This window comes from Vibrio atlanticus, from assembly GCF_024347315.1.
Taxonomy (GTDB): domain Bacteria; phylum Pseudomonadota; class Gammaproteobacteria; order Enterobacterales; family Vibrionaceae; genus Vibrio; species Vibrio atlanticus.
The window spans coordinates 173015-230685 of record NZ_AP025460.1 but is presented as its reverse complement, the minus strand read 5'-3'; the positions used below and the strand labels follow the sequence as shown (position 1 = coordinate 230685).

The window sequence follows — 57671 nt, the reverse complement described above, 5'->3', positions numbered from 1 at the left end:
ATTTCTATATTTTTTTTGACAAGTTCCGGTGTCAGCGCTTCTCCATTGTGCATCATTATATCATTGCGGATGCGGAGACGGATTTGCTTGTCACTGTAATGAAATTGGTGAGCGATATGAGGCACAATTTCGTTCTGAATAGGGTTATATCGAACTAAGGTATCGAAGACGCTTTCGATCAATAAAATAGAACGAGCGGACTGCGCCAAATGAGGGTGCCATTCAGGCAGCACATAAGGAACTAAATACATTAAAGTATTCTGCTTTTTCAGTTCCTGTTGCGCATCCCTTAACCAGAGTGGTAAGTGATCTTGAAATAGGCGTACTTCGCCAAGCAGAGTTGCTAATCGAAATGCCTGATTCATTCTGCCAGACCGAGCCATTCGCTCTAACTGAGTCAGCAGTGACATCTCAAAACTTTTTAGTAGTGTCAGTTTCGAACGATGACCTCGCCCCTGACCCGAAGCCCAATGGATAAGCCCAAAGTTTTCAAAAGAAGCCATTAGCTTACTCACGTACCTTTCTGAGCAGGCCAGAATTTCAGCAAGGGAGACAATATCAACATCATAAGTTTCATTGCGAGAAAAATGTTTCTCGAGTTGCTTCAAACGCTGCAGATGACTCGTAGATAACAACTGAGAAGCTACCATATCAACCTCAAAATCATGTTCATTAGATACAACGAATCCCTCTGAAATATGACGACTTAACTTAAAGTTGTCCTCTTATAATGCCACAGGACGTGATTAATAAAGGTGGGTAATCTGACCGACTAGGAATCCCACCAAGAAAACTATCCCAGGCAAGCTCGGACGGCTTTGGCTTTGGCTTTGTATTACCGTCATCGTTTGTTCTGGTTCCAGTAAGTAGTGTTTGGCGTTTAAAGTATAGAATGTGTAGTCTAATGGATTCATTGTTTTACTCACTAATAATGGCTCATGTGTTCATTATCAGCGAACAAACCCGAAATAATAACGCTCTCTTTACTATAAACAGTTCACCTTTTAATTAATGAAGTACAGCTCTATTTTTGCTAACTGCCACCAAACAAAATAATTCAACAAGCATGTCGAGGCAAGTTAATCCCAGTCACATGCAATATTAGCAATCGACGCTACATCTTCATCAAAGTAAACGTAAGCAGACTTACAACTATCTTCCATAAGTTAAAGTCGCTTTGACACGTCGACTCAACAAAGCGTAACTTTTCGCTGGTGCTGAGAAAGAGTAAATGTAACGTCTGCGCAGCGGTACGCTAGATTGTAGTGTCCTAATATCGTTCTATTTATAAATCATACAATCCTTATCTACATCATGATCACTATCATCGTCAATGTCGAGCCTGAAAAAACACCCCAATTGCAGCCATTGAATGCTTCATCTTCAGGTATATGTTATCTATAAAAACGCTTAACGCTACCCTAAAGACAAATCACCGTTCCTAGGGATAAAGCAAAAATACGACCGCACAGCCTGCTAGCGGTTTGCCAACAAACTGTGCTCTATCTTCTTACTCGGCTTCTGCCGCTTCAACAGCTAACAAGTCTGCCATGTCATTACCTTTATCACCTGAATGAGCTTTGACCTTAAACACCTCTACGTATTTCTGTGAACGCAATTCGTCGATTTGTTGCCATAGATGACGGTTCTTAACTGGCTTCTTATCTGACTTACGCCAACCTTTATCCTTCCAGTTATCTAACCAACCGTTATAGCCCTTTACACAAAAATCACTGTCTGAGTAGATGACGTCGCCATCCTGTGCATACTCTAGACCTTCGATTAAGGCCATTAGCTCTAATTCTGCATTGGTGGTACTTCGTCTGATAGTGATGCTATCTTGATACTCTAGTTCACCGTGCTCATTAAAGGCTGCAATACCAATCCCACCCTGTGTGCATCCGTGTTGATTGTTCGGTGCCGCGCCATCTACGTAAATTGAATAACTCATTTTATTTCTCTCTCTAATTGAAAAGGGAGCCTTCGTGGGCTCCCTGTTGATGTGGTCAGTATGCTTTCTGCTACTTGGATTATTCTTGGTTCTCTCGCAGTGCTAGACGCTGTTCCATCCATTCTTCGATTTCACTCTCTAGCCACGCTACTGATCTTCCTCCCAATGGAATTGTTTTAGGAAAGACTTCTTCATCCATAAACTTGTAGATAGTTGAACGGCTTAACCCTGTTGCTGCGATTACGTCTTTTAATCTTAAGAATCTCATTGGGAATGCTCCTTGTGTTGTATATACCCATGAGATAAGCCACCGCTGTAAAAAAGTGCGGTGAGGTTAATCCTCGCTAGAGCCAAAACAGTAATGCTCTTCTTGCCATGCCTCAGCTAAACGGCTCATGCGGTGAAATACACTGTTCTTTACTACGCTACTTTTGCTCTTGCAGCGCGTCCCTAAGCCGTAGTTACCTCGGTCGTTAAACAATACCAATGAACGCTCTTTGCCTTCGTAGTGGCTCTGGACGGCCTCTTGCCATGCCTCTTTAAGGTGGTTGGCTAATTGATTACGTTTATCCCAACAGATAGCGGAGCCAAAGTACTGGTTGTAATCAAGCAAGAGTATGACTTGGTAATAGTGTGAGGGGGATTTATCGACTCGTTTGCGCCACGAGTAATAGAGTGAGTCTGTATTGAGTTTCTTTTTAAGCTGGTGGATGTAGTCATTGATGATGGTTAAATCGGTGTCTGGGTGGTCTTTAGGAAGGTATAGCCCCAAATGCATGACTAACGTGAACTCAAACTGCTCTAGTGCCTGTTCAAAGAGGTTGGTCATACTCGTAAGGGCTGATTCATACAGCCCGTGCTCACTGTAGATCACGGGATAATCGTTAAAGGTAGTGGAATGGGTTATTGCTGGTGTATGGGGAGTGTGGGGCATGAGACAGTACCTATGGCTAGTTGAATGACATAAGTACTGCTTGTGGTGTGATTTTTTAGGTTATCGACGACTGCAACCAAAACTCGTACTACGGTTATCATCGTGTTTGGTGGTGGGCTTCGCGAGACGACTAATTCGATAGAAGAACTCGTTTAGCTGTAACGGGAACGTTTCTGTGTCGGAAGAAAACTCAAAGCCTTCATTGTTAGAGGAATACGCTAACCCTGAGCATCGTTGGTTAGAATGAGCTTCCACCACCCTATCCCATGTCTTTCTTACTTTTTTGTAGAGAAAACGCCCCCAACTATCTCGACCTGCTCCTAAGCTTTGGAAGAGCTGTCGATCAAAGAGCAGGATAAGATGATACTGGCTAGTGGAGTCACACTCCTTAGCCCAGATATAGCGGATCACCGTTTGTGGATGTTGATAGGTGTTATTGGTGTATTTGTCCTTACAGAGTTCATTAGTCTCCAATTCTAAAGTATGAAAGAAATGGGCAAACACCGTTAGGTAATCACCCCTGAAGTGACTCGGTAGATTGAGGTGGAGGTGAACAGCAAAGAGTCTCGGATATTGATTTAGTGCTTCAGTCAGTACTTGATCGATATCCTCCAAATACTCAAGGATAAGACCACCCTCGAGGTAGTAGAGTGGCTTTCCATTAAACGTTCGGTCATGAGTGACGGTGAGGTAGTTAGACGCTTCTGAGTGATGTTGAGTGGCATTGAGCTGATTTGGCATTCTAGTTCCTATGGTTTGTTGTTAATCCCACAGGAACTGTCACTACCGTAATTTTTAAGCTACTTGTGACTATGGCCGAAATTCCGTCTGCCGCTACCAAAGTGTTTCGTGTCTTCTTTAGCTAAATAACTAATGTGCTTAAATAGCTCATCAAACGCGTCGTCAAAGTCATCAGAGTTACTGTTCAAGCGATGAATAACCACGCTGTCACTGTTCTTTCTCTTTGAGAAATGTACTAATCCATTTGCCTCTTCATAATCAACACCGACGACTCTCGCCCATGCCTCCACGATAAAGGAGCCTAAATTATCATTTGGTGTTTGAGTTTGTCCCAACCAGTTAAATCTATCCTTATTGAACATGAGTAATAAGTGATAATGATCATTCATTGAGGTAGAGCGCTCTCTAATCCACACATTTCGAACTTTGCAGGGATGAACCCTACCACCCTCTTGTCTTTTTTTTCGCTTGCCAGAGTATGCTATCTGAGACTGTAACGAGCGGATAAAATCTGTGATGACATTACCGCATTCTTCATTGGCTCTTAGCTTTGGAAATCTCAAATCTACACGGATAGCCATGAGGCGAGGATAATCATCTAATGCTCGTTCAATGGTGGCATGCATTTTTTCTAAGTAGTCGAGGTACAGTGGACCGTGTGCAGTCTGGATAGGATGACCAAGAAAGGTTTTCTTAATGGTGAGTCTAAGGTTTTTGTTTTTTCTAGAACGTACATTCATTGCTATCTATTCCTATGTTGAGGTTCATAGATAGGTCGATGCCGTTATTTATAATGGTGTACTGTGAGTCACTTGGTGTGACTCAGGGATATGTGATGATGTAGTCGTGTACTAGGTATGGTAGATGTTTAGTTATTAACGTAATAATACTAACCAGACAGACAATGCAAAAAACCTTTACGTATACATTTCCTGTCCGTATGGAGGAAAAAATACTAGTTAACCATCAACGCCTAGGCACTGAACTGTGGAAAATCGATATCAGCTCACCCACTCTCGAATCCAAGTCAGTCACAAGTTAAATGACAGTTCGTTGAGCTAGTTAATGAAGAGAGAGCTCTCGATAATGCACACTACTTCAACAACAATCCATCACGCCCAAACGACTCAACACATCCTCATTCATTGTCAAAAACCACGGTTCATACATTTTTATTTCTGGAATTCACTCACATAAAAGGTGAAAATAAAAACCTATAATTACCACTAAATCATCGGATTATGGTTATAAGTAAGTTAAGTGAGAGAAATGAAATGACATCGACAGACAAAGAAAAAGCCAATCAATCAGAAGTGTCAGTGGTGAATGAGACACCAATATTAGACCCAAATACAGAAGTGGAAATCATCAATCTAGCTAACCCTTTTGATGTCAGAGGAAAGTGTTATCTTTACCATGAAGAGGAAGGAGAGCTTAAACACATGCTTCTTAGAAAAGATGACAAAAAGAAAACCAGTCTTATAAAAGAGCTTGCTGAAGTTAAAAACGCAGGACAACTTAGTAAGACCCGATTAAGCAAAGAGTACCCATTTTTAGCAAGCCAAAAACAGATTATCTTATTGCCTTACTCTCCAATTTCAAGAAGCCATATTTCGAGTGATACCTATCCAGAAAATAAGATTAATAGAACAAAAATCATCAACACATTTTGGAAAAGCGAGCTAAATCTTAGTTATGATGCTGCGGAAGGATTAATTTTAGTTTGTTCATTTCTAGCCAAGAATGTTGACCGTCATACCCTTGGATTAGGGATAAGCAAAACCAAAATAGCGGTCTCTTTGGGAATGAGTGTTCGGCGTGTATCCGATATTTTAGAGCGACTTAAGGAGCTAGGTTATGTGAATTTTTACAAAGAAAAGGTTAAGCGAGGCAATCTAAGTTTGGGAACTTTCGTACAATTAACACACACTTTTTCGACACAGTTTTTGAAATCCATAGATACCCCCACGAAAAACCAAACGGATACCTCACATAAACCACCAGAAAACACATCTCATGAGCGTCATTTTGAATTTATGGAAAGACTGAATAACCTACGACTCAACTTAAAGAAGTTCATCATAGATAGCAAAGAGCCGATACCACCAGTCGTTTTGGAGCAGGTGTTTAAGGTCTTAGGGTAATGCTCATATTTGAACGTGCAGCATAAACAGTATTATTTTGGGGGGCAAGCTCGATAACATTGCCCCCAACACTGAATCAATCACATCTAGTGCTCATCTGACAAAATATCTAAGTAATCAGCCCATTCCTGCATTAGTTTGATCCTTTCTGACAAGTAAAGTGAGCGATTATACGCCCTTGACGTTGCCGTTCCCGTCAAATGAGCTAACTGTGTTTCGATCACCTCAGAATTCCAGCCTTTCTCATGTAAAATAGTTGAAGCTGTACTTCTAAAACCATGAGCTGACATTACATCTGCGGGGTACCCTAAATCTCGTAAACGATTAGTTAATATATTCTTGCTCATCGACTTATTGCTATCCCTTTGGTTAGGGAAAACAAGAGGCGAATAGCCCGTCACTAATTTAACATTCCTTAACTGATCCACAACTTGTCGTGACATTGGTACAAGATGCTCACGATTACGCTTCATCTCTTCAGCAGGAATTCTGATTAAACAATCTTCAAAATCAATATAGTCCCACTTTAGATTTCTTATTTCAGTCGGTCTTAAAAAGACTCTAGGTATAAGCCTAAGAGCTTCTATCGTACAGTAGTTCCCTGATTGATTCGTATCAATATCTTTAATCAGTTGTCCTAGTTCGCTGGGTTTAACAATTGCAGCTCTATGCTGAACTTTCGGTAACGGCTTCAATATATCTCCAAGCGGCAGACCTTGAGCTGGGTTATTTCGAGTCAATCGATGACCTAATGCATATCCAAATACCCTATTAATAACAGCTAGTATATTCGGAGCTTTTTTTGGGGTACCAGCCGCCTCAATTGCCAACATGAGATCAGTAATATGTCTTGTATCAATCTCATCGAGATGCAGTTTACAAATACTTTTTAAGTCAATGATTATCCATCGCCTAACTCGGGCAGCATGTTCTTCTGACCAAGAGTCCTTTTTTTGATCCCACCACTTCAGAGCTATCGTAGAAAACAGCTTATTTTTATCTTCCCCCTTGCTACGCTTCCTCTCCCTGCGTTCATCCATAGGATTAATGCCGTGAACCAAAGATGCCCTTGCTTCTTCTGCTAATTTCCGCGCCTCGCTTAGGGATACGGAGGGGTACTTTCCTAAAGCCATCTCTTGGTACTTCCCTGAATACCTAAAACGAAACCTCCAAAGCTTAGAGCCATTTATTTTTATCAGTAAAAACAAACCATTACCATCAGATTTCTTAATCTGAGATTTACCTACAGGGCATGAGAAATTCTTAACATCCAGTGCTTTAAGTGCCATTTTAAACTCCTAGGAGGGGTACCAAATGAGGGGTACCATTATATTACACCACTAATTTTACAGTTTCAAAAACTATGATACCCCTCATTAAACCCCTTAAATCCGCAGAAGTCATGAGCTTACATTGGATACTATAGGAACTCAGAACAAAAGAAAGCCCCGTAAACACTTGGCTTGCGGGGCTTTACTGGACTTTACTGGATTAAGGCAGGACGTTTACATCATGCCGCCCATGCCACCCATACCGCCCATGCCACCCATATCAGGCATTGCAGGGCCAGAATCTTGAGGCTTGTCAGTGATCATCGCTTCTGTTGTGATCATAAGACCAGCAACGGATGCTGCGAACTGAAGTGCGCTGCGAGTTACCTTAGTTGGATCTAGGATACCCATTGCAATCATGTCGCCGTATTCGCCAGTAGCCGCGTTGTAACCGTAGTTACCTTCGCCAGCACGAACATTGTTAGCAACAACAGACTCTTCATCACCTGCGTTCTTAGTGATTTGACGAATAGGCGCTTCCATTGCACGTAGTGCAACACGGATACCTACGTTTTGCTCTTCGTTGTCGCCTTCAAGGCCAGCAACTTTAGATGCAGCGCGGATAAGTGCAACACCACCACCAGCAACCACACCTTCTTCAACAGCCGCACGAGTTGCGTGAAGTGCATCTTCAACGCGGTCTTTCTTCTCTTTCATCTCAACTTCAGTCGCAGCGCCTACTTTGATTACTGCAACACCGCCAGCTAGCTTAGCTACGCGCTCTTGAAGTTTTTCTTTATCGTAGTCAGACGTTGCATCTTCGATTTGTTGACGAATTTGAGAAACACGACCTTTGATCATCACTTCATCGCCCGCACCATCAATGATGGTTGAGTTTTCTTTAGTGATCGTAATGCGCTTAGCTTGACCTAGGTCTTCTAGCGTTACTTTTTCAAGGTCTAGGCCGATCTCTTCAGAGATAACCGTGCCGCCCGTTAGGATAGCGATGTCTTGAAGCATAGATTTACGACGGTCGCCGAAACCAGGTGCTTTAACAGCAGCCACTTTAACGATGCCACGCATGTTGTTCACAACAAGAGTTGCTAGCGCTTCGCCTTCTACATCTTCAGCAATGATAAGAAGTGGACGAGATGCCTTAGCAACTGCTTCTAGAGTCGGAAGAAGTTCACGGATGTTCGACACTTTCTTGTCGATAAGAAGAATGAATGGGCTTTCTAGATCAACAGAACCTGCTTCTTGGTTGTTGATGAAGTAAGGAGACAGGTAACCGCGGTCGAACTGCATACCTTCAACAACGTCTAGCTCGTCTTGCAGAGCCTGACCTTCTTCAACCGTGATTACACCATCACGACCTACTTTCTCCATCGCTTCAGCAATGATGTTACCTACTGTCGAATCAGAGTTCGCAGAGATAGTACCTACTTGCGCGATAGCTTTCGTGTCTGAACAAGGAACAGAAAGGTTCTTCAGCTCTTCAACAGCCGCGATAACCGCTTTGTCGATGCCGCGCTTAAGATCCATTGGGTTCATGCCAGCAGCAACCGCTTTTAGGCCTTCAGCGATAATAGACTGAGCCAATACTGTTGCTGTTGTTGTTCCGTCGCCCGCCGCGTCATTCGCTTGCGAAGCCACTTCTTTAACCATTTGTGCGCCCATGTTTTGGAACTTGTCTTCAAGTTCGATTTCACGTGCAACTGAAACACCATCTTTAGTGATAGTCGGTGCGCCAAATGATTTGTCTAGAACAACGTTACGGCCTTTAGGACCTAGTGTTACTTTTACTGCGTCAGCCAGAACGTTTACACCTTCTAGCATTTTAATACGTGCGTCGTTACCAAATTTAACGTCTTTAGCAGCCATCTTAATTTCCTTTAAATTCTTTGTTCAATCAGTTCAATTTTATGGGTCGGATTACTCAACGATCGCCATGATATTGAACTCAGACATTATCAGTACTTCTTTGCCATCGATCTTTTCCGCTCTAGTACCGCGGTCTTCTGCAAAGATAACTGTGTCGCCAACTTTAACGTCCAATGGTTGTAGTGAGCCGTTTTCTAGAATGCGGCCTTTGCCAACAGCTAGAATTGTACCGCGAGTTGATTTTTCAGCGGCAGAACCAGTTAGAACGATGCCACCAGCAGATTTAGATTCAACTTCTTGGCGCTCAACGATAACTCGGTCGTGTAGAGGACGGATATTCATCGGTCAGATCTCCTGATAATTTCCATTTAATTTGATAGTTGCCACGATTGGCATGGGGTTAAAGAGTATGTTGGGGCGATGTGGAAGAACCCAAGGGGGGAGATGGACTTTTTGTGAGGAAACTCAAACAACAATAAACGTAGAAAGAAAAATGGCTAGTGATAACACTAGCCATTTAAAATTTAATCTTCTTTTCTAAACGCAAAGCGTATTAGAACAATCGCAACCCCAAGCATACCGCCTAACAATGTACCAAGAACAACGATCAAAGCGCGTTTAGGTTTATCACGAGTGGTTGGCGGTTCAACATCACTTAGGTAACGAAATGCGTGAAAATCAACAGTTCGATCGATTTGAATGCCGTCAAACACGGCTAGCTGAGCTGTTATTTGTTGGAGGCGAGGCTCTAAAGCCGTTAGACTTTTTACAGACTCCAAAATCTTGATTTTTTCTTGCAAAGCTTTTGAGCCAAGTTCAATTGCATAAAAATCTCTTGCGTTACCACTTAAAAGAGGGGTATCTACACCGGCTGCTTTGGCAATTTTCAAGGCAGACTGCGCGCGCTCGATTTCAGCAAGCAACTTGTTTCTAGCATTATTTTCAAGAACCATTTTTTGCTGGATCAGCTCGTTACGCTCACCAAAAACGAGTGCTTCAAGATGATCAAATACATCTTCACGAACTTGAAGCTCAGTGAAAGCAATATAAGAGCTTAATAAATCAAAGCTGCTTTCTTTTGTTGTGGATTGAAAACTCAGAACATATGGTGCATTTTTGTCCTTCTTATCTGCCTGTGACGCAGAGATCCTTTCTAACCACGCTATATAAAACTTACGTTCAGCATCTTCAGTTATTTCAGAAGCATTCGCAAAGAGATTATCTTTAATATTTTTAAGTTCAGCACTTTGCTCTAAAAAAGCTTGTTTATTATTTCTTGAATTAAATAAATCAACAAACCGTTGAAATATGACCTGAGAATTAACTAAATAATCTAGCTCTGCACTACCAGAGGTTGAACCATTTTCTTGATAAATAGAGAAAGCAGGTTGAAATTGTTTCACCTGCTGCTGATACAGCATTCTATCTTGAAGTTCAGATTTTGTGACTTTAGCCTCAGAAGTCCACCACTCTTGAGCTAGCAAAGCAAAACCAATAGCACTGGCCGTAAATAAAGCCGTAACCAAAATAATTATGAACTTACCATTCCACAAAGCCTTAAAAAGCTCTCTAAGATCGATCTCATCATTTGGAGTATACATCGGTGGATTTTGTTGGGAATAAGGCTGTGGTTGGGTGTGCTGCTTCACTGTAAATCTCTCAAACATCTAAATTGATAACGGTAGAATCGTATCACACCGCATAACGTTAGTATTGTGTGATTTGTAAACTTTATGAAAGCGATCTTCAGACTATTCACAATTCACTGTATTCTACCCGCATTCTAGTTCAATCGGCGTTTTACATGCAAGATAAGTACGGGCTATTAACCGCCCCAATTGAGAGTACATTGCGTACCATGACCATACCGACCATATTCGGTATGGTGTCGATCTTAATGTTTAACCTCGTCGATACTTTCTTTATCTCATTGCTCGGCACTCAAGCCTTAGCAGCAGTGAGCTTTACCTTCCCTATCACCTTTGCGATTAACTGCATCACCATGGGTATAGGCATTGGCTTATCGACGTGTATAGGGCGGTTACTTGGCCAAGGCTGCGCACAAAATGCGGCAAGGTTTACCTGTCACGGCTTATTGTTGGCTCTGCTTCTTGTAGGCTGCGCTTCTACGCTAGGTACTCTCTCCTTAGAACCACTGTTTACCCTATTAGGGGCAAAGCAAGAGCTACTGCCGCTGATATCGGAATACATGTCAGTGTGGTATTTAGCGATACCGCTGCTTGTGATTCCAATGGCAGGTAACAGTGCTATTCGTGCCAGTGGCGATACAAAGACGCCCGCTAAAATCATGATGCTAGCAGGGTTAATCAACGGCGTTCTCGACCCTCTGCTTATTTTTGGTTATGGCCCCTTCCCTGAATTAGGAATTCAAGGTGCTGCGATTGCCAGTGGTTTCAGTTGGTTTGGTGCGTTATGTGGCTCACTGTATGGATTAACCATACGAGGAAAGCTACTTGCTCCGCCTAAGCTAAAAAACCTCATCGATGACTGGAAACAGATCTTAACCATTGGCACACCCGCCGCCCTTTCCAATGCCCTCAACCCACTTGCTGGTGCCATCATTATGATGATGCTAGCCAAACAAGGAACAGAAGCTGTGGCAGCTTATGGTGCTGCCCAGCGTATTGAGTCAATGTTGATCATCGTGTTGATGTCTTTAACCTCTGCTCTCACGCCTTTTATGGCGCAAAACTTTGGCGCTGATAATCCTCAGCGTAGTTTCAAAGCTCTGTTTTTAAGCATGCGCTTTGCCGTAATGTTCCAAGGGTTAATTTTCTTAATGATGGTGCCATTGAGCATCCCTTTAGCTGCCCTATTTTCTCAAGAAGAATCCGTACGAGGCATCTTGTGGCACTACCTATTAGTTGTGCCGTTTAGCTATGGATTCCAAGGGATTGTAATGATGCTGATCAGCGCGATGAATGCCATGCATCAACCACTCAAAGCCTTTCAGTGGAGCTTCATGCGACTGTTTGTATTCACATTGCCATTCGCTTGGATCGGCAGCCAGATTGATGGCGTCGAAGGGTTGTTTATCGGCTTAGCATTGGGGAACATCATGGGTGGCATTTCAGGGTATTTGTTTGCGCTTAGTATAAGGGTTGAAGCAGATGCGGGATGCAAGTAAACGGGACTCGAAGATCCTAAAAATCAGATGCGAGATTCGAAGAGCTTGAGAGCAGAAAAAGACTAGAAGAAGAGCGATGACATGAAAGACACCACTTACAAAATGTTCTATGACGCACCGATTGGCAAGATGATCATTGTTAGTAATGGTGTGTCGCTTATTGAAATTGACCATGTAAATCATGAAGAGCTAATGACTAGGGCGTGTTGATCTTTCGTGAGTGTTTTTTGAACAGCATGGTAAAGAGTTATAATTTGCTTCGCCAAAAGTAAAACCATAACCAATACCATGCCAAGAACAATGCTAACTGATATTCGCTGGGAACTGCTACTCCAAGTTATGAAAAGTACAGGTCGTATTTACGATAAAACTGAACATCGAATGACATTTGAAGGAATACTTTATCGAATGAGAACAGGTATTCCTTGGCGAGATCTACCCTCTGAGTTCGGAGAGTGGAGTACCGTTTACAGACGATTTAATCTTTGGTCAAAGAAAGGGATTTTAGATAAACTTTTCAAAAGCTTATCTAGCATGGCTGATTTTGAATGGGTCTTTCTTGATGGCTCTATAGTTCGAGCGCATCAGCATAGTACAGGTGCAGCTACTGAAAGCTCAGAGCAAATAGGAAAAAGTCGCGGGGGCAACTCAACCAAAATTCACTTAGCCGTAGATAGTGGTGGTCTGCCGATTTGCTTTGATTTATCAGAAGGACAACGCCACGATATAGTGCATGCCGAAAGCTTAGTTGAACAACTCGATGAAGTTAATACTATCGTTTGTGATAAAGGATATGACAGCGAACCTTTCCGTACTTTTGTTAAGGAACGTGGCGGAGAAACGGTAATTGCTAAACGCAATTACGGACAAGATATAGACAAAGACAGTATGGATTGGTGTCTATACAAGTATCGTCACTTGGTCGAAAATGCCTTTGGGAGAATTAAGCATTATCGAGCTATTTCAAGTAGATATGACAAGCTAGAAAGGAATTATGCCAGCATGTTATCGCTGGCATTCATGTTAATGTGGCTACCGATGTATTGTTGAACACAAAATGTACAGCAAAGATCAACACGCCCTAGTAATCCAGATGAGCTTTGCCAACTGGCGACGGAACAGTTAGATGAGTACTTTGCAGGTCAACGAACAGAATTCGATTTGCCATTAAGAGCGATAAAAGGCACTGATTTTCAAAAAGCAGCTTGGAAGGCTTTAACAACCATTCCTTATGGAGGAACTATCAGCTACGGCGAACAAGCGAAAAGAATGGATAACCCAAAAGCTGTAAGAGCGGTGGGTGGTGCAAATGGCAAGAGCCCATTTAGTATTGTTGTACCCTGCCATCGAGTGATTGGGGCGAACGGTAGATTAACGGGCTACACCGGCGGCATGAACCGCAAAGAATGGTTGTTGGATTTTGAGCATTCGGTTCTGACTCAAGCTAGCAAATAACTCTCTGTCATTCCCTACAGCGAGGGACGAGCGTGATAGGGAATCTCTCTTTATGTAGAACACCGGATATGACAAGTAATACGTGGCATGAGATTCCAGATATTTCGTTCCTCAATTCTGGAATGACGGGATAAGAAGGTAACGAGTAAACGAGAATCTATTCCTCAAACTTCAGATACAAAAAAACGGCTACACTTACGCGCAGCCGTTCTAGTATTCGATGAAAGTTAAAACTATTTATCTAAAACAGTAACTACTTAACGATCACGTCACCTGACATTTCTGCTGGGATATCAATACCAGACAGAGAAAGCATCGTTGGTGCAAGGTCAGACAGTTTACCGCCTTCTTTGAACTCAACGTCTTTGCTGCCTACGTAGATAAGTGGCACTGGTAAGTTAGTGTGTGCAGTGTGGATGCCGCCCGTTTCTGGGTTTACCATCATTTCCGCGTTACCGTGATCTGCGGTGATAAGCAGTTGACCGTCTGCTTCTTTAATTGCTTCAACCACTTTACCCAGACATTCGTCTAGCGACTCTACCGCTTTAACCGCTGCATCATAAACGCCAGTGTGACCAACCATGTCACAGTTAGGGAAGTTACAAACGATAGCGTCGTATTTGCCGCCTTTGATTGCTACAACAAGCTTTTCAGTTAGCTCTGGTGCGCTCATTTCTGGCTGTAGGTCGTAAGTCGCCACTTTTGGAGAAGCTACAAGCTGACGCTCTTCACCTTCAAATTCGTCTTCTTTACCGCCGTTGAAGAAGAACGTCACGTGTGCGTATTTCTCTGTTTCAGAGATACGTAGCTGCGTTTTGCCTTCTTTCGATAGCCATTCACCGTAAGTGTTCTCTAGAGAAGCCGGTGGGAATGCACAAAACAGTGGGATGTCTGCCGCGTATTGAGTCAGCATCACAAAATCGATTGCTGGGAATACGCTACGCTCAAAACCGTCGAAGTTAGGTACGAATGCACGAGTAATTTCACGTGCACGGTCAGCACGGTAGTTCATGAAGATAACCGCATCGCCATCAACGATAGCGGCAGATTTTTCGCCTTCCGCTTTGATTTCAGTCGCCTTCACAAACTCATCGTTTTCGTCACGAGCGTAAGCCGCTTCTAGGCCAGCAACCGCCGTATCGAATGTGAATTCCGCTTTTGCTTGAGTAAGCAGGTCGTAAGACTCTTGAACGCGATCCCAGTTGTTATCACGGTCCATTGCGTAGTAACGACCAATAAGCGAAGCCACACGGCCTTTGCCTAGTTTAGCGAATAGCGTTTGGAAGCGAGCTAGTGTGTTTTCAGCGCTACGTGGCGGCGTATCACGACCGTCTAGGAATGCGTGTAGGTAGATTTTCTCTGCGCCACGTTCTGCTGCCATTTCAACGGCTGCGTAGATGTGATCTTCATGAGAGTGAACGCCACCTGGAGACATAAGACCGATGATGTGCACTGCTTTGTCTGCTTTAACCGCTTTATCAACTGCATTCACTAGCGCTTCTGTTTGACCGAATTCGCCGTCTGCGATTGATTTAGTAATACGTGTTAAATCTTGGTATACCACACGACCCGCACCGATGTTGGTGTGACCCACTTCAGAGTTACCCATTTGACCATCCGGCAGGCCTACATCTAAGCCAGAAGCAGAGATTAGCGTGTTAGGTTGGTTAGCAATAAGACCGTCTAATACTGGTGTATTAGCGTTCGCGATAGCGTTGTCTTGGTTGTCTTCACGGTAACCGTAACCGTCAAGGATCACTAAAGCCATAGGCTTCTTAGCTGACATAGAACTGACCTCGTTAAATTTACATAAAGTGATATAAAAACAAATTAGCGTAATTTTACTACAGTTTATAGGCAAAGCAGTAGTGGAAGATCAAGAAAGCTGTTTTTCTTTATAGGCCCAGGAAGGGGCTTCCGCGCTATCCGTTATTCCATAATTGCTGCTATTTCTCATACTCTATGTCTGTTTATCTTCACACCATACATATCGTCGAATAATTCACACCCATCGTATCGACAAAATACCCTCTAGCTCAAAAATGATTTCCCCATAGCTTCTTGCGTATATTCGGGAATTTACTAAAAAGCCTGATTGCTGTTCACCTCTTTAACACCTCGCAATCACCACTCTCAATGGCATAAGAAAAACTCGTTTCACCATGAGTACCGTCGCGATAGCTAGATCACTGAATCTACATAGCCTCCCGCGCTTATTCTGTTAGCTTTGCGTCCACTCTCTTATCGCCTCTTCATCAACACAAAGGGCCAGAGAACCACGGTTCATGAATAATTCATTGTTTCGTTCCACTGAATTATGCAACAAAGCTATCTCTACATATGAAATTGGTGATTGCTTGTTGTTAGTCTTCTCAACCTTTTCAGCCATAACATCAACAGCAATCACTTCATTATGCTATGCGAGCAACACTGCATTTGATAGGCTAACATAACCGGTACCTGCAATGGCAATTTTCCTTATTATTTAACCTATAAGGAAAAGTTATCTTAGAGGGTTATAAAGTAAGAAAGGCAAGGCTCGAAGACCAATTCCTCATTCCAGCGAAGCATTTTTCAAGATCTTATTTAGCTCCAAACCCTGTGAGCATAGTTCTAATTGTTTTAAACACAATATTTGCATCTAACCAAAATGAGATATGTTTAATATAATAAAGATCGTACGAAAGTTTCACTCGAGTTGAATCAGTATCATCCGCATAACCTTGAACTGTTTGAGCCCAACCAGTAATTCCCGGCTTCACCATATGACGATAACCATAAAAAGGGATATCAGCTTCAAACTGCTTAACAAAAGACTCCTGCTCAGGGCGAGGGCCAATTAATGCCATTTCACCTTTTAACACATTAAAGAACTGAGGAAGTTCATCGATTCGTACTTTACGGATAACTTTACCTACTCTAGTGATACGCGCTTGTTCTTCAGTTGCAAACTTATCCTCTGCATTTTTTTGTTTTACTGTCATGCTGCGGAATTTATATATATTAAAAACCTTCCCCCCTTGACCTACACGCTCTTGTATAAACATTGCAGGCCCAGGGTTTTCTAGTTTAATCCATAAAGCTGTAACTAGCATAATTGGCAATGTTATTGGTAAAGTAACTAAAATTAACAATGATTCCCAAAAACGTTTAAAAATATGATAAAGAGGATTTGGTTGAAGGGTACCAATTGTGTTTTCAGATAAATGCTTTACCTGAACTCGACCATGGATCATTTCACGAATGCTTTCTATGTGAAATACTGGAATATTATTGATACTACAATCCGCAATGAATTTCTCTTGATCCGCTGTTAATTCTCCATGCAAATCAGCAACCAAACCACTGCTAATATCTGCCATATTATAAGGCTCTGAGAGGTACGTTAATTCAATATTTTTATGGCTTTTGATATTTTCAGATTTAAAGTTGCCAATAGCACTAAGGTACAGTTTTTTATGGGGGCCCCGAAGAATAGCACTCACGTAAAACCAAATAAAACTGATTATAAATCCGATTGATATCACATAACGAGAATAATCAATTCTAAACATTAAAATCAAAATAAAAGCCAAAGTATAAACAGATACTGTTACTGGAAAAATGTAATACTTTCGCTCAACAAGTAAGTATTTAGATATTAGAGGTAATAAGTTTGCAATTATAAGATAACAAACGCCTACCAGCCAAAATGAATTACTTACTGTATTTGATGAAGCAATTGATTGAGATACGATGTGAAGTCCGCTTAAAGTAATAAACAGTCCGACACTATGGCTTACGTATGAACTAGATAACAGCTTGTCAATTAATTTCATTATTTACAACTTCATGTGTTAATTTTCGTTTATGTAATAGAAGACAACTCACTTTCTATCATTTATATTTAAAATCTGGGTTCCAACTAATTTAGCTGAATTTTTTATTTATGGAAAATCAAATACTAGCTCCTATAAATAGCTTTGTGCGTAATTAAATTTAAAGATAGAACCGACCTATTTCGTTTGTTTCTTAGTCGATACGACAAGTTTCAGGTACGCCTAACCCTGTGAGCTAGTCCAACACTTTATTATCGCGTAAGTTACCCACCAGATCATTAAACTTCTTAAGCTCAGCTCAATCGTCCTCCTAGCAACTGTTTAACTCGATACATCGCTGTTTCTGACAATGAACGTTTGTGGTATCCATACCGCTCTTTCCAATACTTATTTGAGCCGTATAGCTTCTGGCAACCCACGGCGAGATTTCGAGGGTGACCACGCTCCCAGAAGGCGGCCCCTTCTCGTGGGGGAATAAGCGCAACGGCTCGCTTAATCTTAATAGCAGCGTGACACGCTCTTGTGTCGTAAGCGCCATCACCAGACACTTCAAGGATACTTCGGCGTGTTTGTTTCAGTAAGTTCGGGAGTACTTCTCCATCTGTAACCGTCGATAAACTTAGCTCGGCTGCAATAATTTCATGAGTGCTTGTATCGACGGCAATATGAAGCTTTCGCCAGACTCTCCGCTTGCCATCCGTCCCGTGTTTTTTGACTTTCCATTCACCTTCGCCATAAACCTTAAGGCCAGTTGCATCGATGGCTAGGTGTTGTATCGCTCCTCTCGTTTTAGTCTTAAATGAGACCTCAACTTGTTTGGCTCTACGACTGATGCAGGTGTAATGCGGACAACTTAACGGTACATGGGCTAACCTAAATATCGAGTCGATAAATCCTTGCAGCGCTCTCAGTGGCATAGAAAAAACTCGCTTTACCATGAGCGCTGTCGTGATAGCTAAATCACTGAACCGACGTGGCCTCCCGAGCTTATTCTGTTTGCTTTGCGCCCAACCGCTTATTGCCTCTTCATCAATCCAAAAAGTCAGAGAGCCACGGTTAATGAGTGATTGGTTGTATTGCTTCCAGTTGGTTGTTTTGTAACGAGGTTTAGGCATAGGGCTACGAGAGAGAGTGGACGTAACTGATCAGATCGTAGGTTCTTAATTTAGTTCCATTGAATTACGCAACAATGCCGCTACGAGAGGGAGTGGACGTAACTGTTCAGATCGCTGGTTCTTGATTTAGTTCCTCGGAATTACGCAACAAAACCACTTTTAGCCTAATGGCCAGTTAGGTGCAGATTCACTACAAGCTTCAGCTTATATTCAAAACAGAATAAATCCAACTACGTAGTGAATAATTGGAACGGCATTCGCTACTAAGAGGCGCATATTTCATACTAATAAAATCATCTGGAATTTGAGGATTAACCCTATCAATCACCAAAATATTTCTTTCATCAAAAAAATCATAACTTCTAACATCGCAGTTAGTCGTTATAAGTTTCTTTTCTAAGCCCAACGTTTCTAACGAGCGCATCGTCAACCCCTTTTGTGCAGGGTGTTGAATATCGATTACTACGTTAGACTGTAAAAAAATAGTCTTTACTTCACTTTTTGACATAGCCTTGAAAGAAACCTCGGAATAAGATATAAAATCATACTCTTTAGTAAAGAGCTTTTTTAGGATAAATAACAACTTACTCGGGCAATAGTAAAAACTAAATGTTTTAACGCCTAGCTCTTCGAACTGCTTAACAATCTGTTTAACTAATTTAACTCTATCACTATGCACTGTGCCAACAAAAGCTACAGAGTAAATCTGTTCGTGACTTAATTCATTATCACAAGCGTTGAAGTCATTATTAAAAAATAGAGGTAGAAATTCAATGTTGGTGTTGATTGTTTTATCACCTGGATCGAATGAGATAACATTATCAAAAAATGGCAATAATTTTTTTGCATTTTCTTTATTAGCAAACGAGTCCCACATGTATAAAATAGAAATAATATTCGGGTTAATAGCTTTGAGTTCGCTAACAAAACTGGTTCCTAGCGTTTCTGGTGATATAACAAGTAAAAAATCATAATTTTTTTCAACACTTTGCTTTAATATGTTTTCAAAGTAATTTCTAATATAGCGTCGCATAATAAACTTAAAATCTAGCCTATTTATTATCTTAGCAATGGAAGACTTAAAAGGCCTTTCGTCAAAATAGTCGACCTCGACACCTAACGCAATCATTTCTTGAACAATATCACTCTCGTAGCCGAAGAAAGAAGGAGCTATCAGTAAAACTTTTTTATTCTTTATCATAAGGTAAATATCACATGTGACATGTTCATAATTAATAGAAACTTTCGAAAAAATATTATTATAAATAAGTATTAAGTTTGGAATAAACTAAGATCAAGGATTTAAAAACTCTCCTTTAGAATTCGTCCGTTCCCATAAACCATTATCGACATCATATCGTTTTACAATTTTAGCCGGACTGCCGACTATCACACAATAATCAGGAAATTCGCCACGAACGACTGAGTTAGCACCTACAATGCAGTGTTTACCGAGAGATGTACCTGCTTGTATTATTGCTCCAAACCCTATAAAGCACCCTTCTCCAATAGAGGTCGCACTAATGAGGTTAGGTTGTTCAAGAACTGCCAACTCTATGTTCTTGTAGTCATGATCTATATTAGTTACAACTACATTCCCGGAGATGACCGTATCGGAACCTATATTCAACTCACCACCGGATGTAGCATGAAAACCTTGACCTATAGAAACATTATCATCAATATTTATATAAGCATTCTCACCATGCACTTCCATTCTTGCATTAGGAAATATCCTAACCCTCTGACCTATTCGAAAACTTTTTATACCAAGTAAAAATATAGGCTTCCCTAAATAACCCGGAAACTTTATATTTTTATAAAAAACAGATAAAACAAACAACCTAAAAGCCCAAAAAAACTTAGAATATACCATCAAAAAAAACCTTTAGACTTAGCTTTCATCCTACGATTGTAAGAAGAAATAAATAATCTTCTAACATATTTTATATAACAAAAAAATTTCAAGAAAAAATAAAAAGGTCCACTAATTATTTTGCTTTTAAACAACTTTAAGAGAGTATACTGAACGCCTTTTTCCATAGCCAATAAATTAGCAGATAGGCCAGATTCACCAAAATTATGTTTTTCACCACCTGTTACGACTAATGACTCTGGCATATAGTAAAAATCATATTCAAAACAAATTCTGATCCATAAATCCCCATCTTCAGAGTGAGTCATAGTTTCATCATAACCACCAACTCTATCTAAAACAGATTTTTTTACCATTGCAGTAGAAGTTTGCGGAAACATCTTAATCAACAATTCTTTATAACAAGCCTTATGTAATTTAGTGATTTTCTTACCGTAAAGACTTAGGATTTCATCATTCCTAGCACAACCGATAAAGTCTATGTTAAATCCTGAATTATTGATGATGTATATCTGCTCAGATAATTTATTATTAGCCCAAACATCATCTGAATCTATGAAAGCAACCCAATCATATTTAGCTTTTCTTATGCCTAAGTTCCGCGAACTTGAAACCCCACCGTTTTTTTTATATATATAAGTTATATCCATATGTTTATTTTCACAAATAAACTGTGTTATTAATTTTTCCGTATCATCAGACGAACCGTCATTTATAATTATCAACTCTACTTTAGCATCATATATATCTTGATTTTTCACGGATACTAATGTGTCTAAAATTGTTTCCGAAGCGTTATACGCTGGTACGATGATAGAGATCATTTAGAATAAACCCTTAAACTTTGATAGAATGTTACTTTGATTCCAAACACTTGCTTTGGAAAATCCATGGAGAGACATTTTTTCTCTCAATGATTTGTCACGCATTATAGAATATAGTTTAATTTTGAAACCTTCAAAATCATTCAAGTCAACGAGTATCCCATCAAGATTATCGTCAATTATATCCCGCGGACCAGAAGGACAATCAAAACTCACTACAGGTAACCCAAAAGACAAAGCCTCTAGGACAACCATTCCAAAACCTTCGCTACTTGATGTCAATACAAAAATAGAAGCATCCAAATAAATTGTATCAATATCTTTCCTTGGAGGAACTAACTTAACGGAGTTAGATAAATCCAGTTCTTCAACAAGAGCAATAATCTCACCTTCCAACTCCCCAGAACCAACAAGAACCAACTCCCACTCGCTTACGTCATCTTTTTCCTTTATTAACTCGGACCACATTCTAATTAAAGCTAACTGCTGTTTATCTGCCGTATATCTTCCGACATTAACTATCTTTTTTACATCATTATTACTAATAGAGTAAGGTAATGCAGGCCGAAGATGAGGGATATAAACCGCTGGATACCCTCTATTTATATAATAAGAAAAATCAGTTTTTGTTGGAATCATATATGAATGAGCAAATTTATACCCAACCTTAAGGGCCATATAGATGATATTATAGTTAACTCTTGCCCCATGCTCAGATGCAATAATTTTTTTGTTGCATCTACCTGTTAGTAAGCACTCCCAAAAAGACACTGGAGTCGTGACATAAATATAGTCAAAATCGCATCTCTCAAATAGCTTCCTTAACTTATATGCCGAGACGAACAAATTCCCTAACAAGCCCAAAGCTCTCGAAACTCTAGACTTCATATTTAAGTCTAGAGCGCAATTTAAACTTAATACTTCAATCCTTCTATCTAATTGATAAAAGGATTCCCCTGTGTCTTTAACAAGTAAAGTTACTGCATAATTGTTACATAACTCATTAGCTAAAGTAGAGACTACTCGCTCAATACCTCCAGCGGGCTTCATACTACTAATGTACAAAATTATTTTTTTCATTATCATTACTATTTATAAAATCAACACGATCAATGCATGCCTACATATATTGACACTCAAAAACTAGGGTCGATGCATGAGTTTCAACCTGATACTTCAGTCAATTATAACTTATTTTTAAATTCATCAATTAACAATTTTAAATCATCAAGGACATACCTTGGTTTGTAATCAATTAGCTCTTTTAATTGAGATATATCAGTTTCTGGAAATATTTCACATGAATTCAGATTTGATTTTAACCAATTTATTTTGGTATTTGTATTTATAGTTAACACCTCTGAAATTTCTTGCGCTGTAACATTCTGACCATATGCAACATTTACAACTCTAGGTGTAGGTTTAACCTTTAGCAGTGCCAATGTACTTTCGACTACATCTGATACTGATACATAATCTTTTGCATAAGATGGAGATATATACATATCAACTTGTGACTTATTAATGGCATTTCTTATTATTGATGGTAAAAACAGTGTGCTATTTAAAGCCAAACCATAAACATTACTAGGACGGATAATTAAACAATCACGACCACTTTTCAAACATAACTCTTCTGCAGCAAGCTTAGTTAGGTTAAATAATTTCCTTTCATCATCCTGAGTTATTTTAAGATCGTTATCTTCACAAGATAATTCCTGATTCATATATACTCTTGTAGATGATATATAAACTAGATTATCAAATTTTGCGTTCTGTAATAATGAGCTAAGTAAAACAAGATTTGCAGTTAAAACATTGAAAGGATCTTTCTCACAATCACCATATCCTGCACAATAAATTACCGTACCTAAATCAACATCATAAATACTTGTATTTCCCCTTTCAGGTATAAAAACTTCATTACTTTGAGTTTTAAGTTCTTTTACAAATTCCGAACCAATAAATCCACGCCCACCAAAAACAGTAAATTTACTCATTTCTATTGCCATCCTTGTTTTATTCTATCTTCGATTTCACTCAATAATGGTTGAATCTTGTCTTTCTCAGATAAAAGAGGATTAATTACAGGCCATTGAATATCAATACCTGGATCACTCCACAATAAGCCGCTTTCATCACTAGGATCATAGTAGTCAGTGCATTTATATTGAAAATCCGCTATATCACTTAGTACAACGAATCCATGAGCAAAACCTGGTGGTATATAAAACTGAATTTTATTCTCTCCAGTTAATAACACCGATTCATATTGACCAAACGTATCTGATTTTGGACGTAGATCAACAGCGACATCAAACACTTCACCCGAAGTTACTGTAACTAATTTCCCTTGGGGCTTAGTTTTCTGAAAATGTAACCCTCGGAGAACACCTTTTGATGATCTTGAACGATTATCTTGCACAAATTGCTCTTTAATACCTGCTACTTCTTGATAACGTTGGCTATGGAACGTCTCTAAGAAAAAGCCTCTTTCATCACCAAATATTTTCGGCTTAATAATTATACAATTAGCTAACTTAGTTTTAATTACTTCCATTATTTATTCACCTGCAATGAATTTCGTAATGTTTTATTATCAAGCAATGATGCTAAATATTTACCGTAGTCATTTTTAAGCATTGATTTTGCAATATCATAAAGTTTCTCATCACTTAACCATCCCTGCGACCATGCAATTTCTTCAAGGCAGGCAACTTTTAATCCTTGTACATTCTCAATGGTTTGTACAAATGAAGACGCTTCATGAAGACTCTCATGTGTCCCCGTATCAAGCCATGCAAAGCCACGACCTAACAACTCAACATTCAATGAATCATCATTTAAATACATCTCATTTATAGATGTAATCTCCAATTCCCCTCGATGGGAAGGTTTTACTTTTTTTGCAAAATTTATTACACGATTATCATAAAAATATAATCCAGTTACTGCCCAATTTGATTTAGGACTTACTGGTTTTTCTTCAATACTTAATACTTTGTAGGCTTCATCAAATTCGACAACACCAAAACGTTCTGGATCTTTCACATGATAACCAAAAACTGTTGCTCCATACTCACGTTCAGCAGCATTACATAGCGTTCGACTAAAAGACTGACCGTAGAAAATATTATCACCAAGCACTAAACACACACTTTCATCACCTATGAACTCTTCACCGATAATAAAGGCTTGCGCTAAGCCATCAGGCGTTGGCTGAATTGCATATTGAATATTAATACCAAAATCTGAGCCGTCACCTAACAAACGCTTAAAACTCAAATTATCTTCAGGCGTAGTAATAATTAAAATATCTTTAATACCAGCAAGCATTAAAGTAGAAATAGGATAAAACACCATTGGTTTATCGTAAATAGGCAACAGTTGTTTAGAAACACCACGAGTTAATGGGTACAAACGTGTACCTGAACCACCAGCGAGAACAATCCCTTTCATTACTTAGCTACCTTTTCAATTACAACCGGTTCAGAAGAAATACCCAAACGCTCACCTGTATAAGAACCATCTAATACGCGTAACCACCATGATTTATTATCTAAATACCATTCAACCGTTTTGCGAATACCAGACTCAAACGTTTCTTCTGGCTTCCAACCTAATTCACGCCCAATCTTGGATGCATCAATCGCATAACGAACATCATGACCAGGACGGTCTGTAACATAAGTAATTAAATCACAGTATTGATTAATACCTTCTGGTTTATCCGGTACTAATTCTTCAAGTAATAAGCAAATGCTATTAACTACTTCAATATTCGTTTTCTCGTTATAGCCACCTATATTGTAAGTTTCACCTACTACACCTTCAGTCACAACTTTATATAAAGCTCGTGCATGATCTTCAACAAACAGCCAATCGCGGATTTGCATGCCATTTCCATAAACAGGTAATGATTTACCGTCTAAAGCATTTAAAATCATCAATGGAATGAGTTTTTCAGGAAAATGGTAAGGACCATAGTTATTTGAACAATTAGTTACTATAGTTGGTAAACCATAGGTATGTAACCAAGCGCGAACTAAGTGGTCAGAAGATGCTTTTGACGCTGAATATGGACTCGATGGCGCGTAAGATGTCTTCTCAGTAAACAAATCATCGGTACCTTCTAAATCACCATACACCTCATCGGTTGAAATATGGTGAAAACGAAACTCCTGTTTTTTATCGTCCGATAATGTATTCCAATAAGTACGAGCTGCTTCGAGCAAATTATACGTACCTACAATATTACTTTCGATGAACACCGCAGGGCCATCAATAGAACGGTCGACGTGTGATTCAGCAGCAAGATGCATAACAGCATCAGGTTTATGTTCAGTAAATATGCGATCTAGCTCAGCGCGGTTACAGATATCTACTTGCTCAAAAGCATAGCGCTCATGAGAATCAACCTCAGGAAGTGATTCTAGATTTCCTGCATAGGTTAATTTGTCTACATTAATGACTAGGTCTTGTGTGTTGCTAATAATATGGCGAATTACGGCTGAACCAATAAATCCTGCGCCACCTGTAATTAATATTTTCACTATTAAGCCTACCTTAAAAATTATAATAAGATTTACTTGACAAAAAATCCAGACACACTATTACTGCGGGTAGGACCTACACATGAGTGAATACCCAATTAATTGTTAAATTAACCTAGTATTTTCCATACCAGTGATTATAGTGACTGATTTTAATCAGACATTGATGATTTCAAGAAAAAGCAAATACCTAGATTGACTTATTTACATAATCCAAGTACGTGAGGTTAACAACTGCTCTACTCATGTGTTTACTTTGGGTTCATATTAGGCCCAGCCAGAAAGCACTGGATTATCTGAGCCCGATAGAAGCTTTTACTGGTAAGGTTATATCGATAGTCTAGTTCATTATTGATTAAAACTTCGTTATAATACTTCCAATTGTTTCTTGTAGCGAGGCTTGGCCATCGTTCTAAGTATTTAGATGAACTTAACTGTTCATATAGTGGGTGATGGTATAATTATCTAATTTAGGAATAACTCTACCATACCGGAGTGTAATCCAGCAGTCCATACATAGCTCGGTAGTAAATTAAAAACAAATTAAAATATAAAGAGGCCATCACAAAGAAACAAATCAAATAACCTTTATTTTTATCTCTAAATAAAAACATACAGATAGGAATTAATATTAAAATAGGCCCCTTAAATAACAACCTTCTTAATACTTCGTCGAACGGTAAAAAAGTAAGCAAAAGCATACAATAATAACAATAAACGTAAGCATAATTTTTAGAAGGACTATACTTCAACACTAAAGGTAGAATCATGATAAATAAAAAACTTCTTAATAACAATGTATTGGAAGCATTTGTATAAATTTCATAATAAAGTAATTTCTGAAGTATTATACCATCACTTATCAGTAGTTTTGCTAGAGGGAATAGCACAATACTTGACATTGCTGCTAACATTAAAAATATAGGCATCAACTTTACTGGCTTAATTCTTAGCATAATTGGTAATAGCGCAAACATTATATAGCTATAATGACAAAGTATTGCACATAATAATATTATATAGAACTTACTTTCACTTCCTTTTTTATCTTCAACTAAAAAAGAAATCGAGAGTATGAGCAATGAAAAACCCAGTCCATCTCTTATAGTTTCAAACAAAAGATAGTAAAAAGAGAATGTCATGCCAAAAATAATTGATATAAATATACCTTTTTTAAAACCAACAATTCTTTTTATTGCAAGATCCAAAATAAACACGGTGCTGAACGCAATAAAAAAGAATAGGTATATAGGTGTAGTAGGATAAAAAAATCGAAAACAATCTACAATAAAAGAATAAAGTGGCTCAAATGAAATCACATTATAATCATACATATAATGATTATAATAAGCTATTGAGTCACCATATGTAATATTTTTAAAACTAGCTAGAAACGCAGCAACTGACAAAGAATGAATTGTAATCCAAGTTTTGTTAAGCTTTATATTGTATGCATTCAAACATAAACCAGATAACAATAAAAAAATCATGCTTATGTTAAAAATAGTGATCACATACAAATTCATTTAAATAATCTCTTAACCCTAAAATAAACATATATTACTACTTCCTTAAAATAAACCCCTCTACAATTATTGTTTTTCCTAGCTCGAATGTTTTCCATTAGATTGTTCCAACTGAAGTAAGAGCTCACTCCTCCTTCTCTGAAGCTGGCCATTGTGAAATCGACTCTCTGAAACTTCACACCATTTACGTAGTACCTCAAAAGAAGATCATAATCAGCCGCTATTTTGAATGACTTGTCATACAAACCAAATTCTTTATATGCACTTTTTTTAATCAATGTCGCAGGATGAAAAACTGTCATTTTTTTCTTAATTCCGTTAACACTCTCAGGGGCGGTAACGTTTATTACAGAGAGATCATCTTTAATCAAGTCTAAGTTTGCATAATAAACATCGGCTTTGTTTTTTTTTATAGAACTAACCATTTTTTCGATAGCATTATCGTGCAACCAGTCGTCCGAGCTTATTATACCAACATAACTTCCCTTGCTTAACATAATGCCTTTATTAAATGCATCATATAACCCTTCATCTTTTTCACTTACCCAATAATCTATTTTATTTTGATACTTCTTAATAATATCAATAGTGTTATCGGTAGACCCTCCATCAATAATAATATACTCAATATTCTCATACGTTTGATTTTTCACACTTTCAATTGTCTCTTCTAAATATTTATCCCCATTATATACGACCGTTATTATAGAAATAAGAGGTTTTGAGTTAACACATTCCATTTTCATAAAGATTTATCACCGTCCATAAATCAGAAGCCAGTTTTCATTTTTTTTAATTCAATATAAGCTTGTATCGGCATTATAATTGCCAGAAGAAACAAACTAACACATGTTGCTAAGATAACCCCACTAGAACCCAGATCTAAATTTTTTCCAAAATAGATAGAAAGAGGGATATTGATAAGTGCTCCGAATAAATACAAGTATAACTGAATCTTTATCTTCCCTATTGCATTAAGAAAACTCATATACAAGTCGCCATAGACTCTTAATATAACAAACACTCCAAAAAATAAGAACATATACTTAGGATAATCAAAATCTTTTCGTAACCATAAATATAAAATCTCATCTCCAAACAACACAATAAAAAAAACAACGATTATAACAAGAATAAATATTTTATTTAACTTTAAAATTGCTGAATTTATCCATAAATAATCTTTTTTAATATAAGCATCAGTAAATAATGGCGTTATAGGTGTTGAAATTACAGCCCAAAAAACAATTACGCCCTGAAAAATCTTTAGTGGCATATTGTAAATAGTAACGTGTTCTGGACCAAACAACTTTGTAATAATTAAATTATCTGTCGTCAAAATAATTATCATTGAAACTTGAATGATAAAAAACATCATACCAAGCCCACCAATATCTTTTACTTTTCCTAAATCAATTGATTTAAAGTCTGGACGAATAGATTTATACTTTTTAAATATATAAAATGTAAACCCAACACTTATAATTAATGTTGCCGAACCAAATATAGTACTTATGGAAAAAAGTGTTCCTGAACCTTTCGGTGACGAAATTAGTAATAATATAACCACAGCCTGAAATATCACATTAACAAAATCATTCATAAATGATTTTTGTAACGCACAAAATATCTGTTTATACAATCCCAACACGAAATTAATTAAAGTAAAAACCAAGCAAAGTACTATTATTTTTTGCAAGTAATCATTTGATAAAAAAGATATGTTTAACCCACTTGAGAAGTCAAATAAAAAAGTCCCAGAAACTCCTATAAGTAAAAATAACAAACTAATTCCAGAGATAAGTGCATATGATGTCGATATGTATTTTTTTGCTAGCCCTTTATCCCCAGTAGCAAGAGCTTCAGATAGTTTTATTTTTAAGCCGTTTCCAATGCCTAAGTCAAATGTATAAATCCATGATAGTACTGAAAAAATGCTTATCCATACACCAAAATTTTTCACACCCAAAAAATCAAGAGTAACAGGAATACTTATATAACCTAAAGCGATTCCAATTACTTTAAACAGTGAGCCCCTAATAATGTTTTTTTTAAAAATAGCTCCTCTATCTATTAGATTTTTAATTTTAAGTCTCCTTTTTTAGGTTGTTAGATGACCCCCTCATTTTTAATTGATATTAAAAGTAGCGGTATTTTTAGCACCTAACACTAGCCGTTGTGTTGGTGTTATTCCGCCAACACCTCAGGGCTAAAACATGTATTTCTAAAATAACAGATAGATACCAGATAATTCTATCTAAAGTCAATGTTAAGTGCATTTTTAAGATGCAGTTCCTTTTAAATCCACCAGTTTTTAAAGTTCATATACATTTGGGTAGTCCTATATGTCATATTCATTTTAATATTTGTTTTCTAAGAACCATTTATAAGTAAGATCCAATCCACTTTCTAAATCAATAGAATATTCCCAACCTAATGACTTAAGTCGGTCAACATTCATCAACTTTCTCGGAGCTCCATCAGGCTTCGTAGCGTCAAACTTAATTATCCCCTTAAAACCAACAACTTGCGAAACCGTCTCCACTAACTCTCGAATAGTACAGTCGACTCCAGTACCTACATTAATATGACTTAACATCGGCTCTGTATTTTCATCATATGTTCTTTTATCAAGATCCATAACATGGATAGAAGCGCTTGCCATATCATCAACATACAAAAACTCACGCATCGGATTGCCACTTCCCCATGCTATCACTTCTTTGTCTCCATTTAACTTTGCTTCATGAAAACGACGCAATAGGGCTGGAATAACATGACTATTTACAGGGTGAAAATTATCGAAAGGACCATATAAATTTGTTGGCATCACACATCTATAATCTCGCCTATATTGACGATTATAACTTTCGCAAAGTTTAATACCTGCAATTTTTGCGACTGCATAAGGTTCATTTGTCTCTTCCAATGTACCTGTTAACAAAGCACTCTCTTTCATCGGCTGTTCGGCTAATTTAGGGTAAATACATGAAGAGCCTAAAAAGAGTAATTGTTGGATATCAGCTAAATGGGCACTATGTATAATATTACATTGGATCATTAGATTTTCATAAATGAAGTTAGCAGGATAGGTGTTATTTGCTACAATACCACCAACTTTTGCTGCTGCTAAATATACTTGATCTATTTTTTCTGTTTGAAAAAAAGCTAGAACCGCTTGTTGATTAGTTAAATCCAACTCTTTACGTGAACGAGTGATTATTTCTATATTTTCATCATTAATTAATTGACGAACGATAGCAGAGCCAACCATGCCGTTGTGACCAGCTATAAATACTCTTTGTTTATTATTCATATAAACCTTAACCAATAACGCCTTTAAAAAATTATCTCACAAAGAGAAAAATAAGAAGGTCAAAATACTTAAAGATTTTCGAAAACTTAACAATCATAATCAGTTAAATGTTTCTTCTCTTTTTAGAATTACACCTTATTATTTCTTTGTGAATAGACTAGCTTTCAACAGTTATTGCGATGTTGTAGCCATGGTCTTTTAGAATTGCGTGCTGCTTTGCTTTATTCAGATCATTTTCTACCATTTCAGCACACATTTCTTCTACAGTGATCTGAGGAACCCAGCCCAGTTTCTCTTTCGCTTTTGATGGATCACCAAGTAAGGTTTCAACTTCTGCTGGACGGAAGTAACGAGGATCAACCTTAACAATAACATCACCCACATTCAAAGCTTGTGCATTATTTCCGGTGATAGATTTGACTGTCGCTATTTCGTTAATGCCTTCACCAGAAAATTCAAGTTCAATACCGGCTTCTTTTGCTGATAATTTTACAAATTCACGAACACTAATCTGCTTACCCGTTGCAATAACAAAGTCATCAGCCACATCTTGTTGTAACATCATCCACTGCATGCGAACGTAATCTTTTGCATGTCCCCAATCACGCAATGCATCCATATTACCCAGATATAAACAAGGCTCTAAGCCTTGGGAGATATTAGCAATTGCACGGGTAATTTTACGTGTAACAAATGTTTCACCACGACGAGGAGACTCATGGTTGAATAAAATACCATTACATGCGTACATTCCGTAAGATTCCCGATAGTTTACAACAATCCAATAGGCATACATTTTAGCTACTGCATAAGGAGAGCGAGGGTGGAATGGGGTTGTTTCTTTCTGTGGAATCTCTTGTACTTCACCGTATAATTCAGACGTAGACGCTTGATAGAATTTAGTTGTCTTTTCTAGCCCCAAGAAACGAATCGCTTCAAGTAAACGAAGTGTCCCCATTGCATCAACATCAGCAGTGTATTCAGGGCATTCAAAAGAAACAGCAACGTGAGACTGTGCACCTAGATTGTACACTTCATCAGGCTGCACATCTTTGATAATACGCGTTAGGTTCGATGAATCAGTCAGATCGCCGTAATGAAGAAAGAACTTTTGATTTTTTTCGTGATTATCTTGATAAATATGGTCTACACGCTCTGTATTTAATGAAGACGCACGACGTTTAATACCGTGAACTTCATAGCCTTTTTCTAATAAAAACTCAGCTAGGTAAGAACCATCTTGGCCTGTTACACCTGTAATTAATGCAACTTTATTTTTTTCCATTATTTATTGTCTCTTAATTTATTTATATTAAACCTGCATTACAGGGATTGGATTTTATTTAGTGTGTTTACAACATACTGGAATGCAGATTCAAAAACATCAGCCTCTGCATAGCAACGCAATTCAGGCGCATTCCCTGAAGGGCGTAAATGTATAATATTATTATTATCTAGCGTTAATCTCAATCCATCCGTTGTATCAATTTTATCGACTTCTGCATTCTCTATACCAATTAGCTTAAGAAGATCTTGTGGCGCTACTTTGCCTTTCGCAATTAAGGCTTGGCTTTTTTCTGTTGCGAAATTTTGAATACGATCACTATGAGTAAAACGCTGTGGTAATTCTTTTACTAACGCTGAAATTAACGTGTTTTGTGCTGCCATCAAAAGCATAATCACTGGAAGCACCGCATCTCTTGTTGGTAGCGCCTTTAATGGTTGGTCATTTAGTTCAACATCACTTCCAAGAAGATAACCACCATTTGCTTCAAAACCTGCTACTGAACCGTATTTCATAGCTAAATTAGCAAACTCAGCAATGACATAAGGTGAGCCTATTTTGGTTCTTTCAACATGGGAGAAATGCTTACATAATTCAGCAGCAGTATTACAACTGACAGGTATTGCTAATGCTTCGATGCTTAATGCATCAGACGTTAATAGACCTAAAATGTCACCTCGTAACCAGTTGCCATTTTCATCCGAAACTAAAGGGCGATCTCCATCGCCATCGGTTGAGAATATCAGATCGAGGTTGTATTCTTTAGACCAATTAATTGCTTTTAACGTATCTTCTTTTGAAACCGCTTCTGTATCAATGGGCACAAATTGATCACTACGATCTAAGCTAATGACTTCTGCACCAAACGCTTCAAATATTTTGTAGTAAAGATCACGCCCTGCACTTGAATGTTCATAGATACCAATACGCTTACCAGTTAACCAGGGGGTATCAAACAAAGACGTATAACGCTCAATATAATCTTCAGCTGCTTTATTACTTACTGTCAACTCAGGTAATTCTGAAATATCTGTAAACGCAACTACTGCGTTTAAAATAGCTTCTTCATCAAGCTTACTAATTTCACCATCTGGACGATAAAATTTGAGACCATTTCTATCAAATGGAATGTGGCTTCCAGTAACCATAATTGCAGGAATTGCATCTTCTCGAGATACATAAGCCAATGCGGGCGTAGGCACAACACCATAATAGATAACTTCAATATCTAACTGCGTTAAAACTGATGCACAAGCTTGTGCCATTACATAACTGCTTGGTCGGTTATCAATTGCAATGGCAATTTGTTTAAATTCGAAGTTTGATTTTATTGCTGTAACAAAAGCCGCACAAAATGCACCGCATACATTTCCTGTAAACTGAGTAACTAGACCACGGGCACCACTTGTACCAAAAGCAACACCACTCTCTTTAATTACGGTCGAACTGATTAAATTAATTGACATACTTTCCCTTAGCTTCTGCCGTATCGGTCTTCAAAACGGACAATATCATCTTCACCAAGATAGCTACCTGTTTGAACTTCAATCATTTCTAATGGAATTTTCCCAGGATTTTCTAGTGCATGAATAGTACCTAAAGGAATGTAAGTTGATTCATTTTCTGTAACAATAATAGTTTTATCACCATTAAGTACACTTGCCGTGCCTGATACAACAATCCAATGCTCTGAACGATGATAATGTTTTTGAATAGACAGCTTTTCACCTGGCTGTACTGTAATACGTTTTACTTGGTCTCTGACACCAGAATCAATAGCATCATATTTACCCCAAGGTCGGTAAACCTCACGATGTATTTGTTGCTCTGTTCGACCCGCTTCTTTTAATTTATTTACTATCGCTTTAACGTCTTGTACTTTATCTTTATCTGCTACTAATATTGCATCTTTGGTTTCAATCACAACTAAATTATCTACACCAACTGTTGATACCAACTTATTTTCTGCAAAAATGTAATTATTAGTTGACTCAACCGTAATTACGTCGCCTTTAATTACATTTTGGTGTTCATCCTTCTCTGATACATCCCATAATGCAGAGAATGAACCAACATCACTCCAACCTGCATCCATAGGCACGACCATTGCCGAATCTGTTTTTTCCATCACAGCATAGTCGATAGATTTATCTGGACAAGTTTCAAATATAGCGGGATCAACACGTGTAAACTCAACATCTTGTGAAGGAGCTGCGATCGCTTTTTTACATATCTCAAGTATTTCAGGTTCGAGTTTAGCTAGCTCTTCAAGATAACGACTTGCTTTAAAGATAAACATACCACTATTCCAGTAATATTCATTTGTCTCTAAATAGCTTTGAGCTGTTACTAAATCAGGTTTTTCAACAAACTCGCTTACTGAAAACGCATCGCTATCTTGTTTGCCAGCTTTGATATACCCGTAACCAGTTTCTGGTGCATTAGGTACAATACCAAAAGTGACCAATTTGTCATTTAGTGCAAATGATAAGGCTTTTTCAACTGAATTAATAAATGCTAATTCATTTTCTATAATATGGTCAGCAGCTAATACAAGTAATAATGGTTCGTCACCGACACCTGCTGTATTTATTGCTTGTAGCGCAGCAAGTGCTATTGCTGGCGCAGTATTTCGGCCTACTGGCTCTAAGATAATACCACCATGTTCAAATCCACCTAAACGCATTTGTTCTGCTGCAATAAAACGATGATCTTCATTACATATGAGAATGGGGGCTGAATGTTCAAGATTAGAAAGTCGAGCTACCGTTTGCTGCAACATCGACATATCACCAGTCACACTCAAAAATTGTTTAGGATAAAGTTCACGAGAAAGTGGCCATAAACGAGATCCGGTACCGCCAGCCATAATTACAGGGGTGATCATATTGAATTCCTAATCCTTATTTTAATGTGGCATTTATTGAACTGATGTCAAAATCAGCTTGTTTGCTGTCTTGAAAATACCATTTAGTATGGGTATGGATTTGCGAGTTATTTTCTAGCTCATATTCTGAAAACCATTGATACGATGAGTGCTGTTCTAACGGTAAACTTGATAGGTCTTCAATTATATTGATTTCATAAGCCAAGACTACATAATGCGTTGTAAAGTCACCTTCAGAAAAGTTATCATCATAAAAATGCTGATATATGCCTTTGAACTTTGATTCAGCGCAATCCAAACCTAATTCATCTTTAATGAGACGATTAAACGCTGAGGTAAAGGACTCATCTTTTAAAATCCGTCCACCAGGTACAAACCAAGACCCTTGGGCTGGACGGTTTAGGCGCTTTCCAAGTAAGACTTTACCTTCGCTATTACGTACAATAAGGTCTATTGAAATAAGTGGGGTTGACTCGATGATGGTCTTAAATGTATCTAGGGGAAGCATGTATATTCCACCGGCCGATGTTTATTGCATAACATAGTTATGTATTGGTCAATCTCAGTTTACCTACACCACTGAGACACTTTTTATTCATTTTGAGACAGTCTATTTTTGGACAATCCCTTATAAAACCTAGATTTTACTGACTTTTTAAAAACCGCCCCAATAGGTTGCCAAAACCACTTTCAACCTTTAGGTTTACCGTATAACTTGCTAGCTACTCGCATTTAGGTACGCTACCGCCCTTAGGTTTGGCTCCTAAAGGCAAGGTAAAACCACTTTCTAAGGGGTTTCACACGGTTCTAATTAGTGATAATTTTAGCAAAACAGGCGCACATTAACCAGTGTATAATTTCCCCTTATTAGTCAGCCTGTTACCACGCATTTAACCACCGGCAACATTGTACTTCTGCAGGTACTGGGTTCCTATGTGGTAGCTGTTTTCTTGTGCTGCATCGCAGTAGCGCTTTTCTATATCAATGAAAATATTGCCGTTACGGTACAGCGAGACGAAGCTTGGGTTGTTGTGGTTTGCTTTCGGCTTGATTGCTTTTGATTGGCTACGCTTGGTTTGAAGCCGTTGTGAGCGCATCTGCTTTTATTGATTTCGCTTTTATTGAGGTTTCACCGCTTGTGTTTGCTTAACTGCTTTTGCTTGCTTAGCCGCTCTTGTTTGATGGAAAAATGATGATGGGCTCTGCTTCTCCTTGGCTTGGGTGCTTCTTCTTCGCCAGCCATTCACAAAGTGGCCAATGTGCTCAAAGGGTTTGCGCTTATCAGGGTTGATGTACAGTCACGCTTGCATGGCATGCAGTTCTTGCAGCACATCTCGCTTTGGGTAGGTGCGTTTTAATACTTGGGGAAAATGACCAATGAAGCGTTTGGCTATCCGGTGTTAGCAGCGATTGGATTGTATTTAACGGGTGGAGTGGTGAAGAAGTAGAAAGCAGATGCGAGTGAATAAAACATAGATATTGTAGTGGTCAACAAATTCCGGACACTGACTTTAGCCGGTTTTCGGCATTTACTAGCGACAACCCATCATTTACTCGATGAGGCCGTTTCCGATTGTAGTAACTCATCAGGTAATGGCTGATGTCTTTCTTAGCTTGAGCTTGTGTCAGGTAACCTGTTGCTGGTATCCATTCGGTTTTCAAGCTTCTAAATAGCCGCTCCATGGGAGCATTGTCCCAACAATTACCACGACGGCTCATGCTTTGAGTTATACGATATCGCCAAAGTCTTTGCCGATATTTACGGCTGCTATACTGGCAGCCTTGATCTGAATGGAACATCACACTCTTCGGACATCCTCGTTGCTCCTAGGCCATGTCCAAAGCCTTAGATACCAATTCGTATCGGGCTTATCGGATAAAGACCGCCCCACAACGCATCGGCTAAATAGGTCAATCACTACCGCTAAATAGGACCACTTTGAACCTGACCAAATATAAGTAATATCGCCACACCAAACACGATTCGGAGTACTCACAGAAAACTCACACTTCAGTAGATTTGGAATGTCTAGCCTCTCTACTTTTGCATGTCTATATCGATGCGAACCTGGTTGTTTACTCATTAAATCAGCTTCACGCATTATCTGGCGAATCTTAAATCGTCCAGCTTTATGCCTTCTGCGCTCAGCATCGAGACAAGAGTACGACTGCCAGCAGAGCCTCGACTCATGTTGAAGAGTTTTTTTAATTTGGCTAGCTAGACGAATGCGATTGGCATCCGGCTTGCGTTGCTTAAACTCGTAGTAACAAGACGAAGCCACGTTGAACAGATCGCAAAGAATTTTGACCGATTCATGCCCCCTCAACTTGTCTATTAACGAGAACGTTCGAGTTCGTCCGACATTAAGAGAGCGGTGGCCTTTTTTAATATGGATTTTTCTCGTTCTAACCGGTTAATCCGGGCTTCTAACTCTTGGATTTTCTTTTGCTGAGGCGTGAGGGCTTTGGTCGTTGGAGTAATTCCACCTCGCTCAATTTTGAGTTGGTCGACCCAGCGCCGTAAAGCTGTTTCACCTACGCCCATAGAGTAAGCTGCTTCAGGTATGGAGTACCCTTAGTCAAGAACCAAACTTGCAGCATCTATTTTGAACTCAGTAGAAAATGTACGTCGCTGTCCTTTTGTCATTGAACACTTCATTTATGGTGGAGACTTTACCACCTAATTTCGTGTCCGGGATCATTAGACTACTACACTCACAATAGTCCGGTGTTTAAGGGGGAGAACCAAAAGCTAGAATTGTCGAATAGTTTGAAGTGTGAATGTGGGATTCTGGTGAACGAGACGCGAAGTACTAAGAAAGAGAGGTAACACTGAGTTCCACAACGCCTTCCTCTGTATTCTCCCCCCCTTTGTCGCTATACTCCTACCCTATAATTTTTCGCCCAATAACGAATAAGAGTTCAAGATATGCAAGAGTTAGTTCCATTTGTTCAAGAGAATATGATTTTAGCCATCGTATGGATCGGCTTGGTTGTTGCCATCATTGCGAACGTTATCAAGACATCAAACGCAGCTTACAAAGAGATCACGGTAGCGCAAACCACACACATGATTAACCGTGAAAACGGCGTTGTGGTTGATATTCGAACTAAAGATGAGTTCAAAAAGGGCCATATTACTGACGCAGTTCACATTTTGCCGTCAGATATCAAAGCAAATAGCTTTGGTAGCCTTGAAAGCCACAAAGCAGACCCAATCATCGTAGTATGTAAGACAGGTCAAACAGCTCAAGAAAGCGCTAACCTACTGATTAAAGCTGGTTTCGAAAACGTAAGCGTGCTGAAAAGCGGCTTAGTGGCTTGGAGCGAAGCTAACCTACCTTTGGTGAAAGGTAAAAAGTAGTTAAAGGTAAGCTGACCTAACTAAACGAATATGACTTTAAGGTTTTGTTAAACAGAGATGGCGAACGAAACCTAATTATAAATTTTTAAGGACAAGAAAATGGCTGAAGCAGCACAACAAGACGCACAACAGAACTTCGCAATCCAACGTATCTTCCTAAAAGACGTATCTTTCGAAGCGCCAAACTCTCCAGACATGTTTCAAAAAGAGTGGAACCCAGATGTAAAACTGGACCTAGACACTCAAAGCCGTGAACTTGGCGAAGGCGTATACGAAGTAATCCTACGTCTAACGGTTACAGTTAAAAACGCAGAAGACACTGCATTCCTTTGTGAAGTTCAACAAGGCGGCATCTTCTCTGCAAGCGAAATGGAAGCTGGCCAACTAGCTCATTGCCTAGGTGCATTCTGCCCGAACATCCTGTTCCCATACGCTCGTGAAACAATTTCTAGCCTAGTGGTTAAAGGTACGTTCCCACAACTGAACTTAGCTCCAGTAAACTTTGATGCTTTGTTCATGAACTACCTACAGAACCAAGCTCAACAAGCTGAAGGCGAACAAGCTTAAGTCTCAAAGTAGAGCTTAACTCTAACGATTCAAGCGCTAGTTAGCTTTTAAATGCACATCGCAACTTCTGCGATGTGCATTTTTTCTTTACACTGTACTAAAATTGAAAGCTCCTCTGATTTTAGTGGATAGCTTTTCCAAGACTCTTCGATTTCCCTCATTATTTTTAGGTGGAAGCATGACAGAAACAACTCACTCGACAAACGCTTACGGCAAAGAGATCGCCATGGCAGTAATTGGCGCAGGTTCTTACGGAACATCTTTAGCTATCTCTCTAGCGCGTAACGGTGCAAACGTTGTTCTGTGGGGGCATGATCCTGTTCACATGGCTCGTCTCGAATCCGAGCGCGCAAATAATGAATTTCTACCAAATATCGACTTCCCAGAAAGCCTAATCATCGAGTCAGACCTTGAGAAGGCAGTAACAGCAAGTCGTGATCTTCTTGTTGTCGTCCCTAGCCACGTATTTGGTATCGTTTTAAATAGCCTTAAGCCTCACTTAACAGATTGTTCTCGTATCTGCTGGGCTACTAAAGGTTTAGAGCCGGAAACTGGTCGCCTGCTAAAAGATGTCGCTCACGATGTGCTTGGTGATGGGTACTCGTTAGCAGTTATATCAGGACCTACCTTCGCCAAAGAGCTAGCGATGGGTATGCCAACGGCAATCTCTGTGGCTTCCCCTGATGCAGAATTCCTTGAGCAACTTCAAGAAAAAATTCACTGTGGCAAAACGTTCCGTGTGTACGCAAATTCAGATTTTATTGGCATGCAGCTTGGTGGTGCAGTGAAAAATGTTATCGCCATTGGTGCTGGCATGTCGGATGGTATTGGTTTCGGTGCCAATGCACGTACTGCACTTATCACTCGCGGTCTAGCTGAGATGAGTCGACTAGGCGCAGCTCTTGGTGCGCAACCAGAAACCTTCATGGGCATGGCTGGATTAGGCGACCTAGTACTAACCTGTACTGATAACCAATCACGCAACCGTCGCTTTGGTTTGGCTCTTGGCGCAGGCAAAGATGTAGATACCGCACAAGAAGAAATTGGCCAAGTCGTTGAAGGTTATCGCAACACCAAAGAAGTTTGGTTATTATCAGAACGCATGGGCGTTGAGATGCCAATTGTTGAACAAATTTATCAAGTGTTGTATCAAGGGAAAGATGCACACTTAGCAGCACAAGATCTACTTGCACGAGACAAGAAGTCAGAAAGATAATAAGAGCAGATACGGGATTCGGGCACCCCAAGAGCAGTAGAGAGATTCGAGTAAACGAGATACGAAAAGATGAAGAGCACATTCAAACGTTCGACGAAAATGCTTTTCGTTACTCGCATCTCGCTACTTTAATCTGTTCTTGTCGCTCTTCGAATCTCTCACCTCGTCACTCGTATCTGCCCCTTAAAAATAATGGACGGTAAAATGAAACACTGTGAACAACAAAAAGTTTGGCAATGCATTGTGAAAGAAGCTCGACAGCAGTCGGAGCAAGAACCTATGCTTGCGAGTTTTTATCATGCCACCATTATCAACCATGAAAGTTTAGGCGCAGCCCTTAGCTACATCCTAGCAAACAAGCTAAAGACGGCTTCAATGCCTGCAATGGCAGTGCGTGAAGTGGTTGAACAAGCATTTAAGCAGGACCAATCTATTATCGATGCGGCCGCTTGTGATATTTGCGCGACGGTAAATCGAGATCCTGCGGTCGAGATGTACTCGATGCCTCTGCTTTATCTGAAAGGCTACCATGCTCTACAAGGCTACCGAGTGGCTAACTGGCTGTGGAAACAAGGTCGTATTGCACTTGCCACTTACCTACAAAACCAAATCTCCGTCGCTTGCCAAGTTGATATTCACCCGGCGGCTCGTATCGGTAAAGCTATCATGCTCGACCACGCGACAGGCATTGTAATTGGTGAAACAGCCGTCGTTGAAAATGATGTATCGATTCTTCAAGACGTGACCCTTGGTGGTACAGGTAAAGAAGGTGGCGATCGTCACCCTAAAATCCGAGAAGGTGTAATGATTGGTGCCGGCGCTAAAATACTCGGCAACATTGAAGTGGGTGAAGGCGCGAAAATTGGTTCTTGCTCTGTAGTTCTACAAGCCGTACCACCTCATACAACAGTCGCTGGGGTTCCGGCCAAGATTGTTGGCAAGCCAAAGACAGATAAACCATCTCTAGATATGGACCAAGGGTTCAATGGTCGCTCGCAGAACTTCATCCATGGTGATGGGATATAAGAGCTGATTCTAGGTTCGATGAGCCGAGATACGAAAGACTTAAGAGCAGATGCTGAAAACTAATAAGAGCAACATGACGATAATGATGAAACCAGTCCAAGTAATTAGCACTGTTCTTTTGATATCTTCCAGCCTTTGTGCTGTTCTTTTCTCTGCATCGCCACTTGCCGCATCGAAAGGGGAGCTGAAAGGTGTGTCGAGTGAGATATCTCGTCAACAAAAAACACTATCCTCACAACAGAAGAAGCTCGACAATTTACAGGCAAACCTCAAGCAACAAGAGCTCTCTATCTCCTTACTTGAAAAAGCCATTAAAACAAGTAAAAAACAACTCAATACCGCCAATGCTAATGTTGCTAGCTTAGATAATAAGATTAAAGCGCTTACAGCACAGAAAAAAGCCCATACCGACAAGTTAGAGCAGCTGATTCAGACTTACTACATGACCAGCAGAGCCAAAGCCTCTTCTCACATCTTAAATACTGGCGTTGAAGAGGACCGCATTAGTCACTATTACCAACACCTCGCCAAAGCGCGATCTGCAACAATCAAAACGATCGAACAAACTCAACTTGAATTAGAAGAAAGCCATAAGCAACGCCAACTTGAGCAAGAACAAATAGCAACGCTGTTAAATCAACAGGTAGCAAAGCGCAACAAACTATCGCAGACCCAAACACAGCGTAAAAAGACTGTCGGCAGTATTAAGAAAAACATCTCTGGCGACAAAAATTACTTAGCCGAACTTCAACGTAATGAAACTCGCCTAAAAGCCGAAATAGCGAAAGCAGAAAAAGCCGCACGAGAGAGACGCAATGCTGTCCCTATGGATGGCTTAGCCAAACGTAAAGGTAAACTGCCTTGGCCAATCAAAGATAAAGTTCTGCATAACTACGGCTCACGCCAAACTGGCCAAGTAAATTGGAAAGGCATGGTGATCAAAGCGAAATACGGTCAGCAGGTAAAATCTGTTTACTCAGGCACCGTCGTATTCGCAGAGTATTTACGTGGGTATGGCTTAGTGGTGCTGCTTGATCACGGTAAAGGCGACATGACACTGTATGGCTTTAACCAAGCGCTTTTAAAGAAAGAAGGTGACAAGGTTAAAGCGGGTGAGGCGATAGCTCTCGCCGGTGACACTGGTGGACAAACCCGACCATCGCTGTACTTTGAAATTCGTAGAAACAGCCAAGCTCAAAACCCGAAAAGATGGTTGGTTAGGTAAAAACAGATACGAGATATAAGTAACCGAGATGCGAAGAACAAGCCCAAAGAGCTGAAAATTTCCGAATTCGCATTAATCAAACTCAGTCATTCCAGAATTGAGGGACGAAATATCTGGAATCTCGCTTGAGATTGCTACCCTCGAGGATAAAGAGAGATTCCCTATCACGCTCGTTCCTCGCTGTAGGGAATGACGTCACGATTTATATCCCACCACTCGAATCTGCGCTTTCCGCTCTCGTTACCCGAATCCGACTTACCGCTTACCCACATCTTCGCTTTTATTTGCTGTTCAGCGCTCTTACACCATCTTCTAACAATGTCAGTTGCTCAAAGCCTTGAGTCGTTGCAATCGGTTTAACGGTTGCGATCATCTGCAGCATTCCTTGGTGAACAACTTGCTCCGTAATTTGAGATTTTGGAGACATCGCCGACTGATACGCCAACCAACCCGATGCGATCAAGTGGAGAGATGTGACCATCGACTTCATTTCTGTATCTGTTGCTTTTAGCAAGTTCAACTCAACAAAAGCTCTCATAATATCCACAAGATTCGTTTGCAGCTTTTCTTGAACGGCCATGTAATCAAGATGCAGTTTTTCATCACGAGATAATATTTCAGGCAGGTTCGCATAGAAGAATCGGTACTTCCACATCAATGTGAAGATTGAATCTAAGTAGCTTTTTAGTAGCGTCAGGCTTTCTTGCTGCCCTTGAATCGGAGTAAACCTTTCAAGTAACTCAGTCGAGTAGAGAGTAAAGATATCACGTACAATTTCTTGTTTGTTGCGGAAGTGGTAGTAGAGGTTACCTGGGCTGATTTCGATGTGCTCAGCAATATGATTGGTCGTAATACTACGCTCGCCGTGCTCATTAAAAAGCTCTAGAGCTGCGTAAACAATCTTGTCACGTGTTTTCATTAGTAATTAGATCCCTATCCGTTTAGTGGTTCAGTATATCGCCACTAAACAGATAGATCGACCTGTTCACATCTGGTCGAATTAGCTCTGACGAAAATGGATAGAATATCTCAATTAACATCACTACATTACACTAGAATTAAAGAATTATTCCGCTAGCTCGCTTCGTTTGTTCCTTGCTATACTCGTGTGAGTTTGTATTCAAAAAAGTAGGAAGAAATATGATTATCGTAACTGGTGGTGCAGGCATGATTGGCAGCAATATTGTTAAGGCACTCAATAAAGCAGGCCACAACGATATTCTAGTTGTCGACAACTTAAAAGATGGCAAAAAATTTAAGAACCTGGTTGACCTAGATATCACCGATTACATGGATCGTGATGACTTTCTAACTCAAGTTATGGCTGGTGATGATTTCGGTCATATTGAAGCAATTTTCCATGAAGGTGCATGTTCTGCGACCACAGAGTGGGATGGCAAATACATGATGCTCAACAACTACGAATACTCGAAAGAGTTGCTGCATTACTGTATCGAGCGCGAGATTCCGTTCTTGTATGCTTCTTCTGCTGCCACTTATGGTGAAACCGATACCTTTATTGAAGAGCCGCAGTACGAAGGCGCGCTAAACGTATACGGCTATTCAAAACAGCAATTTGATAACTATGTGCGTCGCTTAACTGCAGATGCAACCGCACACAACGAAACGCTTTCTCAAATTACTGGGTTTCGATACTTCAATGTCTACGGTCCACGTGAACAGCACAAAGGCAGCATGGCTTCTGTCGCATTCCACCTAAACAATCAAATGAACGCCGGTGAAAACCCGAAATTATTCGCAGGAAGCGAAACCTTCAAGCGTGATTTTGTGTATGTTGGTGATGTTGCGGCCGTAAACCTGTGGTTCTTAAAAAATGGAGTATCAGGTATCTTCAACCTAGGTACAGGTAATGCCGAATCATTTGAAGAAGTCGCAAAAGCGGTGATTAAGCATCACGGTAAGGGAGAGATTGAAACCATCCCATTCCCTGATCATTTGAAAGGTGCTTACCAAGAGTTTACTCAAGCTGATTTAACTAAGTTGCGTAATGCCGGTTGCGATGTTCAATTTAAATCGGTTGCTGAAGGCGTCAGCGAGTACATGCAGTCAGTTAATCGCTAGATTACACTCTCCCGAAAACAAGCTAACGGTATACTGTTAGCTTGTTCAATATATATCGCCAGTTAAAGGTTTACAGTGACAACTCAACGCGACGACTACGATCTTAAAGCATACAACCCTAAATTCATCAGTGCGTTTTTATCACCAAAACACTGGGGAACTTGGCTCGGGCTATGCCTATGCCTGCCCATTTCTTTGCTGCCAAACTCGATTCGAGTAGCCATAGCAAAATTCGTGGCGACAAAAATGACGAAGAAGCAACGTGGCTCAGTACAAAAGGCACGTATAAACCTCGCGCTTTGTTTTCCAGAAAAGTCTATTCAAGAGCGTGAAACGATTCTAACCAATTGCCTAACAACTGCGGGCGCGTTTTTACTTGGTTTTCCTGCCATATCATTACGCAGTAAACGTTGGCTTGAGGCACACTCAGAAATCATTGGCTTAGAGCACTTACAGCAGCTACAGCAAGACAATCAAAGTGCTATTTTGCTAGTACCTCACTCTTGGTGCATCGACATTCCGGCAATCCTTTTAGCTTCAAGAGGCTTACCCGTTTCTGCGATGGCCAATAGCCAGAAAAACCCTCTGACCGACTGGCTCATGCACAAGCAAAGAGTTCAGTATGGCGGACGAGTTTATGATCGCAGTGGCGGCATTAAACCTTTTATCAAATCAGTCAAAGATGGCTACTTGGGATATTACCTGCCAGATCAAGACCATGGCCCAGAGCAAAGTGTATTTTCAGATTTCTTTGCGACTGAAAAAGCCACCTTGCCTGGACTTGGAAAACTAGCGAAAGTAAGCCGAGCGAAGATCGTTCCAACCTTTGCCAGCTATAATATTGAGACGGGTAAATACGAAATTGAAATCAAAGCACCCATTGAGTTATCTGGCGATGAACATCAAGACGCTAGAGCAATGAATGAAGTCGTTGAAGGTTTTGTTAATCCGAAACCTGAGCAGTACATGTGGATTTTAAAGTTGTTAAAAACACGTAGGAATGGACAAGACCCATATGTGGGTTATTAACCTACATATGGGTATAAACCTACACGTAGGCATATAGACTCGATTGATTAATTAGACAACTCTAACTAATCAATCGTTTGAAATCTTTGATGTTAATGAAGGCCTCTTGATGCTCTTTGATTTTTTCAAGTGGCCATTCCCACCACCGTTCCATTAAAAGAGCTTCCCTTTCCTCTTCAGTAAAGCGCTTCTTAATTTCCTTCGCAGGAACACCACCCACAATACTGAATGCTTCAACATCTTTGGTCACAATAGAGCCTGTTGCAATAACAGCACCATGCCCGATAGTCACTCCAGGGAGTATTTTTACTCCTTCACCGATCCAGACATCCGAACCTACAACGACTTGATAATGCTCTTCAACATATCTAGTGTGCGGGTAAATAATGCCTTTGTTAAAGTCCAATCCTTGTTTTTGCATCAATCGGTGTTCTGAACGATGAAAACAAGGGTGAGTCGACACATAATCATTGACCGGATGGTTATTTAGAACAATTTTCACATTATTAGCAATCGAACAAAATCGGCCTATTTTGACATTATTCATATCACAACGAGTATCAATATAAGTACCGAATCCAATATATGAAGCATTCACATCACAATCATTTGCTATGGAGTTACAGCCTTCAAATTGAGTGTCTGTAAAGTTTGATTTTCGAGAAAGGAAGTTCCTATGCTTTTTTTGGTCACGAATGAATATTAGCTTCTTAATCTTGCGTATGATTTTTTTCATAATGAGTCTATTCGCCATTACCAGATAGGAGTTTGTGATAAAAACCATCAACAGTGTAATCTTCAAGCTTAATCAAAACTGATTCATCAAATTCGCTAGAAATAAAGCTTTCAATATTACTGGCCAATTCACTTAGAGAGTCAAAGATAAGAAAGTTATCTTTTGAGTATAAAGGGTGATTATAAAGACTCAAATTATTCGTGATTACTTTTTTTCGAGCATACAATGCTTCTTTAACCCTCATAGTATCAGACGTCTGTCCATCAAGAACCATTTCCAATACACATTTGGTATTGAGCATCACGGTTAGGTATTCAACATAGGAATAAGACGGTTTTTTATCAAAAACAATAAAATTGCACTTAAAACCATCTAATGCACCTTTTATTTTTTGAACCTTTTCTTTCCTTCCTTTATCCACCCCAACAAAAGAAACATCGTAATCAGATGATTTTGCTATCTCATCGATGATTTTTAGCTGAGGCATAGGTAGGTAAATATGCTTAAAGTCATACTTTTCTGCATCACCTTCGTCAAAAGTATACGTTTCGAAATCTTTTAGGTGATGGTTCAGGCTTCCATCTGTGACATTTCTAAAAACAATCACCTTCCTTCCATCAATCTTTGATATCGACTTTATATCTCTCAGAGAATCGGTGGTGAATATGACATCGAAGCCATTTAGTGCCTTTATTTTTCGTCTCATGATCGCTCCATAAGCCTCATGATAGTGTTCTTTACTATAGAAAAATAAAAAGGAAACTAATTTAACTAGCCACTTACTTAGGAAAATATGATGCTTTTCATAATCAGACGATAGCACGTCAATTTCTAGTTTTTCATACTGTTGCTTATAGCCTACAAAAACCAGTTTCGGTTTCAATTTATCGTTCATAAGGCAACCTTTTAAAAGACTCGACAATACTTCCTAATGCACTATTGGCTTTATTACCTTCAACTACCTTCTCGTAATAACTAACATACTCTGTAGCCATGACATTGGCATTGAATTGATCTCTCGCGTATTCATTACAACGAGCTGAATCATAGGTGTCAGAATTTAAGACCCCTTCTACGAGCTCTTGTTCACAGCTCGATAAAAGACCTACCTCACTAGAAACTAATTCCGGCAATGAGCCATAAGGTGTACCAAACACTGGGCAACCAAAATACAAACTCTCTGTAATCGCTAAGCCAAACGGTTCATGCCAAGTCACGGGGAAAATCAGACCTTTTGACTGAGTCATGATCTGAGATTTCATTGTATCGTCCACCATCCCTAAAAAACGAACATGACGATCTAATGTCAATCTGAAACCCATTTTTAGGTTCAAGCGATGCCCTCCCAAGACATCAAGCTGCTGGCCAGCTTTCTTGGTAATATCAATGGCACCTTGAACATTTTTAACTCGCCACGCCGCTTTCCCAAGAAAATGGAAACGTTCTCGTTTCAAGTTAAAGTTAGGCTTTTGGTAGTTGTCCCAATTCAAGCCATTGTAAACATAAGCTTGTGCACCATGATTTTTTGCATGCTGAGATGAAACAAAGACGGTGTTAGGGTCAATAGGGCCGTCTGAATTACCATGCTGAGTTAAAATGTAGGGATAAGAGATAGGCTCTAGATCAGAGTGGAAATGCACAACATCAATATCATTTGGAAGCTGACTTTGCAGTGGTACATTCGGTTGATACTCGATGACTCTCGCCCAATCACATTTTGTGCCTTTGCCAGCGAGCAGCGTCACTCGGTGCCCGGCAAGATGCAAAGCATAAACTAAGTCCCAAATGACTCGTTCCGTTCCACCATAATTCACCACAGGTAACGTGGCTCTTGTATACATTAAAATATTCATAATCACTTAATTTTTAAAAGCTTTTACTTTAGCGACAACAGCTTGATGAACACACTCTGGAACAAATTGCTCTATGTCTCCACCATGAATAGCGACTTCACGAACCAATGTTGATGATAAAAAAGCAAACTCTTCTGAAGGTGTCAAAAACAGGCTCTCTAGTTCTGGTTTTAACCGACGATACATTGTCGTCAAACCAAATTCATACTCAAAGTCCATGGTTGTTCTTAAGCCACGCACCAAAATTGAGGCGTTTTGCTCGGTCGCGAAATCAACCAGTAAACCGCTAAAACCTTCGACGGAAACATTAGGTAATTCATGGCAAGTTTCTCGCAATAAGGCCACACGCTCATCTAAGCTAAATAAGGTGGCTTTACTTGGGCTCTCTGCGACACCAATGACAAGCTTTTCAAACATACATGCAGCACGTTTAATTAAGTCATAGTGGCCGTTAGTCACTGGATCAAAAGTACCTGGGTATATTGCTATTTTCATGACATTCCTTTATTCACTGGATGTTTTCTTGTTTTTCAATCGGCCTAATACACGGTCTAGCTGCTCAATCACCGATTCTGTTGAAATAAGAGCCATAAGATCTTTTCCTTTTACTCGGGTTCCCCATGGAAGCTCGTCAACCGCTTTACCGTGTTGCTCTTCAGCAACCTGTTCATAGACAGAAACCACACTGTCTAAACTATGATAAGGCCCTGTTCGCATTGGGTTACTGTGCGCATACAAACCAATCACGGGGACACCTTGAGTCGTCGCAATGTGTGCAGGCCCTGAATCAGGAGCGATCACAACACTGGATTGACCAATCACTGCGGTAAGCTGCTTTAACGAGGTTGAGCCTACTAAGTTAATACAAGGTGATGTCATGTGCTGAGAGATATTGTCGGTTAAATTGCGCTCTCTATCCGTTGGAGCACCACAAAAAACCACTTTAAAGCCTAACTGATAAGCGTGATCGGCGACAGCGGCATAGCGCTCAACTAACCAGTTTCTCTCATCTTTACTCGCGGCAGGGCTAATAACAATATACGGCTCATGCGCAAGCTCCATCGATAGTCTTTGATCTTCATCAGACAAAGCAAGATCCCATGTCGGCACCTGTTTGGAACACCCCAAAAAGTAAGCAAATTCAGAGAAATTATCCAACACATGAGATGCGTCCGTTTTTGGTAGCTTGCTGTTGGTAAAGAGCCACTGCCCCTCTTTGGCACGTGTCCAACTAAAACCAAGTTTTACTTTTGCCTTTATTCCTAACGTTAACAGACTGGCTCTTAATGCAACTTGCATATGCAGTAAATAATCAAACCGAGTTGGACGCAGGGATCCCCATACTTCTTTCATTCCTTTTAGGCCGCGTTTTTTATCAAACACGACAACTTGAATTCCAGGTATATCACCAAGTAATTGAGCTTCGATTTTTCCCATCACCCACGTGATCTGACATTCTGGATAGGTAGCTTGAATAAGTTGCACCACAGAAAGGGCATGACAAACGTCACCAATGGCAGATAAACGCAGAATACAAATAGATTTTGGAGCAGAAAGAGCGTTATTCATTGATCGATTCCAATGGCATCATTTCTAGAACAGCAGAAACAACGTTATCTGGCTTGATATCTTGAAGGCATGGCGAATAGACATCATCGCTAATCTGACATCTGTTTTTATAGCAAGGGACGCAGTTGCGTTCAGATTGCACAAGTCTAATATTAGCGACTCTTTGGGAGCTAACACCATTGCTGTATAAATTGTTCGTTACATCAATTGGCTCTTCATATGGCCAAGGTGACCACATGCTTGCTGGCGCCACGCTAATAATAGATACAATTGGGATAGAGTAACCTGATGCGAGGTGACCCGGGCCACTGTCAGGTCCAAGAAAACCATCACTGTGTTTTATTAATACCGAAGTTTGAGCTAATGATAATTCCCCCAAAACACTGACCAGTTGATTCGATTCAGGAACTTGGCTAATGATTTGTTCAACAATGGTCTCGTCTCGTTCTAATTTAGCGCCAGATAAGACAATATTATAACCTGAAGATATCAGACGATTGATGACTTCAACCCAATACGAGACTGGCCACTGCTTAATTTCGTTGGAGGATGGCGCATGTACAACAATGTAGTTTGATGGCAATCTCTTTTGAACTGCTGAAGGTAATAACTCTTCGGGAGACACAAGCCGTGCAATACAATTAACATCTATGGTATCCAGCATACGAGCAACGCGACTCATTTTATGCTCAAAGCGATGCTGTTCTTTAATGTAATGAGTATAAATTAACTTTTTAACCCAGGCGCCAGAAAGCGATTCATCAATTGCACCAAGTCTTTTCTTACCAAAGATAAAACTATAGATAGCGGTTCTATCATTAAGCATTTCATTGACGACTAAATCATATCGACCATGCGTTTTTAAAATCCGGTAATAGTCCTTAACGGATGCTCTTGGCGGAATTTCAACTAAAGAGTCAACGTCTGGATTGGTACCAAAAACCATCTCCCCTCTAGCATTAACTAACACATCTATTATGGCGGTCGGAAACGCTTTTCTCAGACTATGGGTAAAAGCAGAGATCAACAAACTATCACCAATGCAATGAGTGGCAACAACTAATATTTTTTGGTAACTACATGAATCGTTCATTAATCTGTTCGGCGTTTGATATACTGTTCTACCAAGTATGCCATAAACTCCCCAATACGAGACAGTGATTCATGTTTACAACAAAGCAAATCCATAAAACAACGTACTGGTATAATCCTAAATTACTCACCGAAGACGTTGAATTGGCTTTTTCTGTAGATTATTGGAAGGCGAATCAAGCAATACTGGGGCACGCTCAAGGTAGAGGAACAACATGGTTTGTTAAGGGAGAAAAAAGCGATTTCGCTCTTCGACATTATCACCGCGGCGGCTTGTTTGGAAAGCTAGTTAGAGACAGCTATTTATTTACTGGATTAGAGAGCTCACGAGCATACCAAGAGTTAATGTTACTTGAGCTTCTAGCCACACATAAAGTTAATGTCCCGACACCCGTTGCTGCGAAAGTTTCGCAAGAAGGGCTCGTTTACAAAGCCGATATTTTAATTGAAAAGATTTCCGACGCAGAAGACTTAGTAAAGATACTATCAAACAAAAAACTATCCGATTCCCATTTCAACGATATTGGTCATCAAATTCGAAAAATGCACGATGCCGGGGTCAATCATACCGACCTCAATATCCATAACATTCTCGTTGATAAAGCAGGCAAGGTTTGGATTATCGATTTTGATAAATGCCTAACGCAAACAGGTAATAGCTGGAAAGTGAGTAATCTAAAGCGACTCGAGCGCTCATTCGAAAAAGAAGTTCGGTTAGGAAAGATTGATGCTCAGCACTTTGATTTTTCACAAATTGAACAAGGGTACAAAATGAGTACCCTTGAAAGCCTATGATTTATTCTTCTTTCAAACCAAATAACTTACGAAGTTTCTTTTTCTTTTTATAGATATGCCCTCGAATCACTTCAGCAAGAGGGCGCTTGAAGGACACTTCTTTAGCTAAGCGTATTTGCTCTTCAAATGTTTTATCTCCATGTTCTTCAAAGAACTGTTCCAACACCGTTCTCGCCCAGTCTTTTCGCCCACTCGTTGAATAATGATTGAGCCAAGCTTTCGCTGGTTCAATATTCACCTGTGTAGAGAGCGCTTCAGATAGCGCAAACTGCTCTAAAGTGTGTGCCTCACACCCTTCTTGACGTAACGCTTGAATCAACACATCGGCATAATCAAAAGCCGATGAGTTTTTTCCGGTGATACCAATGACTGCCGACGCCCACATAACTGAGTCTGGATTGGTGCGGTAGACACTGCCATCCATAAGTTTTATATCTCTATCTCTGATATGTGAATACTCATTGGTGCTTGGCAAAGTATTGATGTTCACTTCTGAGCAAAACAGTAACGCGTTTTTATCCGATATAGAGTCGAAGTAAACGTTTGTTGGCACGTTAAAGTACGTATCTGTATCTAAAAAAAGCAGTTTATCTTCAGGACTCAACTCTAAATTATCACAAAGATATTTTAAGCCGCGGTTTTTGATTCTAAAGTGATAAGTATTGTCTAGACTCCATTCAGCCTTTTGATCAGGCGATATCGGAAACACTTTAATTGGCATATTAGCGAAGTGCTCAGGTTCTTCCGCTAGAACAGAAATTTCAGGCCTAGTTCCATTTGCCTCAACCCAATTGGCTAAAAAAGACAAAATGCAAAACCTTGCGCCTTGATAGTAAGTTCTATCATTGCCATAAATGACAAATGTTAAGTGTTTTCTAGCCAATTCTGATTTCATAATTTAGTACTTCGTAATATTTTTAAAAAGTGCTTTGTGCTTGCTGCTGACATGGCTTCGAACATGAGTTCGGTATCCCTCTTTAAACCAACTTCTCACCGTCGCATAAAGCCCTGAGGTTCTACCACTCAACTCACTATCAAATGCACCGGTTTTACTGCCCTGACGAACCAAAGGTGGGTGTGTCCAAAAAATATTGTACTCTAATGTCGTTCGTTCATTACCAATATAACCATCAATAGGTGCGTCGGTTATATTGTTTTCCATATGCTCTACCATTGCGCGAGCAAAACTAAGGTCATAAAGCAAACCACCAGTAAGCTTGTTCGTTTTACACAAGTACAGATGTTGATTTGGTACTCTTACTGATGTGGGTACTAAACTCGACGCCTCTTCAATATTTACAAGATACTTTTCTTCACCAGCAAGCTCGCTTTGGAAAGCTTCTAGTTGCTCAATAAAATCGCTATTTAAAAAAGCATCATCTTCTAACACTAATACTTGTGGAATTTGTTCTTCTACGACTTTTTTCATCACTAAGTAGTGCTTATAAAAGCAAGACTTCTCAGGGAGCCTCAGTGAGTCGTCAAAAAAACCATTTCTAACGTCATCAGATAGATCATCGATATCACCAGCTAACATATATTCGTAATCAGTGATGCCCACTTCTGGCAGGTGCTTATCTATATGTTTTCTACGTTCTTCGTAGCCTTTGCTTACATGGATAACAAAAGTTTTGATCATGGTGATGTCTCAATATTGGTTGACTGATTATTGGTGGCTGAATGATGTATCAATTGGAGTGTTTGTTGTAACGCACCTTGATTCTGTTGAACTATACCATAGCCTATTCGCCCTTTTTCAATTAACTCTTTAGGCTTGGATAATGCACTGATCATTTGTAAAGCAAGCTCATTCTCATCGGCTACAACAGACAGTGCGCTTGACTCGATCAATTGATTCGCTAGGTCTGCAAAATTGAAATAGCTCGGCCCTGTTAAGCAGTATTTTTGAAGCAGCGCAGGTTCGATGAAGTTATGCCCTCCTACTTTCTTTCCAAGTAGGCTTCCTCCCATAAAGACAAGATCGCTCGCAGAAAGCAAAACCATAAGCTCTCCCATCGTATCTCCTAGGTAGACATCGACATCAAGCGGTAACTCGTCAACAACTTCGGTTCGACGAACCAAAACTAAGCCTCGGTTTTTGGCCAATTCAGCAACTGAATCAAACCGTTCAGGGTGACGAGGTACTATCACTAAGAGTAATTTTGGCAGTTCTCTTTTGGCTTGCTGGTAAGCTCTAAATATTTGTTCATCTTCGCCCGCATGAGTGCTCGCGGCGGCGAAAATCTGCCTACCCTGTCCAAAAATACTTCTAAGATGTTCACCTTGTGCGATTATATTATTATCAATCGACACATCGTACTTGATTGAGCCTGTGACAATGACTTTTTCGCTCGGCGCACCTAGTAACTCAAATCGAGATTTATCATCAGAGTGTACCGTCAATATTAAACTTAACTTAGAAATTGTCGGATAAATTAACGAACTCATTTTTTGATAATTACTGGCTGATTTTTCTGATAATCGTCCATTGACTAATATCATCGGAATATCATTTTTAGCAACGGTGTTAATGGTGTTCGGCCATAATTCCGTTTCAATAATGAGCATGTTGTCTGGCTGAATGCGGTTGATAAAACGTTGAACACACCAACTAAAATCAATAGGCATATAACGGTGGCTAATCGAACCGCTCATCTTTTCTACCAGTTCAGCGCCTGTGCTCGTTGTTGTAGTGATCAGTATTCTTTTATCTGGGTTTTGTATCGCCAGTTGTTCAACTAACTTCTTACTCGCCAGCACTTCCCCTACTGAAACGGCATGAATCCAAATCACACCCGACTGTCTATTCTTAATAGGCGGTGTAAATCCGAAATGCTCTTTCCAGCGATGACCAAAAGGCGGTTTGTTTGCTTTGGAGCGATATAGGCCCCAAAGCAGAATAGGGCTAACAAGGAAAAGTAGCGCGGTATAGGCCCAACGAACGACGATGCTCATATAACGACCTTATTTATATTTTGCCTTGGGAAATAACATCAAACTGCTCAATAGCACTAATGACTCTACTCGGCATTAACTCAGTTAGGCACTTTAGGTGCTGCTTGGGACAAGTTCGTTCAAAGCAAGGTCGGCACTCAATATCGGTATTGATGATCGCCAGTTTGTTGGTTAGCGGAGGCGTATATTTAGGTGAACTAGAGCCATAAACAGCCACGACATTACAGCCCACCGCGGCGGCCACATGCATCAACCCAGAATCATTGCTAACGACAGTACGACAAGCCCCGATCAAGTCTACAGCCTGAATTAAGCTCGTATCTCCAGCTAAATTGAAGCAATGCTGCTGCATATTAACAGGGACTTGTTCGATTATCTTTTGGGTTACTTCACGATCTTTAGCCGAGCCAAACAACCACACTTGGTAACCTTGCTTTATCATCGCTGTCGCTGCTGTTGCAAAGTGATTATCAGGCCAACGTTTCGCAGGGCCAAACTCAGCACCAGGACATAAACCAAGGATAGGCCTTTGATTGTTTAAACCAAATTGCTCCATAGCCTCTTGTTGGCTGGAGTCAACAACTTGTAGGCTTGGAAAAGGTAATGATGACAATTCACCTAAACAACCACTACCCGTCATTTCAGCTTTAGGGTGCGCTAACGCTACATATCGCTCTAACATGTATTGAAACGCTTTTTTATTGGTTCTAACGTCATTAAGCAAACCAAAACGCATTTCACCTTTCCAGCCAACTCGTTCAGGAACGCGTGCAAACAGGGGAATTAAAGCTGATTTCGCGGAGTTAGGTAATACGTACGCTTTATCGTACTGTACTTCCCTCAACGATTTGCCGATCTTATAACGAGATTTCAGATCAAATTGCCCATGCCCTAGTGGCATTTCAAGAGCTTGATTGACTTGTGGCATTCTTTCCAAAATAGGCTTACACCACGCTGGCGCTAAAACATCAATTTTTGCGTCAGGATACTGTCTTTGCAACTCAATATATAAGCCTTGAGACATGACCATGTCTCCAACCCATGACGGGCCAATAATCAGAATTTTCATTTGTCTTGCTCGTTAATAGCGTGTTCGTTAATAGCTTGGCCAGATAGTCTAAAATATTCTTGAAGTGTTTTAATGCAAACCAATTTTTCTAGTTGTTCATCTTGGAAAGGAGCAAGGTATTCATGCGCATTTTTGATCATCTGTTCAGACTCTTTAGGGTTGTCTAAATAGTATTTGATTTTTTGCTCAAAATCCGACCAGTCATCCTTCACCTCTACATAATGTATGCCTGGCTGCAGAGTGCCTTCCATAAACCACGTTTCAAATTTCATTTTTGGAGTAACGACAAGTGAGTTTGAAGACATTGCCCATTTCAAGTTTGATGCAACATCGTTCCCTTCAAGACAAATAATGAATTTGTATTGAAGCTGCTCTTCTACTGTCATAAATGGCTGTTGCCACTCTGGGTGTTGCTCTGAAGTATTCGATTGACCTGCATTCATCAGTGGATGACCATACAGAGTTTCCATAAAACGAATTCTGTGTGGTTGAGTCACGGCACCACGAAACACAGCCATATTTTTTTTATCAGAAAAACTTAAGCTATCATCCACGAATCGGAAATGACGACGCTTATCTAATTTAAATAGTACAGAGTTACTATTGTTCCCATCAATCGGACGAGCTTTAAATAAAGTTGGAACTGGCTCTATATGCGTTTCATCACCAAAGTAGTAACTGAAACGAAAGTACTTTGGAAAATAATGAAGAAACTCTTTAAGATCAAAGAAATAAGATGTGTAGCCTTTTCGAGAATAATTACTAATCTCGCAGCTTAGACTAGCCTTATCAAAGTCGCCGAGCCCTTTCACATAATAATTTACTCTGCTTTTTATATAGTCAGCTTGACCGGAATATGACTTTTCCAGCTTTTCAAACTGTTTTGAAAAATACAAACGAGGTGCGATAGAGAGCAAGGCATGTTTTAGATAATAAAATATCTTCATAGTTTCTCTTTATATTTTATTTTTGCGTAATGTAACGAAGGCAAAGTCAGCAGCCATAGGTAAGGAATTATCAACAAAGCTCTAGAGGTAGACTCTGCCTTTAGAAATGAAGACGACAAATTCCACAATAATACCCGTAATTTTATCAGATAAAGTGCCCTAGACACAGCTTCAAGTGATATCAACTTCTGTATTGAGAAGGACACATCTATACCTGACAGCTAGAGCAATAAAACGTGTTTCTTTGCCCTATTTTAAGTTCCTGAATCAGCTCTTCACAGTTAGGACACTGTTCACCAGCCTTACCATAAACCTGCAGCTCTTGAGCAAAATATCCCGGTTTTCCATCCGCTTGGGCAAAGTCTTTTAGCGTTGTTCCACCCTGTCTGATAGCCGTCGTGAGTACTTGCTTGATCTCTTTAGTTAACAAGAGCCACTCTTGTTTTGTAACCTTACTTGCAGAGCGCAAAGGATTAATACGTGAAGAAAATAGCGCTTCATTGGCGTAGATATTACCCACACCGACCACGACTTTGTTGTCCATAATGAACTGTTTGACGGCGACCTTACGCTTTTCTGCTTTCTCAGCAATGTAATCGGCGTTGAAGTCGTCAGTTAGTGGCTCAGGACCAGAACCAAGTAATACAGTATGTATCTCATCAGGCGCCGACCATAACCACGCACCAAAGCGACGCGGATCGTTATAACGCAAGATCTTGCCATTGGTTAACTTAAGATCCACGTGATCGTGTTTTGCTGGCGGGAAATCGGCGTCTAACACGCGCAGTGAGCCAGACATCCCAAGGTGAACAATGGCTGTTCCGGTATCGGTTTCTATCAATAAATACTTAGCTCGGCGTGAGATAGAGCGAATCACCTGCCCTTCTAATCGCTTAAGTTCTTGAGGAATATCCCAGCGCAGCTTAGGCGTTCGAAAGGTAAGCGCTTTAATCTTCTCACCGACTAAATGAGGCGAGATCCCCATGCGGCTCACTTCGACTTCGGGTAATTCAGGCATAGTTAGTCGTCCGATTTAGGTGATTTGTCTGATATAGATAGCTTGTCTGCTTTAAAGAGATGGTCTGATTTAAATGAATCTTCTGAGCCAAAGCTTGGAAACAAGTAACTCTCTTCAATAGACACCGCCAACCACTGATCATTCCAGTTTTTTAGCAACCAGAACTGAGGCAGCTGATAATAAGTAATACGTTGTGGTTCTTCTTGATCTTGATACCACACCTCAATGGTGTGCGGGGTATTCAATTGTGGTGAGAGATCGGTATAGGTTTGAGAGTCAACTTCGGTGCCCACAAGTTCCTGCCATCTCTGTGACAACTCTTGTGCACTGGTAGTTTGAGGAAGCACTGTGTCTTTAAATTGATAAGCCCAATGATCGTCTTCGAGTACAACTGACCAATTAG

Annotated in this window: 54 protein-coding genes and 8 pseudogenes (2 of these 62 running past the window's edge); 13 read left to right on the top strand and 49 right to left on the bottom strand. The window is 39.8% G+C overall.

The window, feature by feature from the left end; all coding sequences use genetic code 11:
- The 6 genes from OCV30_RS01080 to OCV30_RS01055 form a co-directional block, all read right to left on the bottom strand.
- Window positions 1–650: the 5' end (the start) of an SgrR family transcriptional regulator gene (locus OCV30_RS01080; RefSeq protein WP_065679788.1), read on the bottom strand. Its footprint begins 1006 nt before the window's first position; 650 of the gene's 1656 nt are visible here — the first part of the coding sequence; its start codon is at window positions 648–650; its stop codon lies beyond the left edge, outside the window.
- 860 nt (window positions 651–1510) lie between these two features.
- On the bottom strand, window positions 1511–1951 hold the full coding sequence (locus tag OCV30_RS01075; RefSeq protein ID WP_065679787.1) for a ribonuclease HI: 441 nt from the start codon (window positions 1949–1951) through the stop codon (window positions 1511–1513).
- A 79-nt stretch (window positions 1952–2030) separates the two neighbouring features.
- A complete protein-coding gene (locus OCV30_RS01070; RefSeq protein ID WP_065679786.1) occupies window positions 2031–2219 on the bottom strand; it encodes an AlpA family transcriptional regulator in 189 nt (62 codons plus the stop codon).
- Window positions 2220–2285: 66 nt separating this feature from the next.
- Window positions 2286–2885, bottom strand: a complete 600-nt coding sequence (locus OCV30_RS01065; protein WP_083994625.1) for an inovirus Gp2 family protein — start codon at window positions 2883–2885, stop codon at window positions 2286–2288.
- Between the two features lie 60 nt (window positions 2886–2945).
- Window positions 2946–3626, bottom strand: coding sequence for an inovirus Gp2 family protein (locus OCV30_RS01060; protein WP_065679784.1), 681 nt, complete (start codon window positions 3624–3626; stop codon window positions 2946–2948).
- A gap of 59 nt (window positions 3627–3685) precedes the next feature.
- Window positions 3686–4366, bottom strand: coding sequence for an inovirus Gp2 family protein (locus tag OCV30_RS01055; protein ID WP_065679783.1), 681 nt, complete (start codon window positions 4364–4366; stop codon window positions 3686–3688).
- Window positions 4367–4900: 534 nt separating this feature from the next.
- On the opposite strand from OCV30_RS01055, the gene OCV30_RS01050 reads away from it, so the two are divergent.
- Complete coding sequence (locus OCV30_RS01050) at window positions 4901–5770, top strand: hypothetical protein (protein WP_065679782.1); 870 nt, start codon at window positions 4901–4903, stop codon at window positions 5768–5770.
- Window positions 5771–5856: 86 nt separating this feature from the next.
- Here OCV30_RS01050 and OCV30_RS01045 read toward each other — a convergent pair whose 3' ends face one another.
- The 4 genes from OCV30_RS01045 to OCV30_RS01030 form a co-directional block, all read right to left on the bottom strand.
- Complete coding sequence (locus tag OCV30_RS01045) at window positions 5857–7059, bottom strand: tyrosine-type recombinase/integrase (RefSeq protein ID WP_083994624.1); 1203 nt, start codon at window positions 7057–7059, stop codon at window positions 5857–5859.
- Window positions 7060–7275: 216 nt separating this feature from the next.
- On the bottom strand, window positions 7276–8922 hold the full coding sequence (gene groL, locus OCV30_RS01040) for a chaperonin GroEL (protein WP_065113252.1): 1647 nt from the start codon (window positions 8920–8922) through the stop codon (window positions 7276–7278).
- 51 nt (window positions 8923–8973) lie between these two features.
- The gene (locus OCV30_RS01035; RefSeq protein WP_017097235.1) at window positions 8974–9264 is read right to left on the bottom strand and encodes a co-chaperone GroES; all 291 of its coding nucleotides are present in this window, start codon (window positions 9262–9264) and stop codon (window positions 8974–8976) included.
- Between the two features lie 182 nt (window positions 9265–9446).
- On the bottom strand, window positions 9447–10571 hold the full coding sequence (locus tag OCV30_RS01030; RefSeq protein WP_065679781.1) for an LPS O-antigen chain length determinant protein WzzB: 1125 nt from the start codon (window positions 10569–10571) through the stop codon (window positions 9447–9449).
- A gap of 155 nt (window positions 10572–10726) precedes the next feature.
- Here OCV30_RS01030 and OCV30_RS01025 point away from each other — a divergent pair, with 155 nt between their 5' ends.
- The 4 genes and pseudogenes from OCV30_RS01025 to OCV30_RS01010 all read left to right on the top strand — a co-directional run.
- Window positions 10727–12070 carry an MATE family efflux transporter gene (locus OCV30_RS01025; protein WP_065679780.1) on the top strand — a complete coding sequence of 448 codons (1344 nt, stop codon included), beginning with the start codon at window positions 10727–10729 and terminating at the stop codon, window positions 12068–12070.
- Window positions 12071–12151: 81 nt separating this feature from the next.
- Window positions 12152–12268, top strand: a pseudogene (locus OCV30_RS01020) (methylated-DNA--[protein]-cysteine S-methyltransferase); the annotation flags it as partial.
- A 90-nt stretch (window positions 12269–12358) separates the two neighbouring features.
- On the top strand, window positions 12359–13120 hold the full coding sequence (locus OCV30_RS01015; protein ID WP_102552608.1) for an IS5 family transposase: 762 nt from the start codon (window positions 12359–12361) through the stop codon (window positions 13118–13120).
- 30 nt (window positions 13121–13150) lie between these two features.
- Window positions 13151–13525, top strand: a pseudogene (locus OCV30_RS01010) (methylated-DNA--[protein]-cysteine S-methyltransferase); the annotation flags it as partial.
- Window positions 13526–13778: 253 nt separating this feature from the next.
- Here the strand turns inward: OCV30_RS01010 and gpmM are convergent.
- The 25 genes and pseudogenes from gpmM to OCV30_RS00890 form a co-directional block, all read right to left on the bottom strand.
- On the bottom strand, window positions 13779–15311 hold the full coding sequence (gpmM, locus tag OCV30_RS01005; RefSeq protein ID WP_065678210.1) for a 2,3-bisphosphoglycerate-independent phosphoglycerate mutase: 1533 nt from the start codon (window positions 15309–15311) through the stop codon (window positions 13779–13781).
- A 253-nt stretch (window positions 15312–15564) separates the two neighbouring features.
- Window positions 15565–15627 (bottom strand): annotated as a pseudogene (locus OCV30_RS22925) (IS200/IS605 family transposase); the annotation flags it as partial.
- Window positions 15628–15650: 23 nt separating this feature from the next.
- Window positions 15651–15812 (bottom strand): annotated as a pseudogene (locus OCV30_RS22920) (transposase); the annotation flags it as partial.
- 42 nt (window positions 15813–15854) lie between these two features.
- Window positions 15855–16007, bottom strand: a pseudogene (locus OCV30_RS22915) (UDP-glucose 6-dehydrogenase); the annotation flags it as partial.
- Between the two features lie 100 nt (window positions 16008–16107).
- Entirely contained in the window at window positions 16108–17343 is a 1236-nt protein-coding gene (locus tag OCV30_RS00990; protein WP_083994562.1) for an exopolysaccharide biosynthesis polyprenyl glycosylphosphotransferase, read from the bottom strand.
- Between the two features lie 193 nt (window positions 17344–17536).
- Window positions 17537–18458, bottom strand: a pseudogene (locus OCV30_RS00985) (IS5 family transposase).
- Window positions 18459–18657: 199 nt separating this feature from the next.
- Window positions 18658–19659: a WaaS/CpsH family glycosyltransferase gene (locus tag OCV30_RS00980; protein WP_065678213.1), complete on the bottom strand. Its 1002-nt coding sequence runs from the start codon at window positions 19657–19659 to the stop codon at window positions 18658–18660.
- 93 nt (window positions 19660–19752) lie between these two features.
- Window positions 19753–20334 carry an acyltransferase gene (locus OCV30_RS00975; RefSeq protein ID WP_065678214.1) on the bottom strand — a complete coding sequence of 194 codons (582 nt, stop codon included), beginning with the start codon at window positions 20332–20334 and terminating at the stop codon, window positions 19753–19755.
- Window positions 20334–21158, bottom strand: a complete 825-nt coding sequence (locus OCV30_RS00970; protein WP_065678215.1) for a glycosyltransferase family 2 protein — start codon at window positions 21156–21158, stop codon at window positions 20334–20336. Before OCV30_RS00970 ends, OCV30_RS00975 begins: the two co-directional genes overlap by 1 nt.
- Entirely contained in the window at window positions 21159–22238 is a 1080-nt protein-coding gene (locus OCV30_RS00965; protein WP_065678216.1) for a glycosyltransferase family 4 protein, read from the bottom strand.
- Window positions 22239–22342: 104 nt separating this feature from the next.
- Entirely contained in the window at window positions 22343–23158 is an 816-nt protein-coding gene (locus OCV30_RS00960; protein WP_065678217.1) for an NAD-dependent epimerase/dehydratase family protein, read from the bottom strand.
- Between the two features lie 2 nt (window positions 23159–23160).
- Complete coding sequence (gene rfbC, locus OCV30_RS00955) at window positions 23161–23718, bottom strand: dTDP-4-dehydrorhamnose 3,5-epimerase (protein WP_065678218.1); 558 nt, start codon at window positions 23716–23718, stop codon at window positions 23161–23163.
- Complete coding sequence (rfbA, locus tag OCV30_RS00950) at window positions 23718–24617, bottom strand: glucose-1-phosphate thymidylyltransferase RfbA (protein WP_065678219.1); 900 nt, start codon at window positions 24615–24617, stop codon at window positions 23718–23720. The genes rfbC and rfbA overlap by 1 nt, the downstream gene beginning before the upstream one ends.
- Window positions 24617–25711, bottom strand: a complete 1095-nt coding sequence (gene rfbB / locus OCV30_RS00945; protein WP_065678220.1) for a dTDP-glucose 4,6-dehydratase — start codon at window positions 25709–25711, stop codon at window positions 24617–24619. Before rfbB ends, rfbA begins: the two co-directional genes overlap by 1 nt.
- Window positions 25712–26193: 482 nt before the next feature.
- Entirely contained in the window at window positions 26194–27225 is a 1032-nt protein-coding gene (locus tag OCV30_RS00940; protein ID WP_167351937.1) for an EpsG family protein, read from the bottom strand.
- A gap of 8 nt (window positions 27226–27233) precedes the next feature.
- The gene (locus tag OCV30_RS00935) at window positions 27234–27983 is read right to left on the bottom strand and encodes a glycosyltransferase family 2 protein (RefSeq protein ID WP_083994564.1); all 750 of its coding nucleotides are present in this window, start codon (window positions 27981–27983) and stop codon (window positions 27234–27236) included.
- Between the two features lie 23 nt (window positions 27984–28006).
- Entirely contained in the window at window positions 28007–29233 is a 1227-nt protein-coding gene (locus tag OCV30_RS00930) for an MATE family efflux transporter (RefSeq protein ID WP_244499016.1), read from the bottom strand.
- 363 nt (window positions 29234–29596) lie between these two features.
- Window positions 29597–30553, bottom strand: coding sequence for a GDP-L-fucose synthase (gene fcl / locus OCV30_RS00925; RefSeq protein ID WP_065678223.1), 957 nt, complete (start codon window positions 30551–30553; stop codon window positions 29597–29599).
- A gap of 157 nt (window positions 30554–30710) precedes the next feature.
- The gene (gene gmd, locus OCV30_RS00920; RefSeq protein WP_065678224.1) at window positions 30711–31838 is read right to left on the bottom strand and encodes a GDP-mannose 4,6-dehydratase; all 1128 of its coding nucleotides are present in this window, start codon (window positions 31836–31838) and stop codon (window positions 30711–30713) included.
- Between the two features lie 38 nt (window positions 31839–31876).
- The gene (locus tag OCV30_RS00915) at window positions 31877–33304 is read right to left on the bottom strand and encodes a phosphomannomutase (protein WP_065678225.1); all 1428 of its coding nucleotides are present in this window, start codon (window positions 33302–33304) and stop codon (window positions 31877–31879) included.
- 8 nt (window positions 33305–33312) lie between these two features.
- On the bottom strand, window positions 33313–34725 hold the full coding sequence (locus tag OCV30_RS00910; protein ID WP_065678226.1) for a mannose-1-phosphate guanylyltransferase/mannose-6-phosphate isomerase: 1413 nt from the start codon (window positions 34723–34725) through the stop codon (window positions 33313–33315).
- A 16-nt stretch (window positions 34726–34741) separates the two neighbouring features.
- On the bottom strand, window positions 34742–35233 hold the full coding sequence (locus OCV30_RS00905) for a GDP-mannose mannosyl hydrolase (RefSeq protein WP_065678227.1): 492 nt from the start codon (window positions 35231–35233) through the stop codon (window positions 34742–34744).
- Window positions 35234–35615: 382 nt separating this feature from the next.
- Entirely contained in the window at window positions 35616–35822 is a 207-nt protein-coding gene (locus OCV30_RS00900) for a hypothetical protein (protein ID WP_167351936.1), read from the bottom strand.
- 30 nt (window positions 35823–35852) lie between these two features.
- Window positions 35853–36095 (bottom strand): annotated as a pseudogene (locus tag OCV30_RS00895) (helix-turn-helix domain-containing protein); the annotation flags it as partial.
- A gap of 118 nt (window positions 36096–36213) precedes the next feature.
- Window positions 36214–37372 (bottom strand): annotated as a pseudogene (locus OCV30_RS00890) (IS3 family transposase).
- 282 nt (window positions 37373–37654) lie between these two features.
- Here OCV30_RS00890 and OCV30_RS00885 point away from each other — a divergent pair.
- The 5 genes from OCV30_RS00885 (at window position 37655) to OCV30_RS00865 (ending at window position 42123) form a co-directional block, all read left to right on the top strand.
- The gene (locus OCV30_RS00885; RefSeq protein WP_065678228.1) at window positions 37655–38089 is read left to right on the top strand and encodes a rhodanese-like domain-containing protein; all 435 of its coding nucleotides are present in this window, start codon (window positions 37655–37657) and stop codon (window positions 38087–38089) included.
- 99 nt (window positions 38090–38188) lie between these two features.
- Window positions 38189–38656 (top strand): protein-export chaperone SecB, encoded by a 468-nt coding sequence (gene secB, locus OCV30_RS00880; protein WP_009847959.1) that lies wholly within the window; start codon window positions 38189–38191, stop codon window positions 38654–38656.
- Between the two features lie 178 nt (window positions 38657–38834).
- Window positions 38835–39872, top strand: a complete 1038-nt coding sequence (gpsA, locus tag OCV30_RS00875; protein WP_065678229.1) for an NAD(P)H-dependent glycerol-3-phosphate dehydrogenase — start codon at window positions 38835–38837, stop codon at window positions 39870–39872.
- Window positions 39873–40076: 204 nt separating this feature from the next.
- Window positions 40077–40898 carry a serine O-acetyltransferase gene (gene cysE / locus OCV30_RS00870; protein ID WP_009847961.1) on the top strand — a complete coding sequence of 274 codons (822 nt, stop codon included), beginning with the start codon at window positions 40077–40079 and terminating at the stop codon, window positions 40896–40898.
- A gap of 73 nt (window positions 40899–40971) precedes the next feature.
- A complete protein-coding gene (locus tag OCV30_RS00865; protein WP_261879032.1) occupies window positions 40972–42123 on the top strand; it encodes a murein hydrolase activator EnvC family protein in 1152 nt (383 codons plus the stop codon).
- 280 nt (window positions 42124–42403) lie between these two features.
- Here the strand turns inward: OCV30_RS00865 and OCV30_RS00860 are convergent, their stop codons facing one another.
- A complete protein-coding gene (locus OCV30_RS00860) occupies window positions 42404–43042 on the bottom strand; it encodes a TetR/AcrR family transcriptional regulator (protein ID WP_009847963.1) in 639 nt (212 codons plus the stop codon).
- A gap of 221 nt (window positions 43043–43263) precedes the next feature.
- Between OCV30_RS00860 and rfaD the strand changes: the two genes are divergently transcribed.
- On the top strand, window positions 43264–44205 hold the full coding sequence (rfaD, locus tag OCV30_RS00855; protein ID WP_065678230.1) for an ADP-glyceromanno-heptose 6-epimerase: 942 nt from the start codon (window positions 43264–43266) through the stop codon (window positions 44203–44205).
- Between the two features lie 75 nt (window positions 44206–44280).
- On the top strand, window positions 44281–45234 hold the full coding sequence (gene lpxM, locus OCV30_RS00850; RefSeq protein WP_065678231.1) for a lauroyl-Kdo(2)-lipid IV(A) myristoyltransferase: 954 nt from the start codon (window positions 44281–44283) through the stop codon (window positions 45232–45234).
- A gap of 61 nt (window positions 45235–45295) precedes the next feature.
- On the opposite strand, the gene OCV30_RS00845 is transcribed toward lpxM, so the two are convergent.
- From OCV30_RS00845 to OCV30_RS00820, 6 genes are read right to left on the bottom strand one after another with little or no spacing between them, the layout of a single operon-like run.
- Entirely contained in the window at window positions 45296–45970 is a 675-nt protein-coding gene (locus tag OCV30_RS00845; protein ID WP_065678265.1) for a CatB-related O-acetyltransferase, read from the bottom strand.
- 7 nt (window positions 45971–45977) lie between these two features.
- Complete coding sequence (locus tag OCV30_RS00840) at window positions 45978–46865, bottom strand: WaaS/CpsH family glycosyltransferase (protein ID WP_065678232.1); 888 nt, start codon at window positions 46863–46865, stop codon at window positions 45978–45980.
- A complete protein-coding gene (locus OCV30_RS00835) occupies window positions 46855–47811 on the bottom strand; it encodes a glycosyltransferase (protein ID WP_209439692.1) in 957 nt (318 codons plus the stop codon). Before OCV30_RS00835 ends, OCV30_RS00840 begins: the two co-directional genes overlap by 11 nt.
- Window positions 47812–47829: 18 nt before the next feature.
- Window positions 47830–48318 (bottom strand): pantetheine-phosphate adenylyltransferase, encoded by a 489-nt coding sequence (gene coaD, locus OCV30_RS00830; protein ID WP_017097381.1) that lies wholly within the window; start codon window positions 48316–48318, stop codon window positions 47830–47832.
- 9 nt (window positions 48319–48327) lie between these two features.
- Window positions 48328–49392 (bottom strand): glycosyltransferase family 9 protein, encoded by a 1065-nt coding sequence (locus OCV30_RS00825; RefSeq protein ID WP_065678234.1) that lies wholly within the window; start codon window positions 49390–49392, stop codon window positions 48328–48330.
- Window positions 49385–50485: a glycosyltransferase family 9 protein gene (locus tag OCV30_RS00820; RefSeq protein ID WP_065678235.1), complete on the bottom strand. Its 1101-nt coding sequence runs from the start codon at window positions 50483–50485 to the stop codon at window positions 49385–49387. The genes OCV30_RS00825 and OCV30_RS00820 overlap by 8 nt, the downstream gene beginning before the upstream one ends.
- Window positions 50486–50556: 71 nt before the next feature.
- On the opposite strand from OCV30_RS00820, the gene OCV30_RS00815 reads away from it, so the two are divergent.
- A complete protein-coding gene (locus OCV30_RS00815) occupies window positions 50557–51279 on the top strand; it encodes a 3-deoxy-D-manno-octulosonic acid kinase (RefSeq protein WP_065678236.1) in 723 nt (240 codons plus the stop codon).
- Window position 51280: 1 nt separating this feature from the next.
- Here OCV30_RS00815 and OCV30_RS00810 read toward each other — a convergent pair whose 3' ends face one another.
- The 7 genes from OCV30_RS00810 to OCV30_RS00780 all read right to left on the bottom strand — a co-directional run.
- Window positions 51281–52174 carry a hypothetical protein gene (locus tag OCV30_RS00810; protein WP_065678237.1) on the bottom strand — a complete coding sequence of 298 codons (894 nt, stop codon included), beginning with the start codon at window positions 52172–52174 and terminating at the stop codon, window positions 51281–51283.
- A gap of 3 nt (window positions 52175–52177) precedes the next feature.
- Window positions 52178–52918 (bottom strand): glycosyltransferase family 25 protein, encoded by a 741-nt coding sequence (locus tag OCV30_RS00805; protein ID WP_065678238.1) that lies wholly within the window; start codon window positions 52916–52918, stop codon window positions 52178–52180.
- Entirely contained in the window at window positions 52915–54234 is a 1320-nt protein-coding gene (gene waaA, locus OCV30_RS00800; protein ID WP_065678239.1) for a lipid IV(A) 3-deoxy-D-manno-octulosonic acid transferase, read from the bottom strand. Before waaA ends, OCV30_RS00805 begins: the two co-directional genes overlap by 4 nt.
- A gap of 13 nt (window positions 54235–54247) precedes the next feature.
- Entirely contained in the window at window positions 54248–55303 is a 1056-nt protein-coding gene (gene waaF, locus OCV30_RS00795) for a lipopolysaccharide heptosyltransferase II (RefSeq protein WP_065678240.1), read from the bottom strand.
- Window positions 55300–56250, bottom strand: a complete 951-nt coding sequence (locus tag OCV30_RS00790; protein ID WP_065678241.1) for a glycosyl transferase family 90 — start codon at window positions 56248–56250, stop codon at window positions 55300–55302. Before OCV30_RS00790 ends, waaF begins: the two co-directional genes overlap by 4 nt.
- A gap of 208 nt (window positions 56251–56458) precedes the next feature.
- Window positions 56459–57268, bottom strand: coding sequence for a bifunctional DNA-formamidopyrimidine glycosylase/DNA-(apurinic or apyrimidinic site) lyase (gene mutM / locus OCV30_RS00785; protein WP_065678242.1), 810 nt, complete (start codon window positions 57266–57268; stop codon window positions 56459–56461).
- Between the two features lie 2 nt (window positions 57269–57270).
- Window positions 57271–57671, bottom strand: the 3' portion of a protein-coding gene (locus tag OCV30_RS00780; protein ID WP_083994566.1) for a hypothetical protein. The gene runs 184 nt beyond the window's last position; the window shows 401 of its 585 coding nt (coding positions 185–585); the start codon falls outside the window, past its right edge; it ends in the stop codon at window positions 57271–57273.

Excerpts from the sequence above, each read along its gene's own strand:
- OCV30_RS01075 (WP_065679787.1), bottom strand. The coding sequence starts at position 1,951 with ATGAGTTATTCAATTTACGTAGATGGCGCGGCACCGAACAATCAACAC.
- OCV30_RS01070 (WP_065679786.1), bottom strand. The coding sequence starts at position 2,219 with ATGAGATTCTTAAGATTAAAAGACGTAATCGCAGCAACAGGGTTAAGC.
- OCV30_RS01065 (WP_083994625.1), bottom strand. The coding sequence starts at position 2,885 with ATGCCCCACACTCCCCATACACCAGCAATAACCCATTCCACTACCTTT.
- OCV30_RS01060 (WP_065679784.1), bottom strand. The coding sequence starts at position 3,626 with ATGCCAAATCAGCTCAATGCCACTCAACATCACTCAGAAGCGTCTAAC.
- OCV30_RS01055 (WP_065679783.1), bottom strand. The coding sequence starts at position 4,366 with ATGAATGTACGTTCTAGAAAAAACAAAAACCTTAGACTCACCATTAAG.
- OCV30_RS01050 (WP_065679782.1), top strand. The coding sequence starts at position 4,901 with ATGACATCGACAGACAAAGAAAAAGCCAATCAATCAGAAGTGTCAGTG.
- OCV30_RS01045 (WP_083994624.1), bottom strand. The coding sequence starts at position 7,059 with ATGGCACTTAAAGCACTGGATGTTAAGAATTTCTCATGCCCTGTAGGT.
- groL (WP_065113252.1), bottom strand. The coding sequence starts at position 8,922 with ATGGCTGCTAAAGACGTTAAATTTGGTAACGACGCACGTATTAAAATG.
- OCV30_RS01035 (WP_017097235.1), bottom strand. The coding sequence starts at position 9,264 with ATGAATATCCGTCCTCTACACGACCGAGTTATCGTTGAGCGCCAAGAA.
- OCV30_RS01025 (WP_065679780.1), top strand. The coding sequence starts at position 10,727 with ATGCAAGATAAGTACGGGCTATTAACCGCCCCAATTGAGAGTACATTG.
- OCV30_RS01015 (WP_102552608.1), top strand. The coding sequence starts at position 12,359 with ATGCCAAGAACAATGCTAACTGATATTCGCTGGGAACTGCTACTCCAA.
- gpmM (WP_065678210.1), bottom strand. The coding sequence starts at position 15,311 with ATGTCAGCTAAGAAGCCTATGGCTTTAGTGATCCTTGACGGTTACGGT.
- OCV30_RS00990 (WP_083994562.1), bottom strand. The coding sequence starts at position 17,343 with ATGAAATTAATTGACAAGCTGTTATCTAGTTCATACGTAAGCCATAGT.
- OCV30_RS00980 (WP_065678213.1), bottom strand. The coding sequence starts at position 19,659 with ATGATAAAGAATAAAAAAGTTTTACTGATAGCTCCTTCTTTCTTCGGC.
- OCV30_RS00975 (WP_065678214.1), bottom strand. The coding sequence starts at position 20,334 with ATGGTATATTCTAAGTTTTTTTGGGCTTTTAGGTTGTTTGTTTTATCT.
- OCV30_RS00970 (WP_065678215.1), bottom strand. The coding sequence starts at position 21,158 with ATGATCTCTATCATCGTACCAGCGTATAACGCTTCGGAAACAATTTTA.
- OCV30_RS00965 (WP_065678216.1), bottom strand. The coding sequence starts at position 22,238 with ATGAAAAAAATAATTTTGTACATTAGTAGTATGAAGCCCGCTGGAGGT.
- OCV30_RS00960 (WP_065678217.1), bottom strand. The coding sequence starts at position 23,158 with ATGAGTAAATTTACTGTTTTTGGTGGGCGTGGATTTATTGGTTCGGAA.
- rfbC (WP_065678218.1), bottom strand. The coding sequence starts at position 23,718 with ATGGAAGTAATTAAAACTAAGTTAGCTAATTGTATAATTATTAAGCCG.
- rfbA (WP_065678219.1), bottom strand. The coding sequence starts at position 24,617 with ATGAAAGGGATTGTTCTCGCTGGTGGTTCAGGTACACGTTTGTACCCA.
- OCV30_RS00935 (WP_083994564.1), bottom strand. The coding sequence starts at position 27,983 with ATGAAAATGGAATGTGTTAACTCAAAACCTCTTATTTCTATAATAACG.
- fcl (WP_065678223.1), bottom strand. The coding sequence starts at position 30,553 with ATGAATAATAAACAAAGAGTATTTATAGCTGGTCACAACGGCATGGTT.
- gmd (WP_065678224.1), bottom strand. The coding sequence starts at position 31,838 with ATGGAAAAAAATAAAGTTGCATTAATTACAGGTGTAACAGGCCAAGAT.
- OCV30_RS00915 (WP_065678225.1), bottom strand. The coding sequence starts at position 33,304 with ATGTCAATTAATTTAATCAGTTCGACCGTAATTAAAGAGAGTGGTGTT.
- OCV30_RS00910 (WP_065678226.1), bottom strand. The coding sequence starts at position 34,725 with ATGATCACCCCTGTAATTATGGCTGGCGGTACCGGATCTCGTTTATGG.
- OCV30_RS00905 (WP_065678227.1), bottom strand. The coding sequence starts at position 35,233 with ATGCTTCCCCTAGATACATTTAAGACCATCATCGAGTCAACCCCACTT.
- OCV30_RS00900 (WP_167351936.1), bottom strand. The coding sequence starts at position 35,822 with ATGCGCTCACAACGGCTTCAAACCAAGCGTAGCCAATCAAAAGCAATC.
- OCV30_RS00885 (WP_065678228.1), top strand. The coding sequence starts at position 37,655 with ATGCAAGAGTTAGTTCCATTTGTTCAAGAGAATATGATTTTAGCCATC.
- secB (WP_009847959.1), top strand. The coding sequence starts at position 38,189 with ATGGCTGAAGCAGCACAACAAGACGCACAACAGAACTTCGCAATCCAA.
- gpsA (WP_065678229.1), top strand. The coding sequence starts at position 38,835 with ATGACAGAAACAACTCACTCGACAAACGCTTACGGCAAAGAGATCGCC.
- cysE (WP_009847961.1), top strand. The coding sequence starts at position 40,077 with ATGAAACACTGTGAACAACAAAAAGTTTGGCAATGCATTGTGAAAGAA.
- OCV30_RS00865 (WP_261879032.1), top strand. The coding sequence starts at position 40,972 with ATGACGATAATGATGAAACCAGTCCAAGTAATTAGCACTGTTCTTTTG.
- OCV30_RS00860 (WP_009847963.1), bottom strand. The coding sequence starts at position 43,042 with ATGAAAACACGTGACAAGATTGTTTACGCAGCTCTAGAGCTTTTTAAT.
- rfaD (WP_065678230.1), top strand. The coding sequence starts at position 43,264 with ATGATTATCGTAACTGGTGGTGCAGGCATGATTGGCAGCAATATTGTT.
- OCV30_RS00845 (WP_065678265.1), bottom strand. The coding sequence starts at position 45,970 with ATGAAAAAAATCATACGCAAGATTAAGAAGCTAATATTCATTCGTGAC.
- OCV30_RS00840 (WP_065678232.1), bottom strand. The coding sequence starts at position 46,865 with ATGAACGATAAATTGAAACCGAAACTGGTTTTTGTAGGCTATAAGCAA.
- OCV30_RS00835 (WP_209439692.1), bottom strand. The coding sequence starts at position 47,811 with ATGTATACAAGAGCCACGTTACCTGTGGTGAATTATGGTGGAACGGAA.
- coaD (WP_017097381.1), bottom strand. The coding sequence starts at position 48,318 with ATGAAAATAGCAATATACCCAGGTACTTTTGATCCAGTGACTAACGGC.
- OCV30_RS00825 (WP_065678234.1), bottom strand. The coding sequence starts at position 49,392 with ATGAATAACGCTCTTTCTGCTCCAAAATCTATTTGTATTCTGCGTTTA.
- OCV30_RS00820 (WP_065678235.1), bottom strand. The coding sequence starts at position 50,485 with ATGAACGATTCATGTAGTTACCAAAAAATATTAGTTGTTGCCACTCAT.
- OCV30_RS00815 (WP_065678236.1), top strand. The coding sequence starts at position 50,557 with ATGTTTACAACAAAGCAAATCCATAAAACAACGTACTGGTATAATCCT.
- OCV30_RS00810 (WP_065678237.1), bottom strand. The coding sequence starts at position 52,174 with ATGAAATCAGAATTGGCTAGAAAACACTTAACATTTGTCATTTATGGC.
- OCV30_RS00805 (WP_065678238.1), bottom strand. The coding sequence starts at position 52,918 with ATGATCAAAACTTTTGTTATCCATGTAAGCAAAGGCTACGAAGAACGT.
- waaA (WP_065678239.1), bottom strand. The coding sequence starts at position 54,234 with ATGAGCATCGTCGTTCGTTGGGCCTATACCGCGCTACTTTTCCTTGTT.
- waaF (WP_065678240.1), bottom strand. The coding sequence starts at position 55,303 with ATGAAAATTCTGATTATTGGCCCGTCATGGGTTGGAGACATGGTCATG.
- OCV30_RS00790 (WP_065678241.1), bottom strand. The coding sequence starts at position 56,250 with ATGAAGATATTTTATTATCTAAAACATGCCTTGCTCTCTATCGCACCT.
- mutM (WP_065678242.1), bottom strand. The coding sequence starts at position 57,268 with ATGCCTGAATTACCCGAAGTCGAAGTGAGCCGCATGGGGATCTCGCCT.